The sequence below is a fragment of the Lactococcus sp. SK2-659 genome (assembly GCF_020218185.2).
GTDB classification, from domain to species: Bacteria; Bacillota; Bacilli; order Lactobacillales; family Streptococcaceae; genus Lactococcus; species Lactococcus lactis.
Genome location: NZ_JAIWQZ020000003.1, coordinates 172,169 through 218,058 on the forward strand (window position 1 = coordinate 172,169; position 45,890 = coordinate 218,058).

At 34.8% G+C, this 45,890-nt stretch carries 47 protein-coding genes; 39 read left to right on the forward strand and 8 right to left on the reverse strand.

The genetic code is table 11. The features are described 5' to 3' along the window. Positions 1 to 59: 59 nt before the first annotated feature. From LDP15_RS10930 to LDP15_RS10970, 9 genes are all read left to right on the forward strand, one after another. On the forward strand, positions 60 to 920 hold the full coding sequence (locus LDP15_RS10930) for a hypothetical protein (protein ID WP_015427086.1): 861 nt from the start codon (positions 60 to 62) through the stop codon (positions 918 to 920). 3 nt (positions 921 to 923) lie between these two features. Then, on the forward strand, positions 924 to 1,247 hold the full coding sequence (locus tag LDP15_RS10935) for a hypothetical protein (RefSeq protein WP_015427085.1): 324 nt from the start codon (positions 924 to 926) through the stop codon (positions 1,245 to 1,247). A 243-nt stretch (positions 1,248 to 1,490) separates the two neighbouring features. Continuing rightward, positions 1,491 to 2,651, forward strand: a complete 1,161-nt coding sequence (locus LDP15_RS10940; RefSeq protein WP_015427084.1) for an Rgg/GadR/MutR family transcriptional regulator — start codon at positions 1,491 to 1,493, stop codon at positions 2,649 to 2,651. 312 nt (positions 2,652 to 2,963) lie between these two features. Then, entirely contained in the window at positions 2,964 to 4,256 is a 1,293-nt protein-coding gene (gene hisS, locus LDP15_RS10945) for a histidine--tRNA ligase (protein ID WP_012898483.1), read from the forward strand. A gap of 24 nt (positions 4,257 to 4,280) precedes the next feature. Continuing rightward, entirely contained in the window at positions 4,281 to 4,649 is a 369-nt protein-coding gene (locus LDP15_RS10950; RefSeq protein WP_012898482.1) for an HIT family protein, read from the forward strand. 60 nt (positions 4,650 to 4,709) lie between these two features. Beyond that, a complete protein-coding gene (aspS, locus tag LDP15_RS10955; RefSeq protein WP_015427083.1) occupies positions 4,710 to 6,482 on the forward strand; it encodes an aspartate--tRNA ligase in 1,773 nt (590 codons plus the stop codon). Next, positions 6,463 to 7,392 carry a YitT family protein gene (locus tag LDP15_RS10960; protein ID WP_029344429.1) on the forward strand — a complete coding sequence of 310 codons (930 nt, stop codon included), beginning with the start codon at positions 6,463 to 6,465 and terminating at the stop codon, positions 7,390 to 7,392. Before aspS ends, LDP15_RS10960 begins: the two co-directional genes overlap by 20 nt. A gap of 99 nt (positions 7,393 to 7,491) precedes the next feature. Next, the gene (locus LDP15_RS10965; RefSeq protein ID WP_058218986.1) at positions 7,492 to 8,367 is read left to right on the forward strand and encodes a YitT family protein; all 876 of its coding nucleotides are present in this window, start codon (positions 7,492 to 7,494) and stop codon (positions 8,365 to 8,367) included. Positions 8,368 to 8,516: 149 nt separating this feature from the next. Then, positions 8,517 to 9,401, forward strand: coding sequence for a YitT family protein (locus tag LDP15_RS10970; protein ID WP_004254791.1), 885 nt, complete (start codon positions 8,517 to 8,519; stop codon positions 9,399 to 9,401). Positions 9,402 to 9,440: 39 nt separating this feature from the next. On the opposite strand, the gene LDP15_RS10975 is transcribed toward LDP15_RS10970, so the two are convergent. From LDP15_RS10975 to hslO, 4 genes are all read right to left on the reverse strand, one after another. Beyond that, positions 9,441 to 9,671, reverse strand: a complete 231-nt coding sequence (locus tag LDP15_RS10975) for a hypothetical protein (protein ID WP_004254795.1) — start codon at positions 9,669 to 9,671, stop codon at positions 9,441 to 9,443. A 95-nt stretch (positions 9,672 to 9,766) separates the two neighbouring features. Beyond that, positions 9,767 to 10,771, reverse strand: coding sequence for a tRNA dihydrouridine synthase DusB (dusB, locus tag LDP15_RS10980; RefSeq protein ID WP_012898479.1), 1,005 nt, complete (start codon positions 10,769 to 10,771; stop codon positions 9,767 to 9,769). A 75-nt stretch (positions 10,772 to 10,846) separates the two neighbouring features. Next, entirely contained in the window at positions 10,847 to 11,368 is a 522-nt protein-coding gene (locus LDP15_RS10985; protein ID WP_015427081.1) for a dihydrofolate reductase family protein, read from the reverse strand. Positions 11,369 to 11,422: 54 nt separating this feature from the next. Next, the gene (gene hslO / locus LDP15_RS10990) at positions 11,423 to 12,289 is read right to left on the reverse strand and encodes an Hsp33 family molecular chaperone HslO (protein WP_015427080.1); all 867 of its coding nucleotides are present in this window, start codon (positions 12,287 to 12,289) and stop codon (positions 11,423 to 11,425) included. Positions 12,290 to 12,524: 235 nt separating this feature from the next. Between hslO and LDP15_RS10995 the strand changes: the two genes are divergently transcribed. The 8 genes from LDP15_RS10995 (at position 12,525) to LDP15_RS11030 (ending at position 17,852) form a co-directional block, all read left to right on the forward strand. Further along, on the forward strand, positions 12,525 to 12,854 hold the full coding sequence (locus LDP15_RS10995; RefSeq protein WP_015427079.1) for an iron chaperone: 330 nt from the start codon (positions 12,525 to 12,527) through the stop codon (positions 12,852 to 12,854). Positions 12,855 to 12,943: 89 nt separating this feature from the next. Then, complete coding sequence (locus LDP15_RS11000; RefSeq protein ID WP_015427078.1) at positions 12,944 to 13,195, forward strand: hypothetical protein; 252 nt, start codon at positions 12,944 to 12,946, stop codon at positions 13,193 to 13,195. An 85-nt stretch (positions 13,196 to 13,280) separates the two neighbouring features. Next, entirely contained in the window at positions 13,281 to 13,778 is a 498-nt protein-coding gene (locus LDP15_RS11005) for a pyridoxamine 5'-phosphate oxidase family protein (RefSeq protein ID WP_042230787.1), read from the forward strand. 90 nt (positions 13,779 to 13,868) lie between these two features. After that, complete coding sequence (locus LDP15_RS11010; RefSeq protein ID WP_015427076.1) at positions 13,869 to 14,546, forward strand: hypothetical protein; 678 nt, start codon at positions 13,869 to 13,871, stop codon at positions 14,544 to 14,546. 249 nt (positions 14,547 to 14,795) lie between these two features. Then, entirely contained in the window at positions 14,796 to 15,080 is a 285-nt protein-coding gene (locus LDP15_RS11015) for a hypothetical protein (RefSeq protein ID WP_015427075.1), read from the forward strand. A gap of 169 nt (positions 15,081 to 15,249) precedes the next feature. After that, positions 15,250 to 15,408, forward strand: coding sequence for a hypothetical protein (locus LDP15_RS11020; protein ID WP_004254823.1), 159 nt, complete (start codon positions 15,250 to 15,252; stop codon positions 15,406 to 15,408). Positions 15,409 to 15,666: 258 nt separating this feature from the next. Then, positions 15,667 to 16,287, forward strand: a complete 621-nt coding sequence (locus tag LDP15_RS11025) for a cadmium resistance transporter (protein WP_015427074.1) — start codon at positions 15,667 to 15,669, stop codon at positions 16,285 to 16,287. Between the two features lie 272 nt (positions 16,288 to 16,559). Further along, a complete protein-coding gene (locus LDP15_RS11030; protein ID WP_015427073.1) occupies positions 16,560 to 17,852 on the forward strand; it encodes an adenylosuccinate synthase in 1,293 nt (430 codons plus the stop codon). 42 nt (positions 17,853 to 17,894) lie between these two features. Here LDP15_RS11030 and LDP15_RS11035 read toward each other — a convergent pair whose 3' ends face one another. The 4 genes from LDP15_RS11035 to LDP15_RS11050 form a co-directional block, all read right to left on the reverse strand. Then, positions 17,895 to 18,557, reverse strand: coding sequence for a lytic polysaccharide monooxygenase (locus LDP15_RS11035; RefSeq protein ID WP_015427072.1), 663 nt, complete (start codon positions 18,555 to 18,557; stop codon positions 17,895 to 17,897). Positions 18,558 to 18,576: 19 nt separating this feature from the next. Beyond that, positions 18,577 to 20,055: a glycosyl hydrolase family 18 protein gene (locus tag LDP15_RS11040; protein ID WP_015427071.1), complete on the reverse strand. Its 1,479-nt coding sequence runs from the start codon at positions 20,053 to 20,055 to the stop codon at positions 18,577 to 18,579. A gap of 167 nt (positions 20,056 to 20,222) precedes the next feature. Beyond that, positions 20,223 to 20,762, reverse strand: coding sequence for a PadR family transcriptional regulator (locus tag LDP15_RS11045; RefSeq protein ID WP_015427070.1), 540 nt, complete (start codon positions 20,760 to 20,762; stop codon positions 20,223 to 20,225). A gap of 235 nt (positions 20,763 to 20,997) precedes the next feature. Next, on the reverse strand, positions 20,998 to 21,531 hold the full coding sequence (locus tag LDP15_RS11050; RefSeq protein ID WP_015427069.1) for a phenolic acid decarboxylase: 534 nt from the start codon (positions 21,529 to 21,531) through the stop codon (positions 20,998 to 21,000). Positions 21,532 to 21,983: 452 nt separating this feature from the next. On the opposite strand from LDP15_RS11050, the gene pheS reads away from it, so the two are divergent. The 22 genes from pheS (at position 21,984) to LDP15_RS11160 (ending at position 45,850) form a co-directional block, all read left to right on the forward strand. Continuing rightward, entirely contained in the window at positions 21,984 to 23,024 is a 1,041-nt protein-coding gene (gene pheS / locus LDP15_RS11055) for a phenylalanine--tRNA ligase subunit alpha (protein WP_004254858.1), read from the forward strand. A gap of 37 nt (positions 23,025 to 23,061) precedes the next feature. Continuing rightward, on the forward strand, positions 23,062 to 25,455 hold the full coding sequence (gene pheT / locus LDP15_RS11060) for a phenylalanine--tRNA ligase subunit beta (RefSeq protein ID WP_225513526.1): 2,394 nt from the start codon (positions 23,062 to 23,064) through the stop codon (positions 25,453 to 25,455). 226 nt (positions 25,456 to 25,681) lie between these two features. After that, entirely contained in the window at positions 25,682 to 26,803 is a 1,122-nt protein-coding gene (locus LDP15_RS11065; protein ID WP_015427067.1) for a 3D domain-containing protein, read from the forward strand. A 59-nt stretch (positions 26,804 to 26,862) separates the two neighbouring features. Then, positions 26,863 to 27,786 carry a ribosome small subunit-dependent GTPase A gene (rsgA, locus tag LDP15_RS11070; RefSeq protein WP_004254873.1) on the forward strand — a complete coding sequence of 308 codons (924 nt, stop codon included), beginning with the start codon at positions 26,863 to 26,865 and terminating at the stop codon, positions 27,784 to 27,786. Continuing rightward, the gene (locus tag LDP15_RS11075) at positions 27,758 to 28,018 is read left to right on the forward strand and encodes a hypothetical protein (protein WP_012898465.1); all 261 of its coding nucleotides are present in this window, start codon (positions 27,758 to 27,760) and stop codon (positions 28,016 to 28,018) included. Before rsgA ends, LDP15_RS11075 begins: the two co-directional genes overlap by 29 nt. Then, positions 28,015 to 28,272, forward strand: coding sequence for a hypothetical protein (locus LDP15_RS11080; protein ID WP_015427066.1), 258 nt, complete (start codon positions 28,015 to 28,017; stop codon positions 28,270 to 28,272). The genes LDP15_RS11075 and LDP15_RS11080 overlap by 4 nt, the downstream gene beginning before the upstream one ends. 58 nt (positions 28,273 to 28,330) lie before the next feature. Beyond that, positions 28,331 to 28,981, forward strand: coding sequence for a ribulose-phosphate 3-epimerase (rpe, locus tag LDP15_RS11085; RefSeq protein WP_004254883.1), 651 nt, complete (start codon positions 28,331 to 28,333; stop codon positions 28,979 to 28,981). A 91-nt stretch (positions 28,982 to 29,072) separates the two neighbouring features. Further along, a complete protein-coding gene (rmuC, locus tag LDP15_RS11090) occupies positions 29,073 to 30,377 on the forward strand; it encodes a DNA recombination protein RmuC (protein WP_015427065.1) in 1,305 nt (434 codons plus the stop codon). A gap of 249 nt (positions 30,378 to 30,626) precedes the next feature. Then, positions 30,627 to 31,571, forward strand: coding sequence for a 3'-5' exoribonuclease YhaM family protein (locus LDP15_RS11095; RefSeq protein ID WP_004254890.1), 945 nt, complete (start codon positions 30,627 to 30,629; stop codon positions 31,569 to 31,571). Between the two features lie 320 nt (positions 31,572 to 31,891). After that, positions 31,892 to 32,761: an aldose 1-epimerase family protein gene (locus LDP15_RS11100; RefSeq protein WP_225513527.1), complete on the forward strand. Its 870-nt coding sequence runs from the start codon at positions 31,892 to 31,894 to the stop codon at positions 32,759 to 32,761. Between the two features lie 135 nt (positions 32,762 to 32,896). Beyond that, positions 32,897 to 33,805 (forward strand): AEC family transporter, encoded by a 909-nt coding sequence (locus tag LDP15_RS11105; protein WP_015427063.1) that lies wholly within the window; start codon positions 32,897 to 32,899, stop codon positions 33,803 to 33,805. An 8-nt stretch (positions 33,806 to 33,813) separates the two neighbouring features. Next, positions 33,814 to 34,374, forward strand: a complete 561-nt coding sequence (locus tag LDP15_RS11110) for an NUDIX hydrolase (protein WP_015427062.1) — start codon at positions 33,814 to 33,816, stop codon at positions 34,372 to 34,374. Positions 34,375 to 34,523: 149 nt separating this feature from the next. Then, positions 34,524 to 35,489 (forward strand): homoserine O-succinyltransferase, encoded by a 966-nt coding sequence (gene metA, locus LDP15_RS11115; RefSeq protein WP_225513528.1) that lies wholly within the window; start codon positions 34,524 to 34,526, stop codon positions 35,487 to 35,489. Between the two features lie 30 nt (positions 35,490 to 35,519). After that, positions 35,520 to 36,608 (forward strand): cystathionine gamma-synthase, encoded by a 1,089-nt coding sequence (locus LDP15_RS11120; protein WP_023188679.1) that lies wholly within the window; start codon positions 35,520 to 35,522, stop codon positions 36,606 to 36,608. A gap of 262 nt (positions 36,609 to 36,870) precedes the next feature. After that, positions 36,871 to 38,034, forward strand: a complete 1,164-nt coding sequence (locus LDP15_RS11125; RefSeq protein WP_015427059.1) for a MalY/PatB family protein — start codon at positions 36,871 to 36,873, stop codon at positions 38,032 to 38,034. Between the two features lie 54 nt (positions 38,035 to 38,088). Next, positions 38,089 to 39,228, forward strand: coding sequence for a cation:proton antiporter (locus LDP15_RS11130; protein WP_015427058.1), 1,140 nt, complete (start codon positions 38,089 to 38,091; stop codon positions 39,226 to 39,228). Between the two features lie 225 nt (positions 39,229 to 39,453). Beyond that, on the forward strand, positions 39,454 to 40,089 hold the full coding sequence (gene upp, locus LDP15_RS11135; RefSeq protein ID WP_011835873.1) for a uracil phosphoribosyltransferase: 636 nt from the start codon (positions 39,454 to 39,456) through the stop codon (positions 40,087 to 40,089). Positions 40,090 to 40,230: 141 nt separating this feature from the next. Further along, complete coding sequence (locus tag LDP15_RS11140; RefSeq protein ID WP_010906194.1) at positions 40,231 to 40,839, forward strand: nitroreductase family protein; 609 nt, start codon at positions 40,231 to 40,233, stop codon at positions 40,837 to 40,839. 105 nt (positions 40,840 to 40,944) lie between these two features. Continuing rightward, positions 40,945 to 42,207 carry an Nramp family divalent metal transporter gene (locus tag LDP15_RS11145; protein ID WP_042230613.1) on the forward strand — a complete coding sequence of 421 codons (1,263 nt, stop codon included), beginning with the start codon at positions 40,945 to 40,947 and terminating at the stop codon, positions 42,205 to 42,207. 57 nt (positions 42,208 to 42,264) lie between these two features. Next, positions 42,265 to 42,582: an ATP cone domain-containing protein gene (locus LDP15_RS11150; RefSeq protein ID WP_004254946.1), complete on the forward strand. Its 318-nt coding sequence runs from the start codon at positions 42,265 to 42,267 to the stop codon at positions 42,580 to 42,582. 561 nt (positions 42,583 to 43,143) lie between these two features. Further along, entirely contained in the window at positions 43,144 to 45,084 is a 1,941-nt protein-coding gene (gene thrS / locus LDP15_RS11155) for a threonine--tRNA ligase (RefSeq protein WP_225513529.1), read from the forward strand. A gap of 106 nt (positions 45,085 to 45,190) precedes the next feature. After that, entirely contained in the window at positions 45,191 to 45,850 is a 660-nt protein-coding gene (locus tag LDP15_RS11160; protein WP_015427055.1) for a trimeric intracellular cation channel family protein, read from the forward strand. Positions 45,851 to 45,890: the final 40 nt, after the last annotated feature.

A 45,890-nucleotide genomic window follows, 5' to 3' on the forward strand; every position in this document is an offset into this window, starting at 1 on the left:
ACAGAAAATATTATTACAAAAAAAGTCTTGCGCCCTGAGTGTAAAAAGGAGAAAAGCAAATGAAAAAATTTAAAATTGGAAGCCTCATCGCACTACTACTGGGATTAGTTCTGTTTACAGGACTAATCGTTAATGCTGATGAATTCACGGATGTTGGAAGTCTTTATGATAAAGCTGTCAAAGAAAACATTATTGATCCTAATCTTTATCCAAAAGCAAATTGGGAAAAAGACGAAATTTCTACCATGCGTCCCTCTTATGAAGAATACAAAAATTATGATTCATCAATCACTTATGAATCATGGCTAAAGCTCAATAATTATGGTGTTATGACTGACACAAAAGAACCAGTCTTACAACTTAAAACCCCCGCTGAGTCAAATATTAGACTGAGAACGGCACAAGATAATATTGACAAATTCTGTCGTGATACCCAAGCCGGTGATATTTTAATCGTTGGTGGAGACTTTCCTACGGGAGTAATTGGACATGCAGCTATCTTAAATGCGGACGGTTATGTTTTAGAAATGCCAGGTGGGGCTAATTGGTTTTGGGGAATAGCAGATAATAATCGTCAACTCCCTAAAAGACAATGGATTACTGAACATATTAAAGAATGGACATCTGTTTACAGAATAAGAAATACTGGTTTAGCAAGACAAGTTGCTCAATATGCAGATACTCATTATTATTCTACCACTGGAAGTATAACTAAAAACATTCATATTGATTATAGAATTACCACTGATATTAAAGGAGTAAATCCTAACTATTGTTCAAAATTAGTTTGGCAAGCTTATTATTATGGCACTGGTGATTTACCGGTTATGTATGGGATAGGAAGTGGAGTTGTCGTACCGACAGGGTTACCCGCTTTATTTACCCAAGCATACGCTCCTTATCAGGTAGGAAGATACTAAACTATGACAATCAAAAAAACAATTCCTATTTTACTGACCATTTGGCTTTGGCTCTCTGCTCCCTTCTTTAGCCAGATTAGTTTTATGAATAAGTCTTTTGAGCTTATCGGTAAGATGCTAAGTAAAGTAAGTCCAGTCGATTGGCTGGTGCCTGTCTTACTATTGTTAGGAATTCCCGCTTTTTCCTTTATCTTCTATCTTTACTTTTATATCAAAGAAAAAAATAATGATTTAAATCTAGTCTACCTTCTATTTGCTACGCTTTGCTTTTTAAGCCTTATGGTTTTCGGTGTTATTACATCAATAGGATTAGGCTATCTTTTATGATAAGGAGGAACCGATTATGTTTTTAGTGACTATAGTATTTCTAGCCTCAATCATTTTTGTAGCAGGAATCTTTTTTCTAATCGTTAAATTGGTATCCAAGATAAAAAAGTCGGACTGACATTGAATCGAAAGTAGAAGACCCTCTTCAGGGTCTTTTTATATCTTAAAAAACTGATTCAGGACTTGAAAGCGCAAACAAATAGTTATATAATAAAACTATATTATTAAAAGAGGGATAATTAGATGAAACAAAAGTCACAAAATTATGGTACTTGTTTCAAAGAGTTGCGTCAACTGGCAGGTTTTAAATATAAAGATTTAGAATCAATTATTTCTAAAAATGGAATTGTTAGGTTTGAAAACGGGACTTCAAATATTTCATTTGAGAGATTAGCTGAACTTTTAAAATTTATGGGTTATACTTTGAGTGACTTTATGTATTTATCTGGAGAAAGTCGAGTTGATGAAGTTTATGGGGAAAAGTTTCATATCATTCGCTACCAGCAAGGCTATCGTGATGATTTTTTTATTCCAGTTGGTGTAAATCCTGTTCGTTTGAGCCTATTTGAAAGTGGAAAAATTTTGCTACCTTATGATGTGATTGATGCAATGCTTGGGCTCATGCATATTCCGGAACAGGATTTTTCTTATATTATCAATGGAAGTAAGGATGATTATTTTGTTCATTATATCAACTGGTTGGATAGGATACACTTAAGAGAAGAATTTGCGGAAGCAGAAATGATTCAAAATGAAGCACACAAATATGCGAATAATCAAGAAATAAAAGTTAAGATCCTTGAAGAAAATTTTGAAACTTTGAACTATAACAATGAGTGGCTTGAATTGCATTCGCAAGAAAGATTGACCAGACAATACACCGATTACCGTGTCTTAGAATTAACTGCTAAAGCTTGTCATCAAATATTAAATGATGAAGAAGTAACAGAAATTGGTGATTTTTTATTTGGAATCGAGCTTTGGCTTGAATATAGTTTAGGAATTTTGGCTTTAAATGCTTGGCAACTCCCTTACTCTTTAGTTTATGCAATAATATCAGATATTAATTTACACGAGAAAGAATATAAAGGTAAATTAATTTATCGACGTCGTATTGTACAGACTGCCGGGCGATGTGCTATGACACTCATAAGTAGAGGGGAAACCCAAAAAGCAAGTAACTTATTATCAATGGTTCATCACTATGCAGAAGGACTTGATACACATGTCCAAGGACTTTATCGCTTTGCTTGGGCTTATTTAGATTATAGGAATGGAAAAATAGAAGGTCAAAAAGAAATGCTTAGAGTGATTGCCTTATTTGACTTTTTAGAAGTTCCTATTAGTCGTGATTTTGCTCAAAAATATTATAATCGCCATGTTCTTAATTTAGAAGAATCATAGAAGTTAAAATATTTTCTAAATCCTACAAAAGTTGCTTGCTTTGGCTCACTTTTTGCGTTACAATAATAGAAAAGAGAGTGAGTGTTGGTGAAAGCTCATAGGGTTTGTGACAGTGTTTATCGGTGATAACGTTATAATCAATCTGAGGCTCTGATTTTCTAGGAGCAAATTTAGGTGGTACCGTGCAATGATGCACCCTAGAGCGAGAAGCTTTAGGGTGCTTTCTTATGTAAACGGTATCTTTGAAATGAATGTTCAAACCCAATGAATAATCATAAAGATTTCTACTCCCAGTTAACCGAAAGGAAAAAAATGAAACTTCAAAAACCAAAAGGAACAGCAGATTTACTGCCTGCTGAAACTGCAAAATGGCAGTACATCGAAGAAATTGCTCGTGGTGTTTTCAATGATTATAATTTCAAAGAAATTCGGACACCAATGTTTGAAAGCTATGAACTTTTTAGTCGTGCAACAGGTGAAACAAGTGATATTGTTACCAAAGAAATGTATGATTTTGAGGATAAAGGAGGACGTCATATTGCGCTTCGTCCAGAAGGAACTGCCTCAGCTGTTCGGGCTTATATTGAGAATAAACTCTATGCCCCTGAAGTAGTAAAACCAGTGAAGCTATGGTATGACGCACCAATGTTTCGTTATGAACGTCCACAATCAGGACGTTTACGTCAATTTCATCAATTTGGTGTAGAGTGTTTAGGAGTGAAAAATCCAGCAGTTGATGTAGAAATTATTGCAATGGCTGACACACTTTTCCGCCAGTTAGGAATTACTGGTCTTAAACTAGCTCTAAATACACTTGGAGATATGGAAAGTCGCATGGCTTACCGTCAAGCATTGATTGATTATTTGACTCCTTTTGAAAATCAACTTTCAGAAGATAGCCGTCGTCGTCTCAATGAAAATCCTTTACGCGTTTTGGATAGTAAAGAAGCAGAAGACATCGCAATTGTTAAAAACGCTCCAGCTATTTTAGACTATCTCAATGAAGCTTCAAAGGCTTATTTTGAAGAAGTGAAAGCCTTGCTTGAATCCTTACATATTGAGTACACTATTGACCCAAATATGGTTCGTGGTTTAGATTATTATAATGATACAATTTTTGAATTTATTGTTGATTTTGATGGCAAAGATTTGACTGTATGTGGTGGTGGACGTTATGATGGGCTAGTTGAATATTTCGACGGACCAGCAACTCCTGCCTTTGGTTTTGGTTTAGGAATTGAAAGACTTTTGATGATTGCTCAAAAACAAGAAATTAATTTCATTCCTGAAGAAACTTTGGATGTTTATATTGCTGTAATGGGCGAAAAAGCAAATCTTGAAGCAACAAAATTAGCTGAAAGCCTACGTGAACAGGCCTTTAAAGTCGAACGTGATTTCTCAAATCGAAAACTAGGAGCGCAATTTAAAACGGCTGAAAAATTGGGTGCTGAGTTGATTATTACACTTGGAGAAGATGAGATTCGCACAGGTCAAATCAAAGTGAAACATAATCAAACACGTAAACAAGTAGAAACAACACTTAAAGCTGTTCATGAATCATTTGCACCGATTTTTGAAGAGATTTATGCGGATGAAGAACTTTAAGTGACTTAAAGCAGGGGTGAATTGATGACGGATTGTCCATTTTGTCAGATGAAAGATACAATCTTTGAAAATGAATTGGCACAGGCATTTTATGATGCCTATCCAGTCAGTGAAGGTCATATGTTGATTACGCCTAAAAGACATGTGTCTTCATATTTTGAGATGACCAAAGCTGAGAGAAAAGCAATTGAAGAACTTTTAGACTTATCAAAAGATAATTTAACTGAGAAATTTCATGCCGAGGCCTACAATATTGGCATTAATGTTGGTAAAGCAGCTGGACAAACTGTTTTTCATTGTCATGTTCATCTAATACCGCGGCATCAGGGAGATGTAAAGAATCCAACCGGTGGTGTTCGTGGTGTCATACCTGAAAAACAAAACTATAGATAATAAAAAGAAAGAGGAGTAAAATTTTACTTTGTGTACTAGAAGAGTAAAATTTACATTTATATGAAACGTACAAATTACGCGGGAAATATTACAGAAGAATACTTAAATCAAACGGTTACGGTTAAAGGCTGGGTAGCCAAACGCCGTAATCTTGGTGGATTAATTTTCATTGATTTACGTGACCGAGAAGGGATTGTCCAAATCGTTGTCAATCCTGAAACAGCAGCGGCTGATGTGGCAGAAGCAGCTGATAAAGCACGCAATGAATTTGTTCTTGAGGTGACAGGTAAAGTTGTTGAGCGCGCAAGCAAGAATGACAAAATTAAAACTGGTGGTATTGAAATTGAAGCGACTGCCATTGAAATTTTGTCTACTTCTAAAACAACACCTTTTGAAATTAAAGATGATGTTGAAGTTCTTGATGATACTCGTTTGAAATATCGTTACCTTGATTTACGTCGTCCAGAAATGCTTAAAAATATCACAATGCGTCATGCGACGACTCGTTCAATTCGTGAATATTTGGATGGAGCAGGATTCATTGATGTTGAAACACCATTTTTAAATAAATCAACACCAGAAGGAGCGCGTGATTATCTTGTTCCATCTCGTGTTAATAAAGGTGAATTTTATGCTCTTCCACAATCACCACAATTAATGAAACAGCTTTTAATGACTGCTGGACTTGATCGTTATTATCAAATTGTTAAATGTTTCCGTGATGAAGATTTACGTGGTGACCGTCAGCCAGAATTCACACAAGTCGATTTAGAAACATCATTTTTGTCAGAAGAAGAAATTCAAGATTTGACAGAAGAGTTAATTGCTAAAGTCATGAAAGATGTGAAAGGAATTGATGTCACTTTACCTTTCCCACGTATGAAATATGATGATGCCATGAACTTTTATGGTTCTGACAAACCTGATACTCGTTTTGAATTGTTACTGACAGATTTGTCAGCACTTGCTAAAACAATTGATTTCAAAGTTTTCCAAGAAGCAGAAGTTGTTAAAGCGATTGTTGTCAAAGATGCTGCTGACAAATATTCTCGTAAGGCAATTGATAAATTGACAGAACAAGCCAAACAAAATGGGGCCAAAGGCCTTGCTTGGGTTAAATTTGAAAAAGGTGAATTTGCTGGTGGCGTTTCTAAATTCTTAGCAGAATCTACTGACAGCTTTGTTAATGAATTGAAATTGACTGACAATGACTTGGTACTCTTCGTTGCTGACAGTCTTGATGTAGCAAATTCAGCTCTTGGTGCGCTTCGTTTAACGATTGGGAAACAACAAGGATTGATTGATTTCCGTCAGTTCAATTTCCTTTGGGTCATTGATTGGCCTATGTTTGAGTGGTCAGATGAAGAAGAACGTTATATGTCTGCTCATCATCCGTTTACTTTACCAACGAAAGAAACACAAGCCTTTTTATCTGCTGACGGACATAGCAAAGATTCTGATTTGAAAAAAGTTCGTGCCCATGCTTATGATATTGTTTTAAATGGTTATGAACTTGGTGGAGGGTCATTAAGAATTAATACCCGCCAACTTCAAGAAGAAATGTTGAGCGCTCTTGGCTTTAAATTAGAAGATGCAAACGAACAATTTGGTTTCTTGCTTGAAGCACTTGATTATGGTTTCCCACCACATGGCGGTTTGGCGCTAGGTCTTGACCGTTTCGTAATGTTGCTTGCTGGAAAAGACAATATCCGTGAAGTAATTGCTTTCCCTAAAAATAACAAAGCCTCTGACCCAATGACACAGGCTCCATCCATAGTTGCTGAAAAACAACTGGAAGAATTGAGTATTAAACTTGCAAACAAAGATCAATAAAATTCTCGGCGGCCTTCTAGATAGAATTGGACTTTATCAAGTTTTAAAATCTATTGGCGCTGAAAAAATGGCAAATAAATTTTCGGCAGCAGTTGTTTATGCTGTCTTCTCATCATTCGCATTGAACTTTTTCTATCAGCCAGGACATGTGTATGCTTCTGGTGCGACGGGGGCAGCTCAGGTTGTTACTGAATTAGTAGCAAGAATAAGTGGTCATAATATCTTACCTATTTCTGCTTCTTTGATATTAGTAAATGCGCCACTTTTCATTCTTGCTTGGCGAGGAATAGGCAAACAGTTCACCGTTTATACAGTGATTACAGTTGTTATGAGTTCAGTTTTCATCCATTTTATTCCAGTGACGCCCTTAACTCATGAGCCAGTTATTAATGCTGTCTTTGGTGGGGCAATTATGGGATTTGGTGTTGGGAATGCAATGAAATCTGGGATTTCTTCTGGAGGGACTGACATCGTCAGCCTCTATATGCGTAAGAAAACAGGAAGAAGTGTTGGAACTTTGGCATTTCTGGTCAATGGTGTGATTATTTTTACAGCCGGAGTTCTTTTTGGCTGGGAATACATGCTCTATAGTTTAATTGCTATTTTCGTTAATTCTCGTGTACAAGATGCAATCTTTACAAGACAAAAACGTCTTCAAGTAATGATTGTAACTAAAAATCCAGAATTACTGACAAAGAAATTAGTGAATCGTTTTAAACATGGAGTAACCATTTTACATGACGCGGAAGGTGGCTATACACATACCAGTCAGACCGTCCTCATGACTGTCATTACAATGTATGAATATCAGGAATTCAAGGATATTATTCAAAAATATGACGAACATGCTTTTGTATCAATATCGGAGAATGTTCGAGTGCTTGGAAAATTTGCAGAAGTAGAAGACTAACTGCTTAGGTTTTACATTGAAAAAAGAAAGATAAAAGGGAGAAAGCCAAAAGGAGGACTTTCTCCCCTTATTATCTGAAAAAATAAAGGAGGAAATAAAATGAAAAGATTTGCACGAGTACATTTTTTGTACTTGCTTGCCATCGCAATTGGTACTGGAATTTATGCTTTTGGCTTTGTCGCCTTTAATATGGCGAATCACTTAGCTCAAGGAGGGGTCGCCGGACTTTCTTTGATTTCTTATGCTTTATGGCATATTGACCCTTCTTATGTTCAACTTTTAATCAATATTCCTCTTTTGATGATAGGTTATCGTTTTTTAGGAAGAAGAACCTTTATTTATACAATTTGGGGAATTGTGAGTTTAGCTGTTTGGATCTGGATTTTCCAAAGGGTCAGTTTTACAATTAATATTGGAAATGATACTCTAATAGCCGCTTTACTCGCCGGAGTCTTTTCAGGTTCAGGAATTGGATTAGTCTTTCGCTTTGGTGGAACAACAGGTGGGACGGATATTCTTGCTAAGTTATTTCAAATAAAAAAAGGAATTCCTGTTGGGCGAATGCTCTTTATCTTTGACTCTTGTATTTTGGCTCTATCTTTAAGTTATGTTGACCTTAAACATATGATGTATACTTTGATTGCCAGCTTTATTTCAATGCAAATGATTAATTTGATTCAAAATGGTGGTTATACAGTTCGGGGAATGCTTATTATCACAAATCATCATGTAGAAGTTGCTAAAACAATTATTGAAGAAATTGGCCGAAGCGCAACATATTTACACGGTGAAGGAGCCTATTCAGGAACTGAAAAAGAAGTGCTTTACGTTGTTCTTAACCCAAGTGAAATACAAGAAGTAAAACAAATTCTATCGGTAATTGACCCGAATGCCTTCGCTTCAGTCATCAATGTTCATGAAGTTGTGGGAGATTTCTCTCCTAAACGGGGTAGATTTAAAGATTTAAAAAAATAAAATAGCTCATTGAGCTATTTTTTTTAAGATATTTAAGTTAAAAAGGGAGAAGTTTTCAAAAGTTGACTAAATTCTAAATTTAAACTACAATAGATTTAAACGTCCTTGCCCTCGGCAAGGATATTTCATCGAAATTTTTGAGGAATATTATGAAAAAATTATCTAAGGTGCATTTTTTGCAACTTCTTGCTGTTACAATTGGTACAGCAATCTATGCCTTTGGTTTTGTTGAGTTCAACATGGGGAACCACTTGGCTGAAGGTGGAGTCGCTGGGCTTTCATTGATTGGTTATGCTTTATTGAATATTGACCCTTCCTACACCCAGCTTATCTTAAATATTCCACTTTTAATTCTTGGCTATCGCTTTCTTGGGCGCCGAACCTTTGTTTATACAATTTGGGGAATCGTGAGTCTTTCAATCTGGATGTGGATTTTCCAACGGATTCCAGTCGCAATTAATGTTGGACATGATTATTTAATCGCTGCTTTGCTCGCTGGTGTATTTGCCGGAACAGGAATTGGTTTAGTTTTCCGTTTTGGTGGAACGACTGGTGGGGCCGATATTATTGCCAAGCTTTTGCAGATTAAGGCTGGGGTCGCTGTTGGGCGAACTTTCTTTATCTTTGATGCTTGTGTGATGTTACTTTCATTAAGCTATATTGATTTACGCCATATGATGTACACTTTGATTGCAAGTTTTGTGGCAGCACAAGTAATTAATGTGGTTCAATCTGGTGGTTATACGGTTCGAGGAATGCTTATTATCACGAATAACCATGCTGAAATTGCTAAAGCAATTATTGAAGAAATCGGTCGTAGCGCGACTTATTTACATGGAGAAGGGGCTTACTCAGGAAATTCTAAAGAAATTTTATATGTTGTTTTAAACCCTGGAGAAATTCAAGAAGTAAAACAAATTTTGTCTATTCTTGACCCGAATGCTTTCACATCAATTATAAATGTTCATGAAGTCATTGGTGATTTTACTTATCCACGCAGTCGTTATAAAGTGGCTAAAAAAGGAAAAAAATAGCTCCAGAGAGCTATTTTTTATTTTTGTCAGTGAAATTAATTATCTTGAAAGACGTGCGCCTTCAATTTCACCGGTAGATTTGACTCCTTCAACAGAAAAACTATCTGCATTGATTCCAGTTTTGATATTTTCCAACTGCTTAATTGTCTTATCTAACTGAATCAAGTTTTGAACATTGTATTCAAAAGTATAATTACTAATTTCTCGTTTTGCTTTCTTCAGGTGAATAATAGCTTTTTCGATTTCTTCAGTGGCTTTTGTTGTACGCATATAGAAAACCCTTTCTATTTTCGGAATTGTGTGAATATTTATTTCTATATTTATTATAACTAAAAAACCTGGAAATTTCCAGATTTCATATCGTTTTATTTGATTCCATTCACAAAATTATCGAGAATAGTGATAATTTCTGCTTGTGATTCTGCTTGATTGACAGCAACTTTTACTTTTGCTGCACGAGAAGCTCCTTTTAGGTAATATGCTGCATGCTGACGAAATTCTCGGCTAGCAAGATTATCACCTTTTAATTCGACGAGACGTGCCAAGTGAAGTTTTGCAATTTCCATTTTTTCCGCAACTGTTGGTTCAGGCAATAGTTCACCTGTTCGTAGATAATGCTCGGTACGATGAAGAATCCAAGGGTTTCCAAGGGCTGCTCTTCCCATCATGACCGCAGTGACGCCTGTTTCATCAATCATGCGTTTCGCATCTTCAGGAGTCTTGACATCGCCATTTCCGATGACCGGAATATTGACATTTTCGGTCAATTTTTTGAGCCAGTGCCAATTTTCTTGAGCATTTCCTGTATAAGCTTGTGCTTTGGTTCGTGCATGCATAGAAACAGCCGCTCCGCCTCCCGCTTCAATCGCTTTAGCATTTTCAACTGCAAAAAGGTGGTCGTCATCCCAACCAATTCGGATTTTCACTGTTAGTGGTCTTGAAATAGCTTTAGAAACAGCAGAGACCACATCATAAACTTTATCAGGATCAAGCAAAAGACGAGAACCGGCTTCATTTTTAGTTACTTTCGGTACTGGGCAACCCATATTGATATCAATAATATCAGCAACAGTATTTGCTTCAACAAATTTGGCTGCTTCAACCAAAGTATCTACTTCACCCCCAAAAATTTGCATTGAGAGTGGATGAGGTACCCCTTCAAAATCCATCATTTCCAAAGTTTTTTTGTTGCGATGTTCAATTCCTTTATCAGAAATCATTTCAGTTACAACAAGTCCAGCTCCAAATTCTTTAGCAGTAGTCAGAAAAGCTTTATTCGTAATTCCGGCCATTGGTGCTAACACAATTTTATTTTTTATTTCGATATCGCCAATTTTCCACGATTCGTTGTAAATTTTGTCCATAGTCATAAAGAATATTATAGCAATTTTTTGAGATTTCACAAGGTTTTAAGGCTTAAAAAATACTGACAAAATTGTCAGTATCTATTTTTTTACTAAATAATGTAATTCAACAAATTGTCCGTAGGTTTTTGTATCAATCAGTTGAAGTTTCTCTTTGTAATTTCCTGACGGAAAAAGTGGAATTCCGCCTCCTAGTAAAACTGGGGCAATGGTAACTTGTAATTCATCAACCCAATGATTTTCAAGAAAAAGTTTGATGACTTCTCCGCCGCCAACAACCCAGATATTTTTGTCAGTATCCGCAAAATTTACTGACAGCTCTGTCAGTTTTTCTTTGTCAATAAAAACGATATTGTCAGTAGAAGAAATTTCTTGATGAGTTAAAATATAAGAAGTTTTGTCAGAATAAGGCCACTGACCGGCTTGCTCTTTTTCTAACCAATCATAAGTCTTTTTCCCCATAATGATTGTATCAATACCACTATAAAAAGCACCATAGCCGTTATCACCCTCACCCTCAACATCAAAAAGCCATTGGAGACTTTCTTCTTTGGTGGCAATATAGCCGTCTAATGTAGAAGCAATAAAAAGTTTTACAGTCATTTTTCTCAATTCTATTTACTGATAGAATTTCTGTCAGTAAAATAATTAGTTATTTTACTTAAGGAGTGCTTTTAATTCATCTTCAGAATACTCATATTTGTTTTCACAGAATTGACAAATAATTTCAGCACCGTGATCCTCGGATATCATTTCCTCAATTGGTTCTCTTCCTAAAGATTTAATGCCTTCAAGGAAACGTTCCTTACTACAATCACATTTGAATTCCAAAGGAAATTCGCCAAGATTTTTGTATTCCATATCGCCATAAATATTGTCTAACATCGTTTTTAATGGTTCTTCACTTGTCAGCATTGTTGCAATTGAAGGCATACTTTTGATATTATGTTCAATTTCGGTAATTTCTTCGTCAGTAGCATCTGGCAAAGCTTGCAACATAAATCCACCAGCAATTTTGACTGTATCTGAGTCTTCATTAAGCAAAACATTCACACCAACAGAAGAAGGAGTTTGTTCTGAACTTAAAAAATACCAAGCTAAGTCTTCGCCAATTTCACCAGTAATTAAATCAACTTGACCACTATAAGGTTGTTTAAGTCCCATGTCTTTGACCACAACTAAAAAGCCATTACCAACAAAAGGAGCAACTAATACTTCACCAGTTGAAGCTTTTTTATAGTCGAGTTCACGATTTTTGACATAACCTTTGACATGGCCGCGGCTGTCAGCGACTGCGATGATTGGACCCATTGCCCCATCACCCAGAACTTTAACTGTAATTTTAGTATCACCTTTTTCATTAGCTCCTAAAATTTGTCCAGCAATCAATGTACGACCTAAGGCAACCGTCGAAGTTGGCCATGTTTGATGGCGTTCCTGTGCTTCTTTCACAGTTAGGGTTGAATCCAAAGCAAAAGCTCTGAAATGCCCATTTTTTGAGATTGATTTGATAATTTTATCCATGAGTCTATTGTACCACAAGACCCCAACTGACCTCAATAGAGCACAAAAATTGTCAATCAATAAATGATATAAAAGCAAGAAAAAACCTCAGATTTTCCTTTGACGTTTGAGAAATCTTAAAAGTGTTTGTTAAGAATAAAGGATTTTGATAAACTAATAGCAGTAAATAAATTTTTTGAACATATTATTACTAAAAACAACAAAAAAATGATAATGAAGATGAGAGAGGCCTGCTATGGAATTTGAAGATTATTTTAAAAATGATGAGTTAATGAACATTGTCAGAGAAACTGTAAAATTGGTCTTTCCTGAAGTACAAGAACGGATTTCCTACGGAATGCCTGCATGGTTTAAGGATAAGAATGTCCTTATTTATGCAAGTCCTCAAAAAAAGCACTTAGGAATATATCCCAAACCAAACTTCATTGAAAATAATAGTGCGTCTCTTAAAGAACAATACGAATGCAGTAAAGGGACCATAAAAGTCCCTTATGATGTTGAAACCAATGAACTCAAACGCTTAGTTAGTGAGATTGTAAAATGGAACTTGGGCCATAAAATTTAACTGGTGTTTTGATAATAAACTATAAAAATTATTTGTATTTGTAAATTTATGTATCCTGAAACCAATTATTAAAAGAAAGAATGTGAATTATGCGAACTGTACCACTTGGACCAATATTAATATTTATTGCTTTTTTTATATTAATTTATATAGGACTAGTCATAGCAATTATTTTAACTGCTTTTATCAATGCAGTTCGTAAAAATGAAAATGTAGATGAATCATTTTTAGATAGATTTGAACGTCTTAATAAAGAATATTTTTATACGATGTTTAAGAAAGGTTACAAGCCTAAAAAAGAATCTTTGCCCGAATGGATTCGTTGGATAAGTAAGCCCTGAGAATGGTATTTTAAAATAATCATATGTAAAAACTTAATATAAATTAATTGAACCAATACAGAAGTAAAGGATAATAAAAATGGATATGAGAAGAGCTAAAAGACAGGTCACAGATATTGAGCTAATTAAAAAACTGGTTGAAGAAGTACAAGTCGTTCGTCTGGCCATAAATGGAGAAATTTACCCCTATGTAGTACCAGTAAATTTCGGCTATTCTTGGGATAATAATGATCAACTAACATTGTATATTCACGGAGCAAAAGAAGGAAAGAAAGTATCAATGCTAGAAAAAAATCCTTTAGTTGCTATCGAAATGGATAGTCATCATAAGCTAATCGAAGGAAATAAAAATGCTTCAACTTATTCTTACGCTTATCAAAGTTTGATTGGTTTTGGAAAAGCAGAAATGATAGAAAATTTGGACGAAAAGAGGGCGGCATTGGAGCTTTTAATGGAGCATGCAGCAAAAGGAAAAGAATACGACCCCATGCCAGAAAAAATGTTAGAGCGAGTTGGAGTAATAAAAATTGAATTGGACTCATATACTGTAAAACAAAATATCCATCCTGAGGAAAAAAATTAGAAATTTTGGGGACCTATATTGTTAAGCTACATAAAAATGTTCTTTAAAAGAGAATGATTTTATATAAATTATGAAAATTTGGAGTAGAAAATGATTAGAAAAAAGGAGTGGGAGAAATCCTTTAAAAATGTAAATGGGCGTGAGCCTAATGAAGAAGACTATGAAAAGGCTCTTTCACTAGGATTGGTACGCGAGGAGTCTAGTGTTCCAAACTCTAATAAAAAAACAGTGCTTGTTTTAGGAACTGTTATTGTGAGTCTTTTAATATTTGCGATAGGAATTTTATTAACGATCTTTTTCTATCCCAGTCCAAAGAGTTCACAAGCAAGTTTTGCTAGTAGCACTTCTCAATCTTCCAAAAAAGAAAGGGAGTCTACAGATACTGGCTCTTCAATTAATTACAAGGATTCATCAAAATTATCACAAGAAGATCAGGAAAAACTTGAAGAAGGATATAAATCTATTGAACTTGAGAAAGAGGATTGGCATAGACAAATGTTGCGAGATATCATTACCATGTATGCTGAACCAAAAATAAGTTATAGTGACAGTCAGTTTCAAGAAAAATATGATAGCGATTATAAGCAGTGTACAGAAGCGATTGAAAACAAAGTAAAAGAAATACTCCCTGAACATTTAAGAGCTTATACTGAGGCTCATTATGAAAATGGAGGATTAGGACTTCCTACTTTTGATAATATAATAAATGAAGCAAGAACATATTATAATTCAACCACTAAAAATTGGACATATCCTCAAGATTCATAATTTTTCAATCACAAACATAAAAAACAAATTGATATGGAATAAGAGTTTAACAACTAGGAGTAGTTATGAAAAAAAATTATTTTATGGGATCTTACTTTTCTTGTAATATTAACACTATCGTCATGCTCAAAGAATAAAAATAGCAAGTACGATTCAGTAATTTCAGATTTAAAATCAGAACTTGCTGTTAAAGGGGATTCGAAGCTTACTTTTGATAATTATGAATGGAGTTATAAAGTCGTTCATAATGTGACAAATGCAGATATTTCTAAAGGAGATATGATTGAAGTTTATCCAAAAAAAGAAAGAGATTCAAAAAGGCTATTTAATATAAATATAGATTCACAAATGGGGGATTCTTATGCACAAAGTAAAATTATAGTCCTGCAAAAAATAGTTTCTAAAATTGCTAAGAAGCTACCTAACGATAATTCTGAAATTACTCTAGGTTTTAAAAGTCAACAAAAAAGTAAAAGAATTGTCCCAGTTGCTCGTTCTCTAAAATCTATGGATGCATTTCCGATAAATGATTGAGAAAATAAAGTTTTCTAAGACAATTAGCACTAATAATCCGAAAAAATATAGCTTATTTTGCTAAAATATTAAAATTTGTATTAGGGTGCAAACTATAATCTCAAGATAAATGTAATCTATCATCCAACTGGATAAAATCCATTTTTATAAAATAGAAAGAATTTAGAACATGAAAAAAGGCGACATCATCATCTTAGCTGATGGACAGAAAGCTACCGTTATATTTGGTGATGAATCAAATTATCAACATAGCTGTATTGTAAAATTGGAAAATGGTCAATTAAAAGTAGTTGAAGAAAAAAATATCTCGCTTCTTTCACTAAATTAATAACTCAAATGTCAGATAAGTGATAATAATTGTATAATGGATATTTTGCTAGCTCTTAACTGAAGAATGTTGTCCTGTCTTTTATTCGTTTTCTAAAATTTAAAGAATCGAAACTTACAAGTTGTAACAAAAATAATAAATATCCATGGAAATTGTTCAAAGCATTTAAAGTTGTCAATCTTAAATCCGTTGCTTATAGCTTTTTATTTAGTAGAATAATGAAAAAGCTCATCCTCAATAGCTTTGAGAGGTTAGAAAATGGTTAATATGTTTTCAGTTATAATAAATTCAACGGTTATCTACTGGGCAACAGCCCTAGATTTACTTATATTACTAGCAATATTATATGTTCGTTTTGATAAAAAAAGTCATTTATCTATTACTTTGGGACAAATAATTGGTTCTTTTGCACTTGTATTGGTCAGTTTATTTTTTGCGGTCATCCTAAAACTTGTTCCAGAAGAGTGGATTTTAGGCTTACTGGGCCTGATTCCTTTAGGACTAGGAATAAAATATTTATTCTTTGGGGATGATGATGACGATGAAGAATTAGATGAATTGCTACAAAAAAGGAAAAATAAAAGCTTGCTTGGAACTGTTATTATCATTTCTTTTGCGAGTTGTGGAGCGGATAACATTGCTTTGTTTACTCCATTTTTTATGACACTGTCAGCAAATAATTTGCTATTATCTATAATAATTTTTGCCTTAAACATATTAATTTTAGGGCTTCTTGGAAAAACAATTGCAAAAATTCCTCACCTTCATGACGTTTTAGAAAAAAACAGTCGTTGGATTCTTGCTTTTGTTTATATAATACTTGGAATAATGGTTTTACTAGAAAGTGGAACAGTCTCCAAAATTCTCAGTTTTTTGTAAAACATAATTTAAAGATTAAAAAAGTTCCGTATTTCCGAACGATAATTTAGATTTAATCAAAAGCATCAGGATTTTTTAAGTAAATCTTGATGTTTTTTGATAAAATAAAAAATAGTGCGATAGGAGCTTTCAAGAAATGATTTATCTTTTACTTTTGATAAATTAGTTCAAAAGTTGAAGAAGTTTTTTAGAAATGCCAGCCAAGCGAACTTGGAGCGTGCAAAATATTTTAAGAAAAGTGGATAGTCAAAACTATCCAAAAGGAGAATATTATGCCATCAGTAGTAGTTGTCGGAACGCAATGGGGAGACGAAGGAAAAGGTAAAATTACAGATTTCCTAAGCTCAAATGCAGAAGTTATTGCCCGTTATCAAGGGGGAGACAATGCAGGTCATACCATCGTCATCGACGGCAAAAAGTTCAAACTTCACCTCATTCCATCAGGAATTTTCTTCCCTGAAAAGATTTCCGTTATTGGGAATGGTGTCGTTGTTAACCCAAAATCACTGATTGAAGAAATCGCTTATCTCGCTGAAAATGGAGTTTCTGCAGAGAGCTTACGTATTTCAGACCGTGCACATGTTATCTTGCCTTACCATAAAAAATTAGACTTCCTTCAAGAAGAAGCCAAAGGCGATAAGAAGATTGGGACAACCATTAAAGGGATTGGGCCAGCCTATATGGATAAAGCAGCTCGTGTCGGAATTCGTGTTGCAGACTTACTTGACAAAGAAATCTTTGAGGAACGTTTACGTACAAACCTTGAAGCTAAAAACCGTGAATTTGTAAAAATGTATGATTCAGAACCAATCGAATTTGAAGAAATTTTTGAAGAATACTATGAATACGGTCAACAACTTAAAAAATATGTGACAGATACTTCAGTTATCTTGAATGATGCCCTTGATGCAGGAAAACGTGTCCTTTTTGAAGGTGCGCAAGGGGTAATGCTTGATATTGACCAAGGAACATATCCATTTGTAACTTCATCAAACCCAGTAGCTGGTGGGGTAACGATTGGCTCTGGTGTGGGTCCATCAAAAATTTCAAAAGTTGTTGGTGTTTGTAAAGCCTATACTTCACGTGTGGGTGATGGTCCATTCCCAACAGAACTTTTTGATGAAGTTGGACATCAAATTCGTGAAGTAGGACATGAATATGGAACAACAACAGGACGTCCACGTCGTGTTGGTTGGTTTGACTCAGTCGTAATGCGTCATGCAAAACGTGTTTCTGGCTTGACTAATCTTAGTTTGAATTCAATTGACGTTCTTTCAGGACTTGAAACAGTAAAAATTTGTGTTGCTTACGAACGTAGTAATGGTGAACAAATTACTCATTATCCAGCATCACTTAAAGAATTAGCAGATTGCAAACCAATCTATGAAGAATTGCCAGGATGGTCTGAAGATATTACTTCATGCCGGACTTTAGAAGAGTTACCAGAAGCTGCTCGTAACTATGTTCGTCGTGTTAGTGAACTAGTTGGCGTACGTATCTCGACTTTCTCAGTAGGTCCTGGTCGTGAACAAACTAATGTTTTAGAATCAGTTTGGGGCGTATAAAGTCCAAATAAAAAAGCCAGAGCATGCTCTGACTTTTTTTGTTTACAAGAAGGGTCCGAAGACTTGTGAACTAGAGTTTTTATTATTGACGTTGACATCAATTACATTATAAAAAGCATTAGAAGTATCAGCTACATCCCAGACAGCCAAAACAATGTGATAACCAGATCGATCAGTTGGAATGTTAATCGTGTGAGAGAGATTATTTGTTGCAGGAGAACCATCGTGATTGATTGTCCCTATAAGTTCTAATTCTGAACGTTTTAAAGGTGCATTTTGGTCCCAACCTGTTTTGGTCATATAGTAGTGCCACTTCGTTGTTTTATGAGGTGCAGTGTATTTCCAAGTGAAGATGTTAGAACCTGTACTAATAGATGTTTTTTTCCAGCGTGAACTAGTTTGATTATCTAGAACAAAGTCGCCTATTTGGCCTAAGCCTCCATTTGCAGAAGCAATCCGACCATCAGCGGGACCAGACTCTGGGAAGCCTTTAGGTGCTTCTAAAGATTGTGGGTTACTAATAACATTTCCGTAAATATTAAAAGCGGCGGTCCACCCTAAACTTTGAGAATCTAATTGTCCTTGATAGCCTCTAGCTGGTGGTGATTGAACATAACCATGAGCTGATACAGTATCTGCTTTAATTAAAAGGGAGACACTGAGTAGACCTGCAGCAACTAATAAACCAGTAAGTAGTTTTTTCATAAATTTATTCCTCTCCTATTTATAGCTTTTTCCATGGGCCAAATTCTCCTGATTGGTCAGGTTGTTGGCCAGTATTCCACCATTTTGCTTCATAATTTACTCCATTAAAAGTAACACGATCACCTTGAACATAAACTTTATCCTTTTGCCAAGTATTATTTTCCGCTGATGTGTCCAGTGTCATAAATGTAGCTCTGGCCGTATCAGAACGATTACCTGAAGGGTCAACTGCTACAACTTCAACGTTGTATTCAGTTTTTTTGGATAATCCAGTCACATCTTGTAAGCCGGATGTACTTTTAAAAGATTGAGTACCAATCTTAATTTCATAGTGATCAATGCGGACATTGTCTGTAGATTTTCCTTGAATCGTGGCAGTAGAAGCAGTCACATTACTAATTGAAATTGTGGGCAAGGTTGGTTTTTCAGTATCTTCAATCGGTTGATTGTTAAAGAGCATTGGGGCGTATGTATTTACAAAAGTATTATTATATTTTTCACCATTTGAATTGGTTCCAGCATCCCAATTTACTGACCAAGTCATTAAACCTTTTATTTCGTGACCAGAAGCTTTTAAGCGATTCAATGCATTTTTTACGGCATTGGGGTCTTTCACATAACCTGTTGCAGCAGCGTCATTATTAGATGGTAGACCAATAACGAATTTACTGGCTGGGATTTTAATAAACCCATCTGTTCCTGTTACGAAACGTTGAGTTAGACCATAGAGAAAATCTTCTTTTCTTTCGTCATTTGATTGAGAAATCCACAGATTTAAATCACTATCCCAGAAACCATCTCCTCCTTGATTATAGTATTGAGGATTGATGAAATCATAGTACGAATCTAAATTGTTGATATATGGTGCATATTTACCTGAACTTGTTAAGTAAGGAAATTCTGGAGCCATCGTAATCATAAAGTTTTTACCATCTTTTCGATAATGGTCTTTAACTTTTTTTAAAGCAGATGGGATAACAGTTTGATTATCTGCTGCTTCAATTGCAGCCTGTTCTAAATCAATATCTAATCCATCAAAGCCGTAAGTATCTACAAGACGAATGATTTCATTAACAAAATCATTTTCCTGACTTTTCTTTAATTCAATATGAGCGTCAGCTCCTCCTAAAGCGATTAAGACGCTCTTACCTTCGGCATTTAATTTTGAAATTTCGGCTCTGAATTCAGTATCAGTTTTGTTATAAGGCTTGAAAGTGGGAAGGGTTTGTCCTTCAGGTGTTTTCATAAAGGAAACATTAATTACATTGTAGCCTTCTTGTGTACTTGAAAGATTGAAGTCAGCAGAACTTCCTCCTTTATAACCATCTTTTCCTGTTGATTTCCAATTGTGCCAATAACCTACAAGCACTTTATCTTTTGGATTGACCATTTCACTAGCTGCATCTGCTAAGACTTGTTGCCCTCCTAATACAACAATTCCTATAGATGCTGTTACCAAAAAAGCCTTAATTTCTCTACGTTTTTTCACTGAAATCATAAATATCTCCTAAACAATAGTGATTTTAAAGATTCCGGAATCTTGTTCTGTAAGCGCTAACTTTATTTTAACAATTTTTTTCCTTAACTAAAAATAAAAAGGTTTATAAAATAATTATTTTTGAAGGATAAAAAAACACTAATATTCATAAAATATTAGTGTTTTTCTTATTTTAAATCTTTAAGTAAAGAATCTAACCATTCTTTTTTAAAAGTTTCTCTTTGAATAGCAAAATCTAAAACCAAATAGTGGCCACTTTTTTTATTTTTTTCATCTTCACCAAAGAGGTCTTTTTGACGTTTAATCAGATATTCCAGTTTTTTCTGGTGGACAATACTTTCTTCTTCAATTAGTTTTTGGAGATTTTCTTCATTTTTGTCATCAAGAAAATATAGGCGGAGCATGAATTCATCTTTTTGAATTGGATAGCGGTCAACAGGGTGTTTTAACCACTCGTTAAATAGTTCGACTCCTTTTGGAGTAATTTGATAGGTTTTTTTCTCTAACTTTTCACCTACAATGTGTACATCAAAAGTAACGGCTTGATCGTTTAATAATACTCTAAGTGAAGGATAAATTTGCCCTGTGTTGGCTTGCCAAAATTCACCGACTTCACTTTCAAACTTTTTCTTAAGGTCATAACCACTTAATGGTTCGGTCTTTAAAAGTCCAAGTATAATATAAGATAATTTATCTCTATGGCTCATATTTTTTCTCCTTTATTTCCATGATACACAAAAAATAGTAAATTGTAAATTTTTGATGTAGAATTTAAACTTCATTTTTAAAAAACTGTCTATTCTATTATATATAACGAAATTTAAGGAAATCTAAATTGATAATTATTTAATGTTGATAAGCTGGTATTCTATTGATTTCTCAAATAAAGAAGAGACAAATTAAATATTATTTGTCTCTTCTTTACTATTTTTGACTTGAAAATTAATGCTTAATCATTTTATAATTTTGGTCAAAGTATTTTCCGTTACGAATATCATTTGTCATTTCTTTGTAAGGAGCTTGTGCGACGACTTCGTCATTATCTTTGCCTGCTTCAGCAGTATAAGTGATTTTTGCAAATTCTGGGACTAAATATTTAGGATAAGTTTCATATTTTTCGCGAGATTCATGCATTAAGTCAATAAAATCATTTTGGAAGCAGACAGTGATTTCTGGGTGTTCTTCTACCCATTTCGGGAAGAAAATCATGCCATGTAATTTTCCTTCATTTGGAAGAAAATCTAAGGCAACATCAGTACCAGTAGGTTCTGTCCATGTAATTTTATAAATCCCTTCGGTTAACATCACTAATGAAACTTCTTGGTCTTTGACCCAGCGGCCAGCGACCATTCCGCCATGGATACGGTAATCAATGATATGATCGTTTTTGACGTAGAGTTCATATTCCCAACCATTATCATAGGTATAGATAAAGTGTGTTCCGACAAAATCTTCTAAGCTTTTAAATGTTTTCATTAAATTTCTTCTTTCTAAACGTGTTTTATAAACATGTCTTAAATATATGTTTATTATAAAATACGTTTTTTGTTTTGTCAAGATAAAAAAATACACTTTCTTAAAGTTGACAAATCTTATGAAAGTGATAAAATTAAACATAGATGTAAGAAGAGTAGATTGTCTATGAAATTTGAGGGAATTGTGGTCACCGACTGAAAGCCACAATATGGAATTGCAATTGAAGTTCACCTTACTAAAGAAAGCTATTTTTAATCTATCATTTAGAGTGATAGTCTAAAATGTAGGCTTTTGTGTGAATTAAATAATTAAATTAAGTGATAAAATAGGATGGTACCGCGGCTTTCGCTCCTTTGGAGATGAGAGTTGTGGTATTTTTATTTTCTATTAAATTTGGCTCAAATCTCTTTTTAATAACAAATATATATTTTTCATAAGTTGAAAGGATAAAAATGAACTTACAAGAAAAAATTGAAGACCTTCGCAAGCGGACTTTGTCTGACTTACTCTCTGTTGCTGATGAAAAAACACTGAATAATTTAAGAACTGTGATGCTCGGTAAAAAGGGTGAATTGACTGAAATTCTGAAAGGGATGAAAGACCTAACTAATGAAGAACGTCCAGTTATTGGCGCACTTGCCAATGCTTTTCGTGATGAGTTTGGGGCAAAATTTGAAGCTAAAAAAGTGGAAATTGAACAAGCAGTAATGAATGCCGCTTTAGAATCAGAAACTTTGGATGTGACTTTACCAGGGAAAGCTCAGAAAAAAGGAAGTCGCCATATCTTAACTCAAACGCAAGAAGAAATTGAAGAAATTTTCCTTGGAATGGGTTATGAAATTGTTGATGGTTACGAAGTGGAAACGGACCATTATAATTTTGAGCGAATGAATCTTCCAAAAGATCATCCAGCTCGTGATATGCAAGATACTTTCTATATCACTAATGAAGTTTTACTTCGTACGCATACTTCACCTATGCAAGCTCGGACAATGGATGCTCATGATTTCTCTAAAGGTGGTTTACGCATGATTGCTCCTGGTCGTGTTTATCGTCGTGATACAGATGATGCCACTCACAGCCACCAATTTCATCAAATTGAAGGTTTGGTTGTAGATAAAAATATCACAATGGCAGACCTTAAAGGAACGCTTGACCTTGTCATGAAAAAAATGTTTGGTCAAGACCGTGAATTACGCTGGCGTCCAAGTTATTTCCCATTTACTGAACCTTCTGTTGAGGTTGATATTTCTTGTTTCAAATGTGGCGGAAAAGGCTGTAACGTCTGCAAACATACCGGCTGGATTGAAATTCTTGGTGCAGGTATGGTCCATCCCAATGTGCTTGAAATGTCTGGTTTAGATTCTTCAGTTTATTCTGGTTTTGCTTTCGGGCTTGGTCAAGAACGTATTGCGATGCTCCGTTATGGAATTAACGATATTCGTGGATTCTATCAAGGGGACGTACGATTCTTAGAGCAATTTGGAAAATAAAAAAAGTCAAAAAACTGTGAATAGAAAGTGAAATAAAATGCAAGTATCATATAAATGGTTAAAAGAGTTGGTGCCTAATCTTAGAGCGACATCGGCTGAATTAGAACAAAAGATGTCTACGTCTGGGATTGAGGTTGAAGGCGTGACAAGTCCAATGGAAGGTTTGTCAAAACTTGTTGTGGGAGAAATTTTATCAAGTGAAGATATTCCTGACACACACTTACACATCACACAAGTGAATGTTGGAGCTGAAGAATCATTGCAAATTGTTTGTGGTGCGCCAAATGTTCGTGTGGGTATGAAAGTAATTGTGGCACTTGTGGGTGCTCGAATTGCTGATAATTATAAAATCAAAAAAGGTAAAATTCGAGGAGTTGAATCTCTCGGGATGCTCTGTGCTCTTGATGAAATTGGGATTGATGAAAAAATTAATCCAATGAAGCATGAGGATGGTATTTTTGAAATGCCAGCGGATGCTAAAGTTGGTGATAGTATTTTCTCTTATCTTGATATGGATGATGAAATCATTGAATTATCAATTACACCAAACCGTGCGGATGCTTTGTCAATGCATGGGGCAGCTTGGGAAGTTGGCGCTATTTATGGTTTACCCGTTCAATTAGAAAAGAAAGATTTAGTAGAAGCTTCTGAATCAGCAGCAAGTAAAATTGCAGTAAAAGTTGAAACAGATAAGGTACCAACATATAAAATTCGTTTGATTGAAGGGGTTAAGATTGCTAAATCACCACAATGGTTGCAAAACCGTTTGATGAATGCTGGTGTGAAACCAATCAACAATGTAGTGGATGTGACGAATTATGTTTTGATGGCTTTTGGTCAACCTTTGCATAGTTTTGATTTTGCTAAATTTGGTTCTGATGAAATTTTGGTTCGTCAAGCTAAGGCTGGTGAAAAAATGACAACCTTAGACCATGTTGAACGTGAATTAGATGATTCTGATATTGTGGTTACCGCAAATGGACTTCCTGTAGCGCTTGGTGGTGTTATGGGTGGCGCTGATAGTGAAATTACTGACGAAACAACAAGTGTTGCCCTTGAAGCGGCTCTATTTGATGGGGTTTCAATTCGTAAAACTTCTCAAAAATTTGCTTTGCGTTCGGAAGCATCAAGTCGTTTTGAAAAAGGAATTAATGAAGGAACGGTTCGTGAGGCACTTGATTTTGCAGCAGCAATGATAGTTGAATTGGCTGGTGGAAAAGTTCTTTCAGGTGTTGTTGAATCAAATGATTATCAACCTATTTTGCCAAAAGTATCAATTACTTTGAGTCGTGTTAATAGTGCTTTGGGAACAGATTTATCTCTTGAGACTGTGGAGAAAATTTTTGTTCAACTTGGCTTTGGGGTTGAAGTTGAGGGTGAAAAATTTACTTGTGAAATTCCATCACGTCGTTGGGATATTCATATTGAAGCTGATTTAGTTGAAGAAGTAGCTCGTATTTATGGCTATGATAATTTGCCAAGTACTTTGCCTTCCTCACAAAATGCTGGTGAATTGACTCAAATGCAAAAATTCCGTCGTACGGTGCGAACAGGTCTCGAAAGTTCAGGGCTTAATGAAGTTATTGGTTATTCGCTTGTAACTCCAGAAAAAGCAACTGAATTTGTGGGTCAGCTTGAAACAACAACGCTTATGATGCCAATGACCGAAGATCGTCAAACACTTCGTGCAAACATGATTCCAGGACTTTTGGATATTGTAAATTACAATCAGAATCGTAAAAATGCTGATGTGGCAATTTATGAAATTGGCAATATTTTCTTACCAAATCCAGATGATATTCGTCCGATAGAAGTACCAAACCTTGCTTTTGCTATTTCTGGAAATGTTGTGGATAAATCATATAATGGACAAGCTGTTCCTGTTGATTTCTACTATGCTAAGGGAATTGTGGAAAACCTTCTCGAAGCATACAAAGAAGTAGAATTTATTCCAAGCAATAATCAAGCAGCGATGCACCCAGGACGGACTGCTGTCATTAAAATTAATGGGCGTGTGGCTGGTTTTGTAGGACAAATTCATCCGGCGACAGCTAAAAAATACGATATTGCAGAGACTTATGTTGCTGGTCTTGATATGCAAGTGATGCTTGAAGAATTACCAGCTCAAACTATCTTTACTGACATTCCGAAAGTTCAAGCGGTTCACCGTGATATCGCACTTTTGATTGATGCTGAAGTGACACATGCGCAAATTGTTTCTGTCATTAAATCAAGTCGTGTCAAAACACTTAGCCAAGTTGAGTTATTTGATATTTATCAAGGCAAAAACTTACCGGCTGGTAAGAAATCAATGGCTTACAGTCTCACTTTCCAACCTGTTGAAAATACAATGACAGATGATGAAATTACGGCTGCGGTCAATAAAATTACAAAAAATCTTGTGGAAAAATTGGATATAGAAATCCGTTAATTTGAAAAATTACTGACAAAAAAACTGTCAGTAAAATCTCTATTGGTATTTTACTGATAGAGATTTTTTTTTAAAATAAATAATAAAGAAGTGAATGAAAATTTGCTTTCAGTAAATCAAAAGACTCTTGCGGAAGTGTTGTTTTGTATTTATTTTAAAATTATGTTAATCTTGGTAAAGATATTGCAATTAAAATCCTGAGGGGATATGTTAGAATAGACAAAGTATGAAGAATTTAATTCCTAAAAAAATAAAACAAGTTGGAATACTTGTGGGAGCTTTACTGATGATTTTGTCAGTACTACCATCTAATCTCTTAGGAGTAACAAAGGTAAATGCTGAGAGCTCTCAAACGGAAGTCAACCAAGAACTTACAAACTTCCAAACAGAACTCGATAGCAAATTAGCGCAGGCAAATAAGATTTATAGTCAAGCGCAAGAAGCTCAAGAAAAAGTTAAGCAGTCAAAGAGCAAAATCACAGAATATGAAAGCAAAATTGCTGAAACTGAAAATGATATTGTTCAACTCAAGGCTTCTGTCGCAAAACAAATGCGGGCAGTACAATCAAATGGTGGGGCTACGTTCTCATATATTGATGTCGTTGCGTCATCAAAAAATCTCTCAGAGATGATTACACGTTTGACTAATCTGAACGTAGTTTTGACAGCCGAGGCTGACCAAGCTAAATCTTTGATAGAAAAAGAAGCTTCACTTAAAACAATGAAAGTTAAATTGGAAGAAACGCAAGAATCTCTTGTGAAAAACCAAAATGACTATCAAGGACAAGTAGACAGCTTGCAAAGTAGTATTTCATCGCTTAAGGATAAAATTAGTTCTAATAAACAACTTTTGAGTGAAATGCAAGAAAAAGCAGCAGCAGAACAAAAAGCTCGCGATGAAGCATTGGCTAAATCGGTAGCTGAGGTTAAAGCTAAAGCGGAGCAAGAGAAGGCTAAGATTTCATCAAGTTCGTCAAGTACTCAAAACTCAAGCTCATCAAGTTCTCAAAGTTCACAGGCTTCAAGCGATAAAGGAACGGATAGTGCTAACAATGGCTCATCTACAACAACTTCTGGTGGTCGTACTTTAAATGTAGAAGCAACGGCTTATGCTTTGAATGGGATTACAGCAACGGGAATTGATTTAAGTAAAAATCCAATTTGTATTGCGGTTGACCCAAGTGTTATTCCTTTGAATTCTCTTGTTGAAGTTCCAGGATATGGAATTGCAATTGCTGGTGATACTGGGGGAGCAATTATTGGGAATATCATTGATGTCCATTTTCCAACTAATGACCAAGCAATCGCTTGGGGACGGAAAAATATTCAAATCACTGTTTTGAGTTAATAAACATTAAAAAATAATGAAAGGCTTACAGTTAAGCCTTTTTTTGGTATAATGAGAACATGATAAAAAATGGACGTATTGTCAAATCTTTGGCAGGCTTTTATGATGTAGAATCAGAAGGTGAAGTTTATCAGACGCGTGCGCGTGGTAATTTCAGAAAAAAAGGAATGAAACCTGTTGTGGGAGATTTTGTTGAATTTTCTACTGAGGAAAATTCAGAAGGTTATATTTTAAAAATTGGTGAGCGAAAAAATTCTTTAATTCGACCATCTATTGCTAATATTGATCAAGCTGTGATTATTATGTCAACAGTGAGCCCAAATTTTAGTTTGAATTTATTAGATCGATTTTTGGTTTTTTTAGAGCATAAAAATATTCACCCGATGATTTACATTTCTAAGTTGGATTTACTGACAGAGATGCAGGAAGGCTCAGATAAGAATAAAAAAACTTTTAATCAGCTGACAGATTATGAACAGATAAAAAGTGATTATGAACAAATTGGTTATGATGTTTTTTTTGATGCTGAGCATTTGGTCAGTAATTTAGCGGGAAAAGTAACTGTCTTTATGGGTCAAACTGGCGCTGGTAAGACTACTTTGCTAAATAAAATTGCACCAGAAATGCAACTGGCAACGGGAGAAACTTCAGAAAAACTGGGACGTGGGCGTCATACGACACGTCATGTTGAATTTTTTGAATTGGCTGGTGGCTTAATTGCTGACACACCGGGATTTTCGAGTCTAGACTATGAAGTGACGAATCAGCCGGATTTAAATGCTGCTTTTCCTGAAATTTTAAGAATCAGTCATGATTGCAAGTTTCGCGAATGTACACATACGCATGAACCCAGCTGTGCAGTCAAGCTGGCACTAGAAAATCATGAAATTTTAGAGAGCCGCTATGATAATTATTTACAGATTTTAGATGAAATTAATCACACGAGGGAAACTTATGAGAAAAAACGAAAAAAACAGGGCTAAAGATAATATTTGGTTAAAACAAGCTGGTTTTTTTGCCCTTGTTTTAGCATGGATTTTAGCGATTTATTTTAAAAATGATTTGTCAAAAACAATGATGATTATTGTATTTATCCTCTTGGTTATTGCAACTTTCTTTGTTATTTTTTGGTTAAACCGTGTCTTTTTTGGATTAACTAATCAGCCCAAAGAGGATAAAAAAGATTTAGAGAGTTCACAGGACAAAGAAAAATGAAAAAACGATTGAAAACAGAAGCCTTTTTAGCGGTTATTTTTGCGCTTATTTGCCAAATTTTAGAAATGTTTGTCTTCAAAAGTGGACGTCTGGCCTTTGTGATGAATTTCTTGACTGTCATTGCTTTAGGCTTAGCAATTATGCTTGGAGTTCGTGCGGCAACCGTTGTAGAGCACAAACGTGAGGGTGAATCTTGGAAAACAATTATTAAAGAAGAACTTCATGATGATTCATCAGAAAATAGTGGTGAATAAGTGTTTTTAGTTTCAAAAGATAAATTACTAATTCAAGTTATTTAGAGAGAGGATAGAAATGAAAAATAAAATTGCTCCATCAATTTTGTCAGCAGACTTTGGAAATTTTGCAAGAGATGTGAAACGTTTAGAATCTGCTGGAGCTGACCTTGTACATATTGACGTAATGGACGGACATTTTGTGGATAATTTAACCTTTGGAGCTGGCGTTGTTTCGGCACTTCGCGCACAAACTCATTTATTTTTCGATGTTCACATGATGGTTGAAAATCCTGAAAAATATGTGGAGGATTTTGCAAAGGCAGGAGCTGATAGCATGAGTATTCATGTTGAAGCAACTCATCATATTCACGGAGCACTTCAAAAAATTAAGAATGCCGGCATGAAAGCTTCGGTAGTTATTAATCCTGGAACTCCTGTAGAGGCGATTAAAACTGTTTTACCACTTGTGGATATGGTCTTAGTAATGACAGTCAATCCTGGTTTTGGGGGTCAAAAATTTATTCCTGAAATGATGGATAAAGTTCGTGAACTCGCTCAAATTCGGACTGATAAAAAGCTTGATTTTGAAATCGAAGTTGATGGTGGAATTGATGACCAAACAATTAAAGTTGCTAAAGCTGCCGGAGCTAATGTTTTTGTTGCAGGGTCATTTATTTTTAATGGTGAAGTTGAGAAAAATATTGAAAAACTTCGTGTAAATTTATAAAATTCTCAAAAAGTTACTGACAGCTTTTCTGTCAGTAAACTTTAGGAATTGATTTAAAGTTTTTAGAAATGTAGGAAAATAAAAAATCAAGATGGAAGTCATAATTATTATATTACTTATACTTTTGATTTTACTGTCCCTTGCCAATTTTTTCAAAAAAACTGACAAAGGAAATACGAGTCATCAGTTAAATTATCTTAATCAAAATTTATCGGAAATGCGCTCAGATATTAACCAGCAACTTGCGCAAAATAGACAGGAACTTTCTAGTAGTTTACGTTCGGTCAATAATGATTTTTCGGCACTGACAGAAAATATCAATAGTAAGTTTGATTGGCAGTTTAAAGATTTACAAAACTCAAATGAGCAAAAATTAGAAAAAATTTCTGTAAGTTTGGTAGAATCTACTGATAGAACGGTTAGTAAACTGTCAGAACTGACAGAGTCAATTACCGCCAAATTTGACCATAAATTTAAAGAATTACAAGATTCAAATGATAAAAGATTGAGTCAGATTCAAGAAACGGTCGATGAAAAATTGCAAGAAACATTAAATCGCAGAATTTCGCAATCCTTTGAACAGGTAACTTTACATTTGAAAAATGTGGAAGAGGGCTTGGGCGAAATGAGAAATCTTGCCAGCGATGTGGACAGCTTACAAAAGGTAATGACCGGTGTTAAAACACGTGGGATTGTTGGTGAAATTCAGTTAGGCCGAATTTTAGAGCAAATGTTTACAAGTAGTCAATACCGTGAACAAGTCAATATCCAAGGGGGAAATGCAGTTGATTATGCTTTGATTTTACCTGGAAAATCTGATGATTCAGAGCTTTTATTGCCAATTGACTCAAAATTTCCGATGGAAGATTATCAACGCTTGCAAATGGCTTTAGAATCTAATGACAGTCTGGAAATTGAGAAGACAAGAAAAGCATTGTTTAATGCCGTCAAAGCTCAAGCCAAATCAATCAGTGAAAAATATATTGTTCCACCAAAAACAACAGATTTTGCCATCATGTTTTTACCAACTGAAGGGCTGTTTATGGAAGTGGTCAATAACCCTGAACTTTATGAACAAATCAGTCGTGATTACAAGGTTAATGTGACTGGTCCAACGACAATGACAGCCGTCTTGAACAGTTTGCAAATGGGCTTTAAAACTTTGCAAATCGAACAAAAATCAGCTGAAGTTTATGAGCTACTAGGTGCTGTCAAAACAGAATTTGGTAAGTTTGAAGGTTCACTGAAAAAAGTTCAAGAACGTCTGCAACAATCTGAAAAAGAGATTAGCAATCTAATCACCACAAGAACAAATGTGATGAATCGTAAATTACGGAATATTAATGAAATTGATAATAGTAAAAGTAGTGAACTTCTAGGGATAGATAATGAATAAACCTCTCTTTCTAGTTTAAGTTCGATATCTAAAGAAGTAGTCGCTCTTAAAAGCGATAAAAAATTAACATATAAAAGTGGGACGTAAGAAAGAAAAACATTTATTTCTTTGGTGAAATGAAGCGCCCCTGTAAATTTATTTAACTGAGTTCGGGCTCGTAGAAGCGCGTGAAATAGAAACTGGATTATATTCAGAACCACAATTTTCATCACTTCTGAATGCTCGTTCTCACATCTTAAAGGAGAAAACATGGTGCTCATTAAAAACTTAGAAATTGGCGAATTTTTTGAAGGGTTTTATCTGATTAAATCAGTTGAATTACGTCAAACTCGTGCAGGGAAAGACTTTTTAGCTTTAAGTTTTCAAGACCGAACAGGAACAATCAACGGAAATATTTGGGATGCTAATCCTAAGGCGGTTGAACAATTTAGAGCTGGACGTGTCGTACATATGAAGGCTCTCAAAGAACTTTATAATGGAATGCCTCAAGTCAATAAAATACAATTACGTTTGGCGACAGATAGTGAACCCAATCAACCTCATGATTACCGAGAAAGTTCACCTGTTCAAGAAAAAGATCTACGTGAATATGTTCAATCAATCGTCTTTCGTATTGAAAATGCGACTTTAAATCGAATTGTACGGACGATTTTAAAAAAATTTGATAAAGAATTTTATGAATTTCCTGCTGCAAAAACTAATCACCATGCTTTTGAAGGAGGTCTTGCTTTCCATACAACCACCATGCTTCAATTAGCAGAAAAAGTTTGCGAAGTTTATCCACAACTCAACGAAAATTTGATGTTTGCCGGTGTTTTACTGCATGATATGGCAAAATGTTTAGAGTTTACAGGTGCGGAAAATACTTCTTATACTTTGCGCGGAAATTTGCTTGGGCACATTGTTTTGATTGATGAAGAAGTGAGTAAAGCCGCCATTGAACTTGGCTTTGATGATGACAATGAAGATTTATTAATGCTTCGTCATTGTTTGTTGAGTCATCATGGTGAGTTGGAATATGGTAGCCCTGTTCGTCCGCAAATTATGGAAGCAGAAATGATTCATCAAATTGATGTTATGGATGCCAATATGATGATGATGACTACGGCGACTCAAACGCTTGACCCAGGTCAATTTAGTCAACGGGTTTGGGCTTTATCTAATCGTAATTTTTATAAACCAAGAAAAGATTAAACCGACGGTTCGAGTGAATAAAAAAGCTGTTTTACACCTAAATTTGAATAATTTGGTGTGTAACATCTTCGCACTTCATGCTAGGCTCTCCACTCTCGCAGTCGAGTGGGGCGAAGTGTTCCATTGTTAAAAGAGGAGCCCAAAAGGCTCCTCTTTTGTCTATTTCCACAGTCATTTGAGTCATAATTTAACTTTTTGATTTTTTGTGGAAAGTACTCTGTCAACATTCTGAAGTGTGGCGTACGTTTTTTTACTGACAGAAATTTTTGTCAGTGAAAATGGTAAAATAGAGGAAGTTAAAAAAATATAAGGAGTTTTTTATGAATTACACTTTAAAAAATGACCACATAAATGTTGTTGTGGATACTTTTGGAGCAGAAATGCATTCTATTCAACATGATGATATTGAATATTTGTGGCAAGCAGATGCAAAATTTTGGGGCCGTCATGCTCCAGTTCTTTTTCCAATCGTAGGGAAATTGAAAAATGGGGAATATCGCTATAATGACAAAACTTATAAAATGGGCGGACACGGTTTTGCACGTGATAATGACTTTGAATTAATTAAGAAATCAGCTGATGAACTTGTTTTTGAACTTCGTGACAATGAAGATAGCTTAAATCACTATCCTTTTCATTTTGTTTTCCGTGTTTCTTATAAACTAGTAGATAATAAAATTAGAGTTCGTTATGAAGTGAAAAATGAAGATGAAAAATTCATGTCTTTTGGCGTTGGGGCTCACCCAGCTTTCAATGTTCCTTTAAAAAATGGAACTTTTGAAGATTACCAATTAACAATTTCACCAGATGAAAAGCGGACATTTATTCCACTTGATCCACCGTCAGGAACTTTGAAACTAGATGAAAGAGTTGAAAGTCAAGTCAGTCAACTTCCATTAACAAGAACACTTTTTGATAAAGATGCTTTAGTTTATACTTCATCAAAGGAGATGAAAGTTTCATTGACCAATAAATTAGATGACCACGGAGTCAGCCTAACATGGAAAAATATGCCTTATTTTGGTTTATGGTCACCTTATCCAAATGAAGCACCCTTTGTTTGTATCGAACCTTGGTGTGGAATTGCAGATGATGAAAATACTGATGGAGATATTACCAACAAATTTGGAATCAATCAACTGGCACCAGAAGGAAAATTTTCTTGTGAATATACCATTGAAATTAAATAATCAAAAAAGACTCTCGTATTTTTACGGGAGTTTTTGCTTAAAAAAATGCTAGAATTAATTGAGATAGGCTGTCAGTAAACTTAGGAGTTACAAAATTACTGACAGAATAAAAAACGACTGACAGAAAGTAAAATAATGACCACAATTCTTCTCAACGCCTTGAGTATCATACTTGTTTTATTTTTAGCTCTCCTACTAAAGAAAATTAGAATTCTTCATCAAAAAGACGGAGCAATAACTTCAAAAATGGTTGTTTATCTGACCTTGCCAGCAACAATTTTAATTGGAGTCAATCATACAAAACTCTCTAATATTTTTTTTATTTTGATGTTTATGGGACTTTTTTCCAATCTTCTTTTAGTTTTTCTAGGAAAATTTATTGGGCGAAAAGCTACTGTTGAAGAACGTGGACTTTATATGTTTGATTTGTCAGGTTATAATATCGGAAATTTTTCAATTCCTTTTGTTTCTAGTTTTTTTCCAGCAGCAATTCCATTTCTTGCCATGTTTGACATGGGAAATTCATTAATGGTGACAGGGACTACTCAAGCAATTGTTGAACTTTCAAGTGGTAGAAAAAAGCACGGCTTTATCTTACAAGAAATATTTGGCGTCTTATTCCGTAATCCACCCTTTGTTGTTTATATTTTTATGTTTATTTTAGCAATTTTTGGCCTATCTTTTCCGGATGAATGGCTAATTCCAATTCGCCCTTTAGCAAATGCTAATACTCTTTTATCTATCTTTACGATCGGGCTTTTTATGGAATTTCGTCTGCCAAAGGGAAAATTAAAACTTGTCTTAAAAATATTGACTTGGCGCTATTTGCTAGCTTTTATTTTAGCTAGTTTAGTTTATTTTTTCCTTCCATTTCCAGCCATAATAAAAGAAATTCTTTTATTAATCTTCTTTTGCCCAATGTCCTTTTTACATATGATTCAGGCTATAGAACTTGGAAATGATAAGGCCTTAGCTGGATTGACAATAAGTTTATCCATGTTTATTTCTTTAATTTTAATGAGTATCATTGTAATAATTTTGTGAGGTGAAAAATGAAAAATCAAATAGAAAAATTATTAGAGAATTTTGTACCAGAAGGTCAGCAAGAAAAAACAGATTTTAAAGTTTTTCAAGATTTTGCAGCTGATGAAAAAAATTTGAATCGGTCTTCTATTGCACATTTTACAGCAAGTGCATTTGTTTTGAATGAAAGTCATGATAAAATTTTAGGAATTTATCATAAGATTTATCAAAGTTGGGGTTGGGTAGGCGGTCATGCTGATGGCAATGCTGACTTATTAGCTGTAGCGGTAAAAGAAGTTCAAGAAGAAACGGGACTGCGATTTTTCAAAAAACTTTCAGAAAAGCCAATTTCAATTGAAGCCTTACCTGTTTTTGGACATCATCACAGAAAATATGGTTATGTCAGTGCTCATATTCATCTTAATGTTACTTTTTTATTTGAAGCAAAGGAAAGTGATTCACTTCAAAAGAATACAGCTGAAACAGAGGGATTAGCCTGGATTCCCCTAGAAAAATTTTCCGAAAAATCCTCAGAAAAAGAAATGAGAGTAATCTATGATAAAATCATTGCTCGAATTATAAATAAATAAAATACAAAATGAGACTTGCCATAGGCAAGTTTTATTATAAGATTAAAAATTTTAAATTAGACCATCACAGAATTAAAATGCGAGACTATTGCAAAAAAATCACGAAGGGCTATAATTGAGTCTAATTCTATTTGAAAGTTGAGTGATTTATGCCGGTAAAAGTGATTGAAGGTCTGCCCGCAATTGATGATTTGCGAGCGGATAATATTTTTGTTATGAATGATGAACGAGCGAAGAATCAAAATATTCGCCCTTTAAATTTGCTGGTGGTCAATCTCATGCCGCGTAAATTAATAACTGAAAGACAAATTTTACGATTACTATCGAACACTCCATTACAAATTAATGTTGACTTTTTATATATGACTTCTCATGATTTTAAAAATACGAAACAAGGGCATTTAGATTCCTTCTATAAATCTTTTTCTGAGATTAAGAGTCAATATTACGACGGATTAATTGTCACAGGAGCTCCGGTTGAGCAGTTAAACTTTGAAGAAGTGGACTATTGGAGTGAGCTTTTGAAAATTATTGACTGGTCAAAAAGCCATGTCTATTCAAGTCTGCATATTTGTTGGGGGGCACAAGCGGCACTTTATGCTCGCTATGGTGTAACTAAAGAAAATCTTCCGCAAAAATTGTGTGGTATTTACAAAAGCTCAGTAGAGCAACCTAAAAATCCATTATTTAGAGGATTTGATGATTTTTTTAATTATCCACAATCGCGATATACCCAATCAAATCCATCAGAAATAAAAAAAGTACCTGATTTGGAAGTCTTGTCAAGCTCCAAAGAAACCGGATTTTCAATTTTAGCGAAGAAAAATTTGCGTGAAATTTACCTTTTTGGCCATTTAGAATATGACCGTGAAACTTTAGCTTGGGAATATGAGAGAGATAAAGAAGAAGGACTGAAACCCAATCTTCCCCAAAATTATTTTCCAGAAAATGATGATAAAAATAAGCCAAAAAGCACTTGGGATTCAGCAGCTTCCCTCTTTTTTTCAAATTGGTTGAATTATGCGGTTTATCAAGGAACGCCTTATCTAGGAGAACGTCTGAGTCAACATTTGAATGAAGAAAATTATGATTTTAATCAAAAAGAGCAAAAGTAAAAAATAATGAGTTAAAAAATGAGGAAATTTATGGATAAAAGATTAGATACTTTATTGGCGCAAGTCGGAATTCATCAAGATGAGGCAACGGGAGCTTTAGTTAGTCCTTTGCATTTTTCAACGACCTATCAACATCCAGAATTTGGCCAATCGACCGGCTTTGATTACACCAGAACCAAAAATCCAACAAGAGCAACCTTGGAAGAAGCACTTGCTTCAATTGAATCAGGACAATTTGCTCTAGCAACTTCGTCAGGAATGGCTGCAATTGTCTTGGCCTTTTCAGTTTTTCCAGTCGGTTCCAAAATCGTTGCCAGTCGAGATTTGTATGGAGGTTCATTTCGCTGGTTTGATGAACAAGAAAAAGAGGGGCGATTTTGCTTTTCCTATGCTAAAACTGAAAAAGAAATGCTTGAGCTAATAGATGAAAATACTGATATTGTTTATATTGAAACACCGACAAATCCAATGATGGTTAAATATAATATTGAAAAAATCGCGAATAAAGCACAGGCATATCATGCAAAAGTGATTGTTGACAATACTTTTTATACCCCAATTTATCAAAAACCATTAGAATTGGGTGCGGATTTAGTGATTCATTCGGCAACAAAATATTTATCAGGACATAATGACGTCTTGGCTGGAGCGGTCATTGTTTATGATGAAGATCTTTATGAAAGATTATTATATCAGCTCAATACTACAGGAGCAGTTCTTTCTCCGTTTGACAGTTATCTTGTCATGCGAGGTTTGAAAACTTTAAGCCTCAGAATGGAGAGGGCAACTAAAAATGCCCAAAAAATTGTGACTTTCCTAAAAAAACTTCCATCAGTAAAAGAAGTACTTTACCCAGGATTAGGTGGCATGATTTCTCTAAAAGTTACTGACAAAAACAAAATTCCTGCTATTTTAAATCACTTGAGCGTTTTTACCTTTGCTGAAAGCTTAGGAGGTGTTGAATCTTTAATCACTTATCCAACAGCGCAAACTCACCATGATATTCCACTTGAGATTAGAGAAAGTTATGGTTTAACAGATGATTTGCTTCGCCTTTCGATTGGGATAGAAGATGTTCGCGATTTAATAGAAGACCTCAAAGAAGCTTTAGAAAATTAAAAAATTACTGATGAACAAACTAGCATATCCCTAAACGCTATCTACGCACTGCGTGCTACGCTGTCCGTTTTGTCTATCCGCTAAAGCGAATGACAAAAAAGCGAAGCGCCAACGGCTATCCTATGATGAGACTACCAGCATATCCATAAGTGCTAAAATATGTTCTGTCAGTAAATTTTTTACTGATGGAACTACTAGCATATCTGTAAACTGCTAAAGCAGTCACAGCTATCATGACGAAAATAAAAAAGAGAGTATAAAAATGACAAAATATGATTTTACAACCATTCCAAATCGACTTGACCACAATTCTGTAAAATGGCAAGAAATAAAAGAGAATCCTCATAAACTTCCATTATGGGTGGCTGATATGGATTTTCTTGCCTTACCAGAAATAAAACAAAGTATCCATGATTACGCAGACTATGGAGTTTATGGATATGCCTATGTTGAAGAAGATTTAATTAAAAGCATTCAAAATTGGGAAAAAAATCAACATCAGTATGACTTTTCTAAAGAAGCTTTAATTTTGGTTGAAGGAGTTGTTCCAGGAATTGGTCTGGCCATTCAAGCATTGACCAAAGAAAATGATGCTGTTTTAATAAACACACCTGTTTATCCCCCGTTTGCCAGAACAGTTAAGCTAAATAATCGAAAGCTAATTGAAAATAAACTGATTGAAAAAAACGGGGAATTTCTAATTGATTTTGAAGTTTTTGAAAAAGAAATTGTTGAAAATTCCGTGAAATTATATATTCTTTGTAACCCCCACAATCCTGGTGGGCGCGTGTGGACGAAAGAAGAACTTATAAAACTTGGCCAAATTTGTAAAAAGCATAATGTGATTGTCGTTTCTGATGAAATTCATCAAGATTTAACATTGTTTGGTCATCAGCATCAGACCTTTAACACTCTTTCAGAAGACTTCAAAGATTTTTCAGTTGTTTTATCTTCTGCCACTAAAAGTTTTAACATTGCTGGCGTGAAATGCGCTTATGCAATTATCGAAAATCAAGATTTACGTGAAAAATACTTACAAAGAAGACTAGCAAATAATCAACAAGAAATTAGCACTTTAGGAATGCTAGCCACCAAAGTTGCTTATGAAAATGGAAGTGAATGGTTAAATGAACTCAAAAATGTGCTTGAAAAAAATATCACTTATATTGAGTCAGAACTTCATCAAAAAACAAAAATCAAAGTAATGAAACCTCAAGGAACCTATTTGATTTGGCTTGATTTTTCTGAATATCAATTAGAAGATAAGGTATTGGATGAAAAATTAGCAGAAGAGGCAGGTGTGATTTTAAATAAAGGAATAAGTTTTGGAAAAGCCGGACAAGCGCATGCCAGATTAAATGCTGCTGCACCATTCTCATTGATTGAAGAAGCAAGCAAACGACTCGTAGAAACATTCAAAATTTAAGGATTTTAGTCGAAAATGTGTTTTTAAGAATGAAAAATATGTTAAAATCAACTTATGAATGATATTTTACAACTCACAATTGTTTTAATTGCCTCTTTAATTGCTACTCTTGTTTCAAGACGCCTTAAAATTCCAGCTGTCGTTGGACAAATGCTTGTTGGGATTTTGATTGCTCCATCAGTTTTAGGCTTGGTTCATAGCGGTCATGTTCTAGAAGTGATGTCTGAGATTGGAGTTATCTTACTCATGTTCTTAGCGGGAATTGAGAGTGATTTAACTGTTCTAAAGAAAAATTTTAAAGCATCAATGCTCGTTGCAGTTGGTGGTGTAATTGTGCCATTAATTGCCTTTGGACTTGTTGCTTTTGGCTTTGGTTACGGAATATCGACCAGTTTCTTTTATGGAATTGTTTTCGCTGCGACCTCCGTGTCGATTACGGTTGAAGTCTTGCAAGAATATGGTAAGCTTAGTACACGTGCAGGTTCGATTATTCTAGGAGCAGCAGTTGTTGATGATATTTTAGCTGTATTGATTTTATCAATTTTTACTAGTTTTAAAAATGGTGGTTCTGGTTCTCATCTTTTCTTCCAATTTTTGCTTGAACTTCTCTTTTTTGCCTTTTTATTTCTTGTGCATAAGCTTATTCCAAGATTTTGGAAATTCGTCCAAAAACTACCCATTGCCAACAAAAATACGATTGTTGCCTTGATTATTTGTTTGGGATTAAGTCTACTTGCTGATAGCGTAGGAATGTCAGCAGTAATAGGTAGTTTCTTTGCAGGACTTGCTATTTCACAAACAGAAGTAAGTCATAAGATTGAAGAATATACTTCAGCAATCGGTTATGTTATTTTTATCCCAGTATTCTTTGTACTTATCGCCATATCTGTTCAATTCGATAGTTTAATTCATCATCCTTGGATAATTTTACTCTTTACCCTTTTAGCAATTTTGACGAAATTTATCCCCGCCTATTTTGTTGGAAAAGCAAGTAAATTAAGTACTGGTGAGAGTATGTTGATTGGAACAGGAATGATTTCACGAGGGGAAATGGCTCTGATTGTGGCTCAAATTGGTCTGACGAGTGCCATTATCACAGATGAAGTTTATTCGGAGCTGGTTATCGTGATTATTTTAGCAACTGTATTGGCACCATTTTTAATTAAAATGGTCCTGAAAAAATATGATAATTAAGAAAAAATAAAGAATAAAAGACGAAAAATTTAAATTTTTTTAAATTTCATCTTATTCCTCCCAAAAAGATCAAAAAAGTGGTAAAATAGAAAAAATGCTTTTAGAGAATAGCGAGCTTGCTAGGCTCTAAAAAATTTTGCCTAAAATTAGCAAAATTGCCTTTTAAAGGCAGTTTACAAATCTGAACTTTGCTTAGCAAAGGGATCTAGCGAAAGGAAAATCAAAATGTCAAAATTTCAAGTCGTAGAACATCCATTGATTCAACACAAACTCTCAATCTTGCGTCGTAAAGAGGCATCGACAAAAGAATTCCGTGAACTTGTTGATGAAATTGGAATGCTCATGGCCTACGAAGTATCAAGAGATTTACCCCTTGAAGATGTCGAAATCGAAACACCCGTTCAAAAAACGACGGTTAAACAAATCGCAGGTAAAAAATTAGCGATTGTACCAATCTTGCGTGCTGGTATTGGGATGGTAGACGGAATTTTGAAATTGATTCCAGCTGCTCGTGTAGGGCATATCGGAATGTATCGTGACGAAGAAACACTTAAACCAGTTGAATATTTAGTTAAACTTCCAGCCGATATTGCTGACCGTCAAATTTTTCTTGTTGACCCAATGCTTGCGACTGGTGGTTCAGCAATTTTAGCAGTTGATTCTCTTAAAAAACGAAATGCTAAAGCAGAAAATATTAAATTTGTTTGTCTTGTTGCTGCACCAGAGGGAGTGAAAGCTCTCCAAGAAGCACATCCAGATATTGAAATTTATACTGCAGCTTTGGATGAAAAACTTAATGAACATGGTTATATTGTCCCAGGTCTTGGTGATGCTGGAGACCGTTTGTTCGGTACTAAATAATAAATTTATCCCTATTTCAAATAGGGATTTTTTTTATTTTATAAAAAAAGTAATTTTTTGAATCAAAATAGTTTACAAGTGTAAATTTATTTGATAAGATTACATATGTAAACAATAAAAACAAAAAAGGAAGTAATTATTATGTCATTCATTAAATCATTAGAAAACCGTCGCACAATCTACGCTCTTGGAAGAAACGTTCAAGATGAAGAAAAAGTGATTGAAACAATTAAAGAAGCTGTACGTTTTTCACCAACAGCTTTCAATTCACAAACTGGACGTCTTTTGATTCTCACAGGTGATGCCCAAGATAAACTTTGGGATGAAATTGTTGCACCAGAACTTAAAGCAGCCATGGAAGCACAAGGTGTTCCTGAATCAGCTTGGGATAACACACGTGCAAAACTTGATGGATTTAAAGCTGCTTTTGGTACAATTCTTTTCTTTGAAGACCAAGCAGTTGTTAAAAATCTTCAAGAACAATTTGCTCTTTATGCAGATAACTTCCCAGTTTGGTCAGAACAAGGTTCAGGAATTATTTCTGTAAATGTATGGACTGCTCTTGCTGAACTTGGTTTAGGCGCTAACTTGCAACACTACAATCCATTGATTGACGAAGCTGTTGCTAAAGAATGGAATCTTCCAGAAAGCTGGAAACTTCGTGGACAACTTGTATTTGGTTCAATCGAAGCACCTGCTGGCGAAAAAACTTTCATGGATGATGCAGACCGTTTCATCGTTGCCAAATAATCAATTATTTTTAATGACCGTCAGTAAAATTTACTGACGGTTTTTTATTTTGTAAAGTTGAACTCTTAAAAGCTGCATGCTATAATTGTCCAAAAGGAAGTGAAAATGAAAAGGATAAAAATGTGGCGATTTTTACAAGATAAAAAATATCCAGCCCTTGATTTTTTGAAGTATGTTGGACCAGGATTGATTGTTGCGGTGGGATTTATAGATCCAGGAAATTGGGCTGCCAATCTTGCTGCGGGTTCTCAATTTGGTTATAAATTACTTTGGGTAATTACGCTATCAACAATTATGTTGGCTTTTCTCCAGCATAATGTGGCCCACTTAGGGATTGTCACAGGAAAGTGTTTGTCAGAAAATACGACCCAATACCTTAGACCCTGGCTCAGTAGAACAGTTTTGGGAACGGGAGTTTTAGCTTCTATTTCGACAGCAGTTGCTGAAATTTTGGGTGGAGCAATAGCTTTGCAAATGCTATTTAAATTACCAATTGTGGTAGGAGCAATTTTAACAGCTGGTTTGGTTATCTGGTTTTTGTTTAGTAATTCATATCCTAAAATTGAAAAAGTTATTATTGGTTTTGTAAGTTTGATTGGGATTGCACTTTTACTAGAAATTTTTATTATTCCACATATTAATTGGGGACAAGCAGCAAAAGGAATGGTCATTCCTTTTGTTGATGCAAAATCAATGCCAATCATCATGTCAGCCCTAGGGGCCGTTGTCATGCCACATAATCTATTTTTACACTCGGAAGTTATTCAAAGTCGTCAGTGGAATTTAAAAGATGAAGCGGTGATGGAAAGACAATTGCGTTTTGAGTTCTTTGATACAATTTTTTCAATGTTTCTAGGTTGGGTGATTAATTCTGCAATTATTATCATTGCTGCGGCTTTATTTTTCCCTCGAATTGTAACAGAAATTAATCAATCACAAGAAATGCTCGTTCCTCTCCTTGGTCCAGTGGCTGCAATTATGTTTGCGATTGCTTTTCTTTTTGCAGGAGTAGCCTCATCGGTAACAGCAGGAATGGCAGGTGGGTCAATTTTTGCAGGAATCTTTGCAGAACCTTATGATGCACAAGACCCACATAGTAAATTAGGTGTTTTAATCACAATAATTGGAGCAACGATTGCCATTTGCGCTTTAAGTTTTGTGACTTCGCCCTTTAATATTTTAATTTATTCACAAGTTTTCTTAAGTATCCAATTACCAATTACTATCTTTTTGCAAATTTATTTGACAAGTTCTAAAAGAGTAATGGGTAAATATAAAAATGTTTGGTTTACAAAGTGGCTCTTATTAGCAACAGGAGTTTTTGTAACTCTACTCAATATCGTATTAATCGTCGAAACTTTTAAATAATTCCGAAAAATTTGGTATAATAGTATTGTAAGAAGATTAAAAAATAAGGAGAAATTGATGCAAGCAAAATTAGTTAATAAAGTAGTTATCAAACGTAATGGACATGTCGTTGACTGGGATAGCTTCCGCATTCAAACGGCAGTATTCAAAGCTGCAATCAATGGTAAATACAAAGATAAACCGCTCCACGCCAATATGATTGCTAATAATGTAACAAAAGTCGTTGAAAAAGTAATTGCTGAGCTCTCTTTTGAAAAAATTGAGATTGAAACGATTCAAAACCAAGTGATAAAACAACTCAATGATTTTGATAAAGATGTGGCACGCGATTTTCTTGCTTACAAAACAAAGCAAAATATTGAGCAAAGACATTAATATAAAAAGAACTCATTGAGTTCTTTTTTACTCGTCAGTAAAAATTACTGACAGAACTTTTAATTTTGGGCTGTCAGTAATTTTATTTAGTATTATTTCCTTCTTGACAAATTTTAGGTCAAGCTTTACAATATAAAAAGAGACATGTTTTTAGTGAAAATTTCTAAGAAATCAGGCGGTTGATGCGAGCCTGAAAATGGCAGCTAAAAATACCACTCACTACTTACAGATTTTTTGTAAGTTAAATTCTTTTTTGGACAACAGAAAAGCGTCTCTGACACGTTACGTTAAAGAAGAGAAATTTACTGACAGCAATTTTATAGCTAAAAATTGAGTACTTTTGTAAGCAATAATTGCTAGCAAGAGCTTAACGAATTTTGTCAGTAAATAGAACAAAGGTGGTAACACGCAGATCGCGTCCTTTATAGGATAAGATTTGCGTTTTTTTATTTCCATAAATTATTGACAAGACTTTTAACAAGTAATTCATTGCTCCCAAGCAATTCGGATTTTTCTGTCAGTAATTTCCAACTAAAAAAAGATTAAAGAAAGGCACATAAAATGATTAAAATAACATTTCCAGACGGTAACGTAAAAGAATTTGAGGCGGGCGTAACAACATTTGAAATTGCTAAATCAATCTCACCTAGTCTTGCCAAAAAAACACTTGCAGGTAAGGTCAACGGAAAATTAATTGATGCCACTCGAGCAATCAATGAAGATAGCAACTTTGAAATTGTAACACCAGACCATGAAGATGCACTTGGAATTTTACGACATTCAGCTGCTCACCTTTTTGCTCAAGCAGCAAAACGCCATTTCCCTGATATTCACTTGGGTGTTGGACCAGCTATTCAAGATGGGTTCTATTACGATACAGATAACGAAGCCGGTCAAATTTCAAATGATGATTTGGCAACAATCGAAGCTGAAATGAAGAAAATTGTCAAAGAAAACTTCAAATCAGAACGTAAAGAAGTAAGCAAAGAAGAAGCAAAAGAAATTTTTGCAAATGATCCATACAAACTTGAACTCATTGAAGAACACAATGAAGATGAAGGTGGACTTACTATCTATACTCAAGGTGAATATACTGACCTTTGCCGCGGCCCACACGTTCCATCAACTGGTGTCATCAAATTTTTCCACCTTCTCAACGTTGCAGGTGCTTACTGGCGCGGTAATTCTGATAACAAGATGATGCAACGTATTTACGGTACAGCTTGGTTTACAAAAGAAGAATTAGAAGAAAATCTTAAACTTCGTGAAGAAGCAAAAGAACGTGACCACCGTAAACTCGGTCGCGAACTTGACTTGTTCTTTAATGACGCAGAACTTGGTGCGGGAACTGCTTACTGGCTCCCAGCTGGAGCAACAATTCGTCGAATTATTGAACGTTTTGTCGTTGACCAAGAAGTGAGAAACGGTTATCAACACGTTATCACACCAGTCATGATGAACCTTAATACTTATAAACAATCAGGTCACTGGCAACATTACCATGAAGATATGTATCCACCAATGGATATGGGTGATGGCGAAGAAATGGAACTTCGTCCAATGAACTGTCCGAGCCATATAGCTATCTATAAACATCACGTTCACTCTTATCGTGAACTCCCAATTCGTATTGCTGAATTTGGGATGATGCACCGTTATGAAAAATCAGGAGCACTCTCAGGACTTCAACGTGTCCGCGAAATGACTTTGAATGATGGTCATACTTTCGTCATGTTAGAACAAGTTCAAGAAGAATTTAGTAAAATTCTTCAATTGATTATGGACATGTACCGTGACTTTGGAATCAATGATTACAGTTTCCGACTCAGTTACCGTGACCCTAAAGATACAGTGAAATATTTCCCAGATGATGAAATGTGGGAAAAATCTCAAGCCATGCTCAAAGCGACAATGGATGACATGAATCTTGACTACGTTGAAGCAGAAGGAGAAGCAGCATTTTACGGTCCTAAACTTGACATTCAAGTTAAAACTGCACTTGGTAACGAAGAAACACTTTCAACTATTCAGTTAGACTTCCTTAATCCTGAAAACTTTGACATTTCATATATCGGTGCTGACGGGGAAAAACATCGCCCAGTCATGATTCACCGTGGTGTAATCTCAACCCTTGAACGTTTCATTGCCTATCTTATTGAAGTTTATAAAGGTGCTTTCCCAACATGGCTCGCTCCAACTCAAGCAACCATTATCCCAGTAAATAATGAAATTCATGCCGATTACGCATGGAAAATTCAACGTGAACTTCAAGATAAAGGGTTCCGCGTTGTTGTCGATGAAGCCAATGAAAAAATGGGCTGGAAGATTCGTCAATCACAAACACACAAAATTCCATATCAAATCGTTATTGGAGACCAAGAACAAGCTGATGGAACTGTAAATATTCGTCGTTATGGCTCAAAAGAAACAAAAGTCATTCCGCTTGAAGAATTTATTGAAAATATCAGTGCAGATGTTGCTAATTTTAGCCGCGTTGATTAAAGAAAAAGAGACTGTTGAAAATCAGTCTCTTTTTTATTTATATTGGAGGAATATAAGGTATAATAAATTGTATTAAAAAGATTATTAAGGTGAAGTATAAAGGGATATGGAAGTGATTAGCAGTTTTTATTTATTTTTGGAAATTTTAGGAACCGTAGCATTCGCTATTTCGGGGACCGTAGTGGGGATCAATCATAAACTAGATATTTTTGGTATTCTTGTGATGTCAGTAATAACAGCTGTTGGTGGTGGGATATTTCGAGATTTACTCTTAGGAGCAACACCGCCTACAGCATTAAAATCGCCATTTTTTATAGTTATTTCGATTATTGCATCGATAGTAGCTATGCTTGTAGCACTAATAATTAAATCAAGAAGAGAAGCATTGAGTATTTTTAAAGCAGCACGTTTCTATAATAATCTTCTCCTGGTTTCTGACGCAATAGGTTTAGGAATTTTTACAGTATTAGGGATTGATGCTGGAATAGCACATGGTTATTCACAAAATATCTTCTTCATTGTATTCTTAGGAGTATTGACAGGTGTCGGTGGTGGAATGATACGCGATGTGATTGCAAATCAAGTTCCAATGATTTTTAGAGAAAACATCTATGCCCTACCATGTATTATTGGTGGAATTCTGTATGTATCCCTTCAATCGGTAATCAGCCATAACTTAGCTTTATTTATTTCTGTCATCTTTATCGTTCTCATCAGAATCATTTCAGAACAAAGAAAACTAAATTTACCAAGAATTGAATATTAATGTATTTAATAAAACATGACAACCGTGGGATTTTCCGAAC

What these genes read in the sequence shown, in the direction of transcription:
- rsgA (WP_004254873.1), top strand. Translation starts at nt 26,863, where the DNA reads ATGATAAAAAATGGACGTATTGTCAAATCTTTGGCAGGCTTTTATGAT.
- LDP15_RS11020 (WP_004254823.1), top strand. Translation starts at nt 15,250, where the DNA reads ATGAAAAAAGGCGACATCATCATCTTAGCTGATGGACAGAAAGCTACC.
- LDP15_RS11010 (WP_015427076.1), top strand. Translation starts at nt 13,869, where the DNA reads ATGATTAGAAAAAAGGAGTGGGAGAAATCCTTTAAAAATGTAAATGGG.
- LDP15_RS11130 (WP_015427058.1), top strand. Translation starts at nt 38,089, where the DNA reads ATGAATGATATTTTACAACTCACAATTGTTTTAATTGCCTCTTTAATT.
- LDP15_RS11110 (WP_015427062.1), top strand. Translation starts at nt 33,814, where the DNA reads ATGAAAAATCAAATAGAAAAATTATTAGAGAATTTTGTACCAGAAGGT.
- dusB (WP_012898479.1), bottom strand. Translation starts at nt 10,771, where the DNA reads ATGACTATGGACAAAATTTACAACGAATCGTGGAAAATTGGCGATATC.
- LDP15_RS11125 (WP_015427059.1), top strand. Translation starts at nt 36,871, where the DNA reads ATGACAAAATATGATTTTACAACCATTCCAAATCGACTTGACCACAAT.
- LDP15_RS11120 (WP_023188679.1), top strand. Translation starts at nt 35,520, where the DNA reads ATGGATAAAAGATTAGATACTTTATTGGCGCAAGTCGGAATTCATCAA.
- LDP15_RS11145 (WP_042230613.1), top strand. Translation starts at nt 40,945, where the DNA reads ATGAAAAGGATAAAAATGTGGCGATTTTTACAAGATAAAAAATATCCA.
- LDP15_RS11080 (WP_015427066.1), top strand. Translation starts at nt 28,015, where the DNA reads ATGAAAAAACGATTGAAAACAGAAGCCTTTTTAGCGGTTATTTTTGCG.
- LDP15_RS11050 (WP_015427069.1), bottom strand. Translation starts at nt 21,531, where the DNA reads ATGAAAACATTTAAAAGCTTAGAAGATTTTGTCGGAACACACTTTATC.
- LDP15_RS11040 (WP_015427071.1), bottom strand. Translation starts at nt 20,055, where the DNA reads ATGATTTCAGTGAAAAAACGTAGAGAAATTAAGGCTTTTTTGGTAACA.
- LDP15_RS11025 (WP_015427074.1), top strand. Translation starts at nt 15,667, where the DNA reads ATGGTTAATATGTTTTCAGTTATAATAAATTCAACGGTTATCTACTGG.
- LDP15_RS11000 (WP_015427078.1), top strand. Translation starts at nt 12,944, where the DNA reads ATGCGAACTGTACCACTTGGACCAATATTAATATTTATTGCTTTTTTT.
- rpe (WP_004254883.1), top strand. Translation starts at nt 28,331, where the DNA reads ATGAAAAATAAAATTGCTCCATCAATTTTGTCAGCAGACTTTGGAAAT.
- LDP15_RS11140 (WP_010906194.1), top strand. Translation starts at nt 40,231, where the DNA reads ATGTCATTCATTAAATCATTAGAAAACCGTCGCACAATCTACGCTCTT.
- LDP15_RS10950 (WP_012898482.1), top strand. Translation starts at nt 4,281, where the DNA reads ATGACGGATTGTCCATTTTGTCAGATGAAAGATACAATCTTTGAAAAT.
- LDP15_RS11035 (WP_015427072.1), bottom strand. Translation starts at nt 18,557, where the DNA reads ATGAAAAAACTACTTACTGGTTTATTAGTTGCTGCAGGTCTACTCAGT.
- LDP15_RS11065 (WP_015427067.1), top strand. Translation starts at nt 25,682, where the DNA reads ATGAAGAATTTAATTCCTAAAAAAATAAAACAAGTTGGAATACTTGTG.
- aspS (WP_015427083.1), top strand. Translation starts at nt 4,710, where the DNA reads ATGAAACGTACAAATTACGCGGGAAATATTACAGAAGAATACTTAAAT.
- hslO (WP_015427080.1), bottom strand. Translation starts at nt 12,289, where the DNA reads ATGGATAAAATTATCAAATCAATCTCAAAAAATGGGCATTTCAGAGCT.
- LDP15_RS11005 (WP_042230787.1), top strand. Translation starts at nt 13,281, where the DNA reads ATGAGAAGAGCTAAAAGACAGGTCACAGATATTGAGCTAATTAAAAAA.
- LDP15_RS10995 (WP_015427079.1), top strand. Translation starts at nt 12,525, where the DNA reads ATGGAATTTGAAGATTATTTTAAAAATGATGAGTTAATGAACATTGTC.
- hisS (WP_012898483.1), top strand. Translation starts at nt 2,964, where the DNA reads ATGAAACTTCAAAAACCAAAAGGAACAGCAGATTTACTGCCTGCTGAA.
- LDP15_RS11045 (WP_015427070.1), bottom strand. Translation starts at nt 20,762, where the DNA reads ATGAGCCATAGAGATAAATTATCTTATATTATACTTGGACTTTTAAAG.
- LDP15_RS11150 (WP_004254946.1), top strand. Translation starts at nt 42,265, where the DNA reads ATGCAAGCAAAATTAGTTAATAAAGTAGTTATCAAACGTAATGGACAT.
- upp (WP_011835873.1), top strand. Translation starts at nt 39,454, where the DNA reads ATGTCAAAATTTCAAGTCGTAGAACATCCATTGATTCAACACAAACTC.
- LDP15_RS10985 (WP_015427081.1), bottom strand. Translation starts at nt 11,368, where the DNA reads ATGACTGTAAAACTTTTTATTGCTTCTACATTAGACGGCTATATTGCC.
- metA (WP_225513528.1), top strand. Translation starts at nt 34,524, where the DNA reads ATGCCGGTAAAAGTGATTGAAGGTCTGCCCGCAATTGATGATTTGCGA.
- LDP15_RS11105 (WP_015427063.1), top strand. Translation starts at nt 32,897, where the DNA reads ATGACCACAATTCTTCTCAACGCCTTGAGTATCATACTTGTTTTATTT.
- LDP15_RS10940 (WP_015427084.1), top strand. Translation starts at nt 1,491, where the DNA reads ATGAAACAAAAGTCACAAAATTATGGTACTTGTTTCAAAGAGTTGCGT.
- rmuC (WP_015427065.1), top strand. Translation starts at nt 29,073, where the DNA reads ATGGAAGTCATAATTATTATATTACTTATACTTTTGATTTTACTGTCC.
- LDP15_RS11100 (WP_225513527.1), top strand. Translation starts at nt 31,892, where the DNA reads ATGAATTACACTTTAAAAAATGACCACATAAATGTTGTTGTGGATACT.
- pheT (WP_225513526.1), top strand. Translation starts at nt 23,062, where the DNA reads ATGCAAGTATCATATAAATGGTTAAAAGAGTTGGTGCCTAATCTTAGA.
- LDP15_RS10965 (WP_058218986.1), top strand. Translation starts at nt 7,492, where the DNA reads ATGAAAAGATTTGCACGAGTACATTTTTTGTACTTGCTTGCCATCGCA.
- LDP15_RS10935 (WP_015427085.1), top strand. Translation starts at nt 924, where the DNA reads ATGACAATCAAAAAAACAATTCCTATTTTACTGACCATTTGGCTTTGG.
- LDP15_RS11095 (WP_004254890.1), top strand. Translation starts at nt 30,627, where the DNA reads ATGGTGCTCATTAAAAACTTAGAAATTGGCGAATTTTTTGAAGGGTTT.
- LDP15_RS11030 (WP_015427073.1), top strand. Translation starts at nt 16,560, where the DNA reads ATGCCATCAGTAGTAGTTGTCGGAACGCAATGGGGAGACGAAGGAAAA.
- thrS (WP_225513529.1), top strand. Translation starts at nt 43,144, where the DNA reads ATGATTAAAATAACATTTCCAGACGGTAACGTAAAAGAATTTGAGGCG.
- LDP15_RS10975 (WP_004254795.1), bottom strand. Translation starts at nt 9,671, where the DNA reads ATGCGTACAACAAAAGCCACTGAAGAAATCGAAAAAGCTATTATTCAC.
- LDP15_RS10930 (WP_015427086.1), top strand. Translation starts at nt 60, where the DNA reads ATGAAAAAATTTAAAATTGGAAGCCTCATCGCACTACTACTGGGATTA.
- LDP15_RS11075 (WP_012898465.1), top strand. Translation starts at nt 27,758, where the DNA reads ATGAGAAAAAACGAAAAAAACAGGGCTAAAGATAATATTTGGTTAAAA.
- pheS (WP_004254858.1), top strand. Translation starts at nt 21,984, where the DNA reads ATGAACTTACAAGAAAAAATTGAAGACCTTCGCAAGCGGACTTTGTCT.
- LDP15_RS11160 (WP_015427055.1), top strand. Translation starts at nt 45,191, where the DNA reads ATGGAAGTGATTAGCAGTTTTTATTTATTTTTGGAAATTTTAGGAACC.
- LDP15_RS10970 (WP_004254791.1), top strand. Translation starts at nt 8,517, where the DNA reads ATGAAAAAATTATCTAAGGTGCATTTTTTGCAACTTCTTGCTGTTACA.